The sequence below is a fragment of the Oscillibacter valericigenes genome (assembly GCF_016902445.1).
GTDB classification, from domain to species: domain Bacteria; phylum Bacillota; class Clostridia; order Oscillospirales; family Oscillospiraceae; genus Oscillibacter; species Oscillibacter avistercoris.
This window is the reverse complement of the sequence record NZ_JACSNX010000019.1, coordinates 1-52,437: the sequence shown is the minus strand read 5'-3', so window position 1 is coordinate 52,437 and position 52,437 is coordinate 1. Positions and strand designations below refer to the sequence as shown.

At 64.7% G+C, this 52,437-nt stretch carries 50 protein-coding genes and 1 other annotated feature; of the genes, 20 read left to right on the top strand and 30 right to left on the bottom strand.

Annotation, left to right across the window (positions count from 1 at the left end):
* Nucleotides 1-577: 577 nt before the first annotated feature.
* The 20 genes from H9X91_RS11045 to H9X91_RS10950 form a co-directional block, all read right to left on the bottom strand.
* The gene (locus H9X91_RS11045; protein ID WP_204805072.1) at nt 578-1,762 is read right to left on the bottom strand and encodes a glycoside hydrolase family 3 N-terminal domain-containing protein; all 1,185 of its coding nucleotides are present in this window, start codon (nt 1,760-1,762) and stop codon (nt 578-580) included.
* Between the two features lie 526 nt (nt 1,763-2,288).
* The gene (gene aspS / locus H9X91_RS11040; protein ID WP_204805070.1) at nt 2,289-4,064 is read right to left on the bottom strand and encodes an aspartate--tRNA ligase; all 1,776 of its coding nucleotides are present in this window, start codon (nt 4,062-4,064) and stop codon (nt 2,289-2,291) included.
* A gap of 93 nt (nt 4,065-4,157) precedes the next feature.
* On the bottom strand, nt 4,158-4,652 hold the full coding sequence (locus H9X91_RS11035; RefSeq protein WP_204805069.1) for a hypothetical protein: 495 nt from the start codon (nt 4,650-4,652) through the stop codon (nt 4,158-4,160).
* Nucleotides 4,653-4,781: 129 nt separating this feature from the next.
* A complete protein-coding gene (gene hisS / locus H9X91_RS11030; protein WP_204805068.1) occupies nt 4,782-6,137 on the bottom strand; it encodes a histidine--tRNA ligase in 1,356 nt (451 codons plus the stop codon).
* 538 nt (nt 6,138-6,675) lie between these two features.
* Nucleotides 6,676-7,089: a methylglyoxal synthase gene (locus H9X91_RS11025; RefSeq protein ID WP_204805067.1), complete on the bottom strand. Its 414-nt coding sequence runs from the start codon at nt 7,087-7,089 to the stop codon at nt 6,676-6,678.
* 15 nt (nt 7,090-7,104) lie between these two features.
* On the bottom strand, nt 7,105-7,857 hold the full coding sequence (minD, locus tag H9X91_RS11020; protein WP_204805066.1) for a septum site-determining protein MinD: 753 nt from the start codon (nt 7,855-7,857) through the stop codon (nt 7,105-7,107).
* A 35-nt stretch (nt 7,858-7,892) separates the two neighbouring features.
* Entirely contained in the window at nt 7,893-8,588 is a 696-nt protein-coding gene (rsmG, locus tag H9X91_RS11015) for a 16S rRNA (guanine(527)-N(7))-methyltransferase RsmG (RefSeq protein ID WP_204805065.1), read from the bottom strand.
* Nucleotides 8,588-9,001, bottom strand: coding sequence for a large conductance mechanosensitive channel protein MscL (gene mscL / locus H9X91_RS11010; RefSeq protein WP_204805063.1), 414 nt, complete (start codon nt 8,999-9,001; stop codon nt 8,588-8,590). Before mscL ends, rsmG begins: the two co-directional genes overlap by 1 nt.
* Before the next feature lie 216 nt (nt 9,002-9,217).
* On the bottom strand, nt 9,218-10,522 hold the full coding sequence (gene serS / locus H9X91_RS11005; RefSeq protein ID WP_204805061.1) for a serine--tRNA ligase: 1,305 nt from the start codon (nt 10,520-10,522) through the stop codon (nt 9,218-9,220).
* 49 nt (nt 10,523-10,571) lie between these two features.
* Entirely contained in the window at nt 10,572-11,114 is a 543-nt protein-coding gene (locus tag H9X91_RS11000) for a hypothetical protein (protein WP_204805059.1), read from the bottom strand.
* 20 nt (nt 11,115-11,134) lie between these two features.
* On the bottom strand, nt 11,135-12,016 hold the full coding sequence (locus H9X91_RS10995; RefSeq protein WP_204805057.1) for a ParB/RepB/Spo0J family partition protein: 882 nt from the start codon (nt 12,014-12,016) through the stop codon (nt 11,135-11,137).
* Between the two features lie 24 nt (nt 12,017-12,040).
* Entirely contained in the window at nt 12,041-12,799 is a 759-nt protein-coding gene (locus H9X91_RS10990; RefSeq protein WP_204805054.1) for a ParA family protein, read from the bottom strand.
* A gap of 174 nt (nt 12,800-12,973) precedes the next feature.
* Entirely contained in the window at nt 12,974-14,842 is a 1,869-nt protein-coding gene (locus H9X91_RS10985) for a glycoside hydrolase family 13 protein (protein ID WP_204805052.1), read from the bottom strand.
* Between the two features lie 14 nt (nt 14,843-14,856).
* Nucleotides 14,857-17,064, bottom strand: coding sequence for a penicillin-binding transpeptidase domain-containing protein (locus H9X91_RS10980; RefSeq protein ID WP_204805049.1), 2,208 nt, complete (start codon nt 17,062-17,064; stop codon nt 14,857-14,859).
* Nucleotides 17,065-17,076: 12 nt separating this feature from the next.
* Entirely contained in the window at nt 17,077-17,589 is a 513-nt protein-coding gene (locus tag H9X91_RS10975) for a hypothetical protein (protein WP_204805047.1), read from the bottom strand.
* Between the two features lie 41 nt (nt 17,590-17,630).
* Nucleotides 17,631-18,470: a rod shape-determining protein MreC gene (mreC, locus tag H9X91_RS10970; RefSeq protein WP_204805045.1), complete on the bottom strand. Its 840-nt coding sequence runs from the start codon at nt 18,468-18,470 to the stop codon at nt 17,631-17,633.
* 22 nt (nt 18,471-18,492) lie between these two features.
* Nucleotides 18,493-19,071: a Maf family protein gene (locus H9X91_RS10965; RefSeq protein WP_204805043.1), complete on the bottom strand. Its 579-nt coding sequence runs from the start codon at nt 19,069-19,071 to the stop codon at nt 18,493-18,495.
* 9 nt (nt 19,072-19,080) lie between these two features.
* Nucleotides 19,081-19,512, bottom strand: a complete 432-nt coding sequence (locus tag H9X91_RS10960; protein ID WP_204805042.1) for a dUTP diphosphatase — start codon at nt 19,510-19,512, stop codon at nt 19,081-19,083.
* 912 nt (nt 19,513-20,424) lie between these two features.
* Entirely contained in the window at nt 20,425-22,539 is a 2,115-nt protein-coding gene (locus H9X91_RS10955; RefSeq protein WP_204805041.1) for a U32 family peptidase, read from the bottom strand.
* Entirely contained in the window at nt 22,536-22,874 is a 339-nt protein-coding gene (locus tag H9X91_RS10950) for a cell division protein ZapA (RefSeq protein WP_204805040.1), read from the bottom strand. Before H9X91_RS10950 ends, H9X91_RS10955 begins: the two co-directional genes overlap by 4 nt.
* 236 nt (nt 22,875-23,110) lie before the next feature.
* Here H9X91_RS10950 and H9X91_RS10945 point away from each other — a divergent pair, with 236 nt between their 5' ends.
* Together H9X91_RS10945 and H9X91_RS10940 are read left to right on the top strand one after the other, a co-directional pair.
* Nucleotides 23,111-24,034, top strand: a complete 924-nt coding sequence (locus H9X91_RS10945; protein WP_204805039.1) for a DnaD domain protein — start codon at nt 23,111-23,113, stop codon at nt 24,032-24,034.
* A 6-nt stretch (nt 24,035-24,040) separates the two neighbouring features.
* The gene (locus tag H9X91_RS10940) at nt 24,041-25,039 is read left to right on the top strand and encodes an ATP-binding protein (protein WP_204805038.1); all 999 of its coding nucleotides are present in this window, start codon (nt 24,041-24,043) and stop codon (nt 25,037-25,039) included.
* Between the two features lie 75 nt (nt 25,040-25,114).
* Here the strand turns inward: H9X91_RS10940 and ileS are convergent, their stop codons facing one another.
* The 8 genes from ileS to H9X91_RS10900 form a co-directional block, all read right to left on the bottom strand.
* A complete protein-coding gene (gene ileS / locus H9X91_RS10935; RefSeq protein WP_204805036.1) occupies nt 25,115-27,928 on the bottom strand; it encodes an isoleucine--tRNA ligase in 2,814 nt (937 codons plus the stop codon).
* 36 nt (nt 27,929-27,964) lie between these two features.
* A complete protein-coding gene (locus H9X91_RS10930) occupies nt 27,965-28,168 on the bottom strand; it encodes a PF20097 family protein (protein ID WP_204805033.1) in 204 nt (67 codons plus the stop codon).
* Between the two features lie 50 nt (nt 28,169-28,218).
* Nucleotides 28,219-28,471: a binding site (T-box leader), on the bottom strand.
* A 69-nt stretch (nt 28,472-28,540) separates the two neighbouring features.
* On the bottom strand, nt 28,541-29,845 hold the full coding sequence (locus tag H9X91_RS10925; RefSeq protein WP_204805031.1) for a hypothetical protein: 1,305 nt from the start codon (nt 29,843-29,845) through the stop codon (nt 28,541-28,543).
* A 61-nt stretch (nt 29,846-29,906) separates the two neighbouring features.
* Complete coding sequence (locus tag H9X91_RS10920; RefSeq protein WP_204805029.1) at nt 29,907-30,077, bottom strand: hypothetical protein; 171 nt, start codon at nt 30,075-30,077, stop codon at nt 29,907-29,909.
* Between the two features lie 99 nt (nt 30,078-30,176).
* Nucleotides 30,177-30,830: a peptidoglycan recognition protein family protein gene (locus tag H9X91_RS10915; RefSeq protein WP_204805027.1), complete on the bottom strand. Its 654-nt coding sequence runs from the start codon at nt 30,828-30,830 to the stop codon at nt 30,177-30,179.
* Nucleotides 30,827-32,797: an ABC transporter permease gene (locus H9X91_RS10910; protein ID WP_204805025.1), complete on the bottom strand. Its 1,971-nt coding sequence runs from the start codon at nt 32,795-32,797 to the stop codon at nt 30,827-30,829. The genes H9X91_RS10915 and H9X91_RS10910 overlap by 4 nt, the downstream gene beginning before the upstream one ends.
* A complete protein-coding gene (locus H9X91_RS10905) occupies nt 32,772-33,668 on the bottom strand; it encodes an ABC transporter ATP-binding protein (RefSeq protein WP_204805024.1) in 897 nt (298 codons plus the stop codon). Before H9X91_RS10905 ends, H9X91_RS10910 begins: the two co-directional genes overlap by 26 nt.
* Nucleotides 33,665-34,027, bottom strand: a complete 363-nt coding sequence (locus H9X91_RS10900) for a GntR family transcriptional regulator (protein WP_204805023.1) — start codon at nt 34,025-34,027, stop codon at nt 33,665-33,667. Before H9X91_RS10900 ends, H9X91_RS10905 begins: the two co-directional genes overlap by 4 nt.
* 298 nt (nt 34,028-34,325) lie before the next feature.
* On the opposite strand from H9X91_RS10900, the gene rpsO reads away from it, so the two are divergent.
* The 13 genes from rpsO to H9X91_RS10835 all read left to right on the top strand — a co-directional run bounded on the left by rpsO (nt 34,326) and on the right by H9X91_RS10835 (nt 48,321).
* Entirely contained in the window at nt 34,326-34,592 is a 267-nt protein-coding gene (gene rpsO / locus H9X91_RS10895) for a 30S ribosomal protein S15 (protein ID WP_021750449.1), read from the top strand.
* Nucleotides 34,593-34,765: 173 nt separating this feature from the next.
* A complete protein-coding gene (locus tag H9X91_RS10890; RefSeq protein WP_204805022.1) occupies nt 34,766-36,916 on the top strand; it encodes a polyribonucleotide nucleotidyltransferase in 2,151 nt (716 codons plus the stop codon).
* A 141-nt stretch (nt 36,917-37,057) separates the two neighbouring features.
* Nucleotides 37,058-37,744 (top strand): MBL fold metallo-hydrolase, encoded by a 687-nt coding sequence (locus tag H9X91_RS10885; RefSeq protein WP_204805021.1) that lies wholly within the window; start codon nt 37,058-37,060, stop codon nt 37,742-37,744.
* Between the two features lie 51 nt (nt 37,745-37,795).
* Nucleotides 37,796-39,178: a tRNA uridine-5-carboxymethylaminomethyl(34) synthesis GTPase MnmE gene (gene mnmE, locus H9X91_RS10880; protein ID WP_204805020.1), complete on the top strand. Its 1,383-nt coding sequence runs from the start codon at nt 37,796-37,798 to the stop codon at nt 39,176-39,178.
* A 116-nt stretch (nt 39,179-39,294) separates the two neighbouring features.
* Nucleotides 39,295-39,870, top strand: a complete 576-nt coding sequence (locus tag H9X91_RS10875) for a DUF1836 domain-containing protein (RefSeq protein WP_204805018.1) — start codon at nt 39,295-39,297, stop codon at nt 39,868-39,870.
* Nucleotides 39,871-39,872: 2 nt separating this feature from the next.
* On the top strand, nt 39,873-40,745 hold the full coding sequence (locus H9X91_RS10870) for a DegV family protein (protein WP_204805016.1): 873 nt from the start codon (nt 39,873-39,875) through the stop codon (nt 40,743-40,745).
* A gap of 88 nt (nt 40,746-40,833) precedes the next feature.
* Nucleotides 40,834-41,808: a 50S ribosomal protein L11 methyltransferase gene (gene prmA / locus H9X91_RS10865; protein ID WP_204805014.1), complete on the top strand. Its 975-nt coding sequence runs from the start codon at nt 40,834-40,836 to the stop codon at nt 41,806-41,808.
* A 348-nt stretch (nt 41,809-42,156) separates the two neighbouring features.
* Nucleotides 42,157-42,957, top strand: coding sequence for a ParB/RepB/Spo0J family partition protein (locus tag H9X91_RS10860; protein ID WP_204805012.1), 801 nt, complete (start codon nt 42,157-42,159; stop codon nt 42,955-42,957).
* A 128-nt stretch (nt 42,958-43,085) separates the two neighbouring features.
* Nucleotides 43,086-44,993: a VanW family protein gene (locus H9X91_RS10855; protein ID WP_204805010.1), complete on the top strand. Its 1,908-nt coding sequence runs from the start codon at nt 43,086-43,088 to the stop codon at nt 44,991-44,993.
* Between the two features lie 127 nt (nt 44,994-45,120).
* On the top strand, nt 45,121-45,777 hold the full coding sequence (locus H9X91_RS10850; protein WP_204805008.1) for a TVP38/TMEM64 family protein: 657 nt from the start codon (nt 45,121-45,123) through the stop codon (nt 45,775-45,777).
* 79 nt (nt 45,778-45,856) lie between these two features.
* Complete coding sequence (locus H9X91_RS10845) at nt 45,857-46,918, top strand: acyltransferase (RefSeq protein WP_204805006.1); 1,062 nt, start codon at nt 45,857-45,859, stop codon at nt 46,916-46,918.
* 10 nt (nt 46,919-46,928) lie between these two features.
* Complete coding sequence (gene lspA, locus H9X91_RS10840; protein WP_204805004.1) at nt 46,929-47,435, top strand: signal peptidase II; 507 nt, start codon at nt 46,929-46,931, stop codon at nt 47,433-47,435.
* Complete coding sequence (locus H9X91_RS10835; RefSeq protein WP_204805002.1) at nt 47,404-48,321, top strand: RluA family pseudouridine synthase; 918 nt, start codon at nt 47,404-47,406, stop codon at nt 48,319-48,321. The genes lspA and H9X91_RS10835 overlap by 32 nt, the downstream gene beginning before the upstream one ends.
* Before the next feature lie 20 nt (nt 48,322-48,341).
* Here the strand turns inward: H9X91_RS10835 and H9X91_RS10830 are convergent, their stop codons facing one another.
* Nucleotides 48,342-48,593, bottom strand: a complete 252-nt coding sequence (locus H9X91_RS10830) for a hypothetical protein (RefSeq protein WP_204805000.1) — start codon at nt 48,591-48,593, stop codon at nt 48,342-48,344.
* A gap of 92 nt (nt 48,594-48,685) precedes the next feature.
* Here H9X91_RS10830 and H9X91_RS10825 point away from each other — a divergent pair, with 92 nt between their 5' ends.
* From H9X91_RS10825 to miaB, 4 genes are all read left to right on the top strand, one after another.
* On the top strand, nt 48,686-48,889 hold the full coding sequence (locus H9X91_RS10825) for a helix-turn-helix domain-containing protein (protein WP_204804998.1): 204 nt from the start codon (nt 48,686-48,688) through the stop codon (nt 48,887-48,889).
* Between the two features lie 12 nt (nt 48,890-48,901).
* Nucleotides 48,902-49,606 (top strand): HAD family hydrolase, encoded by a 705-nt coding sequence (locus H9X91_RS10820; RefSeq protein WP_204804996.1) that lies wholly within the window; start codon nt 48,902-48,904, stop codon nt 49,604-49,606.
* 249 nt (nt 49,607-49,855) lie between these two features.
* Nucleotides 49,856-50,077: a hypothetical protein gene (locus tag H9X91_RS10815; protein WP_204804994.1), complete on the top strand. Its 222-nt coding sequence runs from the start codon at nt 49,856-49,858 to the stop codon at nt 50,075-50,077.
* Nucleotides 50,078-50,230: 153 nt separating this feature from the next.
* On the top strand, nt 50,231-51,643 hold the full coding sequence (gene miaB / locus H9X91_RS10810; RefSeq protein ID WP_204804992.1) for a tRNA (N6-isopentenyl adenosine(37)-C2)-methylthiotransferase MiaB: 1,413 nt from the start codon (nt 50,231-50,233) through the stop codon (nt 51,641-51,643).
* Here miaB and H9X91_RS10805 read toward each other — a convergent pair.
* Nucleotides 51,640-51,885 (bottom strand): hypothetical protein, encoded by a 246-nt coding sequence (locus H9X91_RS10805; RefSeq protein ID WP_204804990.1) that lies wholly within the window; start codon nt 51,883-51,885, stop codon nt 51,640-51,642. The genes miaB and H9X91_RS10805 overlap by 4 nt on opposite strands.
* Before the next feature lie 99 nt (nt 51,886-51,984).
* Here H9X91_RS10805 and H9X91_RS10800 point away from each other — a divergent pair, with 99 nt between their 5' ends.
* The gene (locus H9X91_RS10800; protein WP_204804988.1) at nt 51,985-52,185 is read left to right on the top strand and encodes a helix-turn-helix domain-containing protein; all 201 of its coding nucleotides are present in this window, start codon (nt 51,985-51,987) and stop codon (nt 52,183-52,185) included.
* Nucleotides 52,186-52,437 lie beyond the last annotated feature (252 nt).

The following is a 52,437-nucleotide window of genomic DNA, read 5'->3' as shown; positions in this document are numbered from 1 at the left end:
TCACCAGTGTTCCAATGGTTCCTCCTTCCGCGCGTTCCGCTTGCCCGCAAGGGGCACGCCGCATCCGTAAGCGGCAGAGCCGCCAACGGCTGCGCAGTCGCTACGCGCTCCCCTGGCGGTCGTAGAAGGTGTTGCGTTGTCCTATGCTGAAGCCTTCATCAACAACCGGCCAGCGGCAGCGAAAAGAGGAGCAGCAGGTATCCCAAACTTCCCCGGGCTAAAGGTCTCCCCAAGGGCCGGGCGTTTCTGTCCCTGACTGCCGCAAGGGATCGCCAACCTTCCCCCGCCGGCGGCAGGAGGTCTGCGCTGGCGCAGACCGACCCGCCGAACATTTTTTCTTTTCCACCGGGCGCGGCGCATTCTCTTTTTGATGTCTTTATGCGGGGCCCCCACCGCGCCCCGCGCGGTGGGGAGAGGAGGAGCAAGGGAGCGGGCGCAGTTTTCGCCGCAGGCGGAAACAGAGCTGAGCGGACTTTGCGACGACGACAATGGGGGGCGCATCCCGCATGGACAATGCCCTTGCGGGAGCAGAACTCCCGTGGCCAACCTCCGGCGGCCCGAATCTACCCCGGGGGGGTTATCTTCCAATCATCCCCAGTTCCTGCTTCCAGGTCAGCACCCGGCGGCAGGCGGTGTCGATGGTGTCTTCCGCCAGCGCTCCGCTTGCCACCGCATCGATGACCTTGGGGATCTGCGTGCGGTAGTCCCTGGTGATCACCAGGTCGTTCCCGGCCTCCAGGGCCATGACCGCCACGGCGCCGTCGGCGGAGTAGGCGGCCACCGCCTCCATGGCTAGGTCGTCGGTCATCACCACGCCGTCAAAGCCCAGCTGCTCCCGCAGCAGGTCGTGGACCGCCGGAGACAGGGAGGCGGGAAGGGTGTCATCCACCGCCGCCATGATGTTGTGGGAGACCAGCACGGCGGTCTTGCCGCCGCCCGCCTCTGTGCCCGCCTGGAAGGGAAGAAAATCTGACGCCTCGAAGGTCTCCAGCGGCCGCTGGTCCACGGCGATGCCGGTGTGGGTGTCTACATTGTTCCCATAGCCGGGGAAGTGTTTTAGAACGCTGCCCAGGCCGTCCGCTGACATCTGGGTGACCACCTGAGACACAAAGTCCGCCGTGGCGCTGGCGTCCTGGCCGAGGGTCCGGTCATAGATGAAGTCGTTTGGGTCAGTGGACACGTCTGCCACCGGCGCCAGGTTCACGTTGAAGCCCAGGGCGGAGAGGAGCAGGTCCTTCTCCCGGGTATCCGCCAGGACCGCCTCCATGCCGCCGGAGGCGTAGGCCTTCTGGGGGGAGGGGAATTTGGCGGACCGCAGATGGGGATTGGAGCTGACCCGCACCACCGTGCCGCCCTCCTCATCCACACCGATCAGCAGCGGGATGCCGGTATCCGCCGCGGCGGCGTCCTGGTAGCTCTGGATGGTCTGGATCAGGCTGTCGGCAGTCTGGTCCGCTGTGTCCCGGCCGAAGAGGATGTAGCCTCCCAGATGATAGGTGCTCACGTCAGAGACCGCTTCCGCGTCCGGCACCCGGACGAAAAACAGCTGGCCCACTTTTTCCTCCAGAGTCATGGAGGCAAGCAGGTCCTCCACCTCCTGGGCGGCCAGTTCTTCCGGTGTGGGCTCTGGCGGGGTATCCTGTTCCTGGGGCTGGGTGTCGGCATCAGGCATTTCCGGGACATCATCCGCCGGGGTGCCGCCGCAGGAGGCCAGGGACAACAGCAGCAGGGCGGCCAGTGCCGCCGTCAAAAAGCGTTTCATAGGTGCTCCTTTCCAGATGGGAGGTACAGATATCAGCAGTGTACCACATTTTCGAGGGAAAGAAAAGACGGTTACCGGGTTGCGGCGGAATCCGGACGGCTGCGATGCCGATGGCAGTGATCCCTCTGCCGGGGCGTCTCAGGGAGAGAAGAGACGCCCTGGAGACGGTAACTGCGGCGGCAGAAGACCACCGGCCCAGCGGTTTGACAGACTTTGGCCGGCGGGAGAAACGTCCTGACTCAAGACAGGAAGCAGGCGGACCGCAGAATGCGATCCGCCTGTTTTATAGTTCCTAAGCCTTTTGGGTTTCCTCCTGGGGCTTGACGATGGCGATGTGCAGCTCGTCCAGCTGCTTCTGGGTGATCCCCATGCGGCGGGGCCGCATGGGGGCCCCGGATTGAAAAAAGGCCGGACAGGCAGAGCCCGTCCGGCCCAAGATTTTCCCTTTGGGAAAATGCTTGAACGCGCTCACGCGCGGCGCGCCACTGGCGCGCTGCGAGGTCACGCGGGGAAATCTGCAGAGAGGTCAGTCTTCCGGCTTGACGATGGCGATGTGCAGCTCGTCCAGCTGCTTCTGCGTGACCTCGCTGGGGGCGCTCATCATCATGTCCTGGGCGTTCTTGTTCATGGGGAAGGGGATGATCTCCCGGATGGAATCCTCGCCGGCCAGGAGCATCACCATGCGGTCCACGCCGGGGGCGATGCCCGCGTGGGGCGGCGCGCCGTAGGTGAAGGCGTTGTACATGGCCGGGAACTTGGCCTTCACGTCCTCCTCGCCCAGGCGGACCATTTCAAAGGCCTTGATCATGATCTCCGGGTCGTGGTTCCGGACGGCGCCGGAGCTGAGCTCCACGCCGTTGCACACCAGGTCGTACTGGTCGGCGGTGATGCTGAGGGGATCGATCTCGCCCCGCTCGGCCTTCAAGAGAACCTCCAGGCCGCCGGAGGGCATGGAGAAGGGGTTGTGGCAGAACTCCAGCTCGCCGGACTCCTCGCCGATCTCGTACATGGGGAAGTCCACGATCCAGCAGAAGGCATACTGTTCTTTGTCCATATGGCCGGGGACGGCGGCGCCCAGGGTCTTCACCAGCACGCCGGCGGTCTTCTGGGCGGCGCCCAGCTTGCCGGCGGACAGGGCCACGAAGTCGTTGGGCTTCAGATTCAGAGCGGAGATCACCTGCTCCTTGATGGGGTTCACGAACTTGGCGATGCCGCCCACGATCTCGCCGTTCTCGTCCAGGCGGAACCAGTAGGGCTTGCCGCCGGAGACGACTTCCACGTCCGCCAGGGTCTTGTCGATGAATTTCCGGGTCTCATGGAAGTCGGACACCACCACGGCCTTGACCACGTTCCCCTCGAAGGGACCGAAGCCGCAGGCACCCAGGACAGAGGTGACGTCCTGCACCGTCAGGTCGATGCGCAGGTCCGGCTTGTCAGAGCCGTACTTCTCCATGGCCTCGGTGTAGGGGATGCGCATAAAGGGCGCGCCGCTGGCCCGGTCATACTTGCCGTACTTGGCGAAGATGGGAGGCAGCACGTCCTCCAGCACGGCGAACACGTCGTCCTGGGAGGCAAAGGCCATCTCCATGTCCAGCTGGTAGAACTCGCCGGGGGACCGGTCCGCCCGGGCGTCCTCGTCCCGGAAGCAGGGGGCGATCTGGAAGTACCGGTCAAAGCCGGAGGTCATCAGCAGCTGCTTGAACTGCTGGGGGGCCTGGGGCAGGGCGTAGAACTTGCCGGGGTGGTTCCGGGCGGGCACCAGATAGTCCCGGGCGCCCTCCGGGGAGGAGGCGGTCAGGATAGGAGTGGTGATCTCCAGGAAGCCGTGCTCCGTCATGGCCTGCCGCAGGGCGGCCACCACGCTGCACCGGAGGATGATGTTGTTCTTCACCTCCGGATTCCGCAGATCCAGATAGCGGTATTTCAGGCGGGTGGCCTCGTCGGCCTCCCGGCTGCGGTTGATGGGGAAGGGCAGTTCGTTGTGCTGGCAGCGGCCCAGCACCTCGATCTTGCTGGGGACCACCTCGATGTCGCCGGTGGGCAGCTTGGGGTTCTTGCTGTCCCGCTCCCGGACGGTGCCCTCCACGGAGATGGTGGACTCCTTGTTGATGGACTTCAGCAGGGCCACCATGTCGGCAGTCTCCGCCACCACCTGGGTGGTGCCGTAGAAGTCCCGGACCACGGCGAAGGCCAGCTCACTGCCCACCTCCCGGAGGTTTTCCAGCCAGCCGCAGATCTTCACGGCCTTGCCGGCGTCGGAGAGCCGCAGCTCCCCGCAGGTATGGGTACGATTCTGTGTCATGATTGTGGATTCCTTTCTGTGTGGAAATATGATTACAAATAGAAATTTATATAAAAGATGTTAAGAATTGGGATCATGCTCCGCTGCCAGAGCCTAGAGCTGTTCCCCAAGGGCCCTGCCAACGGCCTCCCTGTCCGGGACGGAGCAGGAGTAGAGTTCCATTTGCCCCGGCGGGGCGTAAGACCATTCCCGGACGGTGAAGTTCAGTACGGCGAAATCGCTGTCTGTACCGGTGAGGGAGAGGGAGAACATCCAGTCTCCCGCCTCATAGGAGACGGACCCATGGCTGGCGTTCACCGCCTCGGCCAGGGGCCGGATCAGCGGGTCTGCCAGGGAGCGGCGGAAGGAGAGATCTTGGAGCTGCTCCAGCAGGGCCGCCCCCTCCGGGGAGGTGAGGGGCAACGACACCGTGGAAGTCTCCGGCTCCTGAGCCTGGTCCCCCAGGGGCCGGACCAGGATGTTGATCTGCTGGGGGGCCTGGTCCCCCAGCAGGTCCGGCAATGTTACCGGACGGCTGTACCAGATCGCGGCGGCCAGCAGCAGGACCAGGGCCAGCAAAGGTACCCAGACGAGCTTCCGGGTCTTCATAAAAGCACCTCTCACAAATACCGTTTGTATTTTTAACAGAAAATATTTCTATTAGGACTGTTTGAGGGCACGATTTTGTTGTCTCTACAGGTGAGATCTGGTGTCAGAGCATCTCTGCGGGGCAGGGGGTCACTCCCGGATGACCGTGCCCCTCTCCCGCTCCGCCAGGCCGGCCTTGATCCGGTAGACGGTGGCGGCGGGCTCCAGCTTGGTCTGCTCGCCGGTGGCCATGTCCTTGCAGGCCACCACGCCGCCCGCAATCTCGTCCTCTCCCAGGAAGATCACATAGGGGATGCCCAGCTTGTCGGCGTAGGCGATCTTCTGCTTGAACTTCTTCTCCTCGCAGTGGAGCTGGGTGCGGATGCCGTTCTCCCGCAGCAGGGTGGCCAGGGAGATGGCGGGGGACAGGTCCTCGGTCATGGGCAGGATCAGCACGTCCGCCGGGGCGGTGGGCAGGTCCGGGTTCAGCATGCCCTGTTCCCCCAGCACGTAAAACAGCCGGGTCAGGCCGATGGAGATGCCCGCGCCGGGGAGCTGGCGGTCCGTGTAGTACTCCGCCAGGTTGTCATACCGGCCGCCGGAGCAGACAGAGCCGATCTCCGGGTGGTCCAGGAGGGTGGTCTCGTAGACGGTGCCGGTGTAGTAGTCCAGGCCCCGGGCGATGGTGAGGTCCACGGCAAAGTTTTCCGCCGGGACGCCGAAGTCCGCCAGGTACCGGACTACGGTGTTCAGCTCCTCCAGGCCCTGGTCAAAGGTCTCGTTCCGGCCCCGGTAGCCCTCCAGGGCGGAGAGGACGGCCTCGTTCCCGCCGGAGATGGCGATGAACTTCAGGATCTCGTCGGCGTCGGACGATGCCACGGCGAAGTCGCCGGTGAGGATGCCCTTCACCTTCTCCGGGCCGATCTTGTCCAGCTTGTCCACGGTGCGCATGATGTCGCCGGACTTCTCCGTGAGACCCAGCATGGCATAGAAGCCGTTCAGGATCTTCCGGTTGTTCACCCGGATCTGGAACCGCTTGAGGCCCAGGGCGGAGAAGGTCTTGTAGATGATGGCGGGGATCTCCGCCTCGTTGATGATGGAGAGCTTGCCGTCTCCGATGATGTCGATGTCCGCCTGGTAGAACTCCCGGAACCGGCCCCGCTGGGCCCGCTCGCCCCGGTAGACCTTGCCGATCTGGTACCGGCGGAAGGGGAAGGTCAGGTCGTTGTAGTGGAGGGCCACATACTTGGCCAGGGGGACCGTCAGGTCGAACCGGAGGGCCAGGTCCGCGTCGCCCTTCTGGAAGCGGTAGATCTGCTTCTCCGTCTCGCCGCCGCCCTTGGCCAGCAGCACCTCGCTGGATTCGATGACGGGGGTGTCCAGGGGGGTGAAGCCGTAGAGGGAATAGGTGCGGCGCAGGATCTCCATGATCCGCTCCATCTGCTGCTGCGGTCCGGGCAGCAGCTCCATAAAGCCGGACAGGGTCCGGGGGGTCATTTTTGCCATCGTCGAAACTCCTTTTCGTGGGATGCGGGCTGCTGCCCGGAATGCGCCGCAAGTGCGGCGTCCAAGCGTTTCTGCCGCAGGCGGAAACCTTGAAATCGGCCGAATTCACTTCGGGCGATTTGAGTCTGATCACGGGGTCCCCGGAGAAAGCGGAGCTTTCTGTGGGGCCAGCAGCTCCATAAAGCCGGACAGGGTCCGGGGGGTCATTTTTGCCGTGGTGATCGCTCCTTTTCTTGGGGTTCTTGTGTGGAGGCGGAAAAATAAACGCTCCCGTCCCCTGGCTTTGGGACGAGAGCGTCTTCCGCTTCGTGGTGCCACCCAAATTCAAGGCCCTGCGGGCCTCCTTTTGCCTCCTGTGGTACGGGGAGGGTGCCGTGGGCGTCTCCGCCCCCGCTCCGCCGCTGTCCTTCGTCCAGGCCGGCCGGGCCGCTCTCAGCGGTGCGCCCCTCTCTGTGGGGCCGGCGATTGGAGTACTGCTGCGGCATCCGCGCGGTATCTCGGTTGCTTCCAGTGATTGTATGCGTTTTTGGGGAAAATGTCAAGCGATGGGGCGGTTGGAGGGATTGACGATGCATCGCCAGTCCAGATCGCCCCGGGCCAGGCCCAGCACCAGCACCTCCGCCGTGGCGATGTTGCTGGCAAAGGGGATGTTGTTCTTGTCGCACAGGCGGGAGATGTAGGAGATGTCCCCCGCCATGGCCTCGTTGTTAGGGTCGTTGAAGAAGAGCACCAGATCGAACTCGTTGTAGGCGATGCGGGCCCCGATCTGCTGGCTGCCGCCGTGGGCGTAGGACAGGAAGCAGTGGACGTTCAGTCCGGTGGCGTCGGCCACCATGTGGCCGGTGGTGTTGGTGGCGTAGATGTTGTGGTGGGAGAGAATACCGGCGTAGGCGGTGCAGAACTGCACCATCAGCTCCTTCTTGTTGTCGTGGGACATGAGGGCGATATTCATGAAAGACTCCTTTCTCTATCTGATCCGCAGCAGAGGGACCCGTTCCCCCTGGAGGCGTTTCGCAATATTGCGGTAGGCGGAGGCGGCGCTCTGGCCGTCCGCCAGCAGGATGGGTACGCCCCTGTTCATGCACAGGGGCAGGGCATCGTCTTCTGGGACCACCCCCAGCAGCGGCAGGCCGGCCTTGTCGATGGCATCGTCAATGGTGGCGTGGAGCTGGCGCAGCAGCTTCTTCCGCACCCGATTCACCACCAGATGGAGGGTGCCGGCGGGAAACCGGTCCAGCTCCATCACCGTATGCTGTGCGTCCCGCAGGGAGGAGGCGTCTGCCGTGGTCACCACCACGCAGCGGTCCGCACCGCAGGTGGCCAGCTGGAAGCCGGTGCCCAGCCCTGCCGGGGCGTCCAGCAGGCAGAAGTCGAATTGTTTGCGGACCTCCTGCAGAAGGGCAGTCATCTGGGCCTCCGACACCGGACGGCCCCGCAGGCGGGCGGGGGCCGTGAGCAGGAACAGGCCGGGGACCTTTGGATGCTCCACAGCGGCCAGATCCAGCGTGCAGCGGCCCTGGGCCACATCGGAGAAGTCCATCAGCGTCCGGTCAGAGAGCCCCAGTGCCAGATCCAGGTTCCGCAGGCCGATGTCGCAGTCCAGGCAGAGGACCCGGCGGCCGGACTGTGCCAGCGCCGCGCCGACTCCGGCGGTAAAGGATGTCTTTCCGGTGCCGCCCTTTCCGGACACGACGGCAATGCACTGCCCCGGAGACTTCATGACGGCACCTCCCATGCTACTTGCTCATAAATGTATTATAATGGATTCTTCTTGATTTTTGCAAACATTCTCGGATATTTTTCCGGGGTTTTTTTCGCTTTTTCCACGATGATCAGCCGGTGCCGCACCTGTGTTCCGGGGATCACATAGTCCCGGACCGCTGCAACGGCCCCGCCAAGGGTCGCGATGGCGTGTCCGGCGGAGGCCAGCTCCTGATCGGATTCCACGGATTTCATGGCCAGGAACTTCCCGCCGGGCCGCACCAGGGGCAGGCACAGCTCGCACAGCACCGGCAGGGCAGCCACCGCCCGGGAGACCGCCAGGTCATAGGATTCCCGGTGGGCGCCGGCAAATTCCTCCGCCCGGCTGTGGATGCAGGATACATCCGTGAGGCCCAGCTCCCGGCAGACCGACTCCAGAAACTGGACGCGCTTGCCCAGAGAGTCCAGCAGCGTCAGCCGGATGGTGGGCTCCAGGATCCGCAGGGGCAGGCCGGGGAAGCCGGCGCCGGTGCCCACGTCCACCACGGACTTGCCGTGGAAGTCCTCCAGCGTCAGCAGGGCGGCGCTGTCCAGAAAGTGGAGGGCAGCCACGTCCCGGGGCTCTGTGATAGCGGTGAGGTTCATCACCTTGTTGGTCTCCAGCAGCAGCTCCCCATACCTGCACAGGGCGGGGATCCCGTCCGCAGGAAGCCCCATGGCCGCCAGACCGGATTGCAGATACTGCTCCATCATGTCCTCTCTTTCAGCAGGTCCCGGATCTCTATCAGCAGCTGTTCCTCACGGGAGGGCTGGGGCGGCGGGGGAGTGGCGTCCTCCTCTTTTTTGTGAAGGCGGTTGAGCGCCTTGATGATGCAGAACACCACAAAGGCCATGATCAGGAAGTTGAGAACGGCGTTGAGGAAGCTGCCCAGCATCAGGGCACCTCCTCCGGGCAGCTGGATGGACAGAGCGGCCAGCGCCGCATTGTCCCCGGCAAAAATGCCCAGGATCGGGTTCAGGATGTCATTTACCAGGGAGTCTGTGATGCCCTTGAATGCGCCGCCGATGATGACGCCGACGGCCAGGTCCATCACATTGCCCCGGGCAATGAACTTTCGGAATTCGGCCAGAAAGCCGGTGGTCTTTTGGCTTAGATGAGACATGGGATTCTCCTGTGTGAAGATATGCTCCGGACGGGCGCCGCCAGCCAGGACAAGGGAAGCCACAGTCCCTTGTGCCGCAGCGGTTTGCGGGGCCAGACCGGGCTGGAGCCGCTGGAGCAGGGGGAATGTGGGCTTCCGCTGCGCTGGCGGTGTCTCCAGCGTCTGGAAAGCGGTTTGACAAATTGTATTATTTTATGAATATATTACAATTTGGAATTATTTCTTGGGGATCAGGACTTCCGTGCCGCCCATATAGGGGCGAAGGACCTCCGGGATACGGACGGTGCCGTCGGCCTGGAGGTTGTTCTCCAGGAAGGCGATCAGCATCCGGGGCGGCGCCACGCAGGTGTTGTTCAGGGTGTGGCACAGCTGCATCTTGCCGTTCTCGTCCTTGTAGCGGATGCGCAGCCGCCGGGCCTGAGCGTCGCCCAGGTTGGAGCAGGAGCAGACCTCGAAGAACTTCTGCTGGCGGGGGGACCAGGCCTCGATATCGCAGGACTTCACCTTCAGGTCCGCCAGGTCGCCGGAGCAGCACTCCAGCTGCCGGACCGGGATGTCCATGGACCGGAACAGTTCCACGGACATCTGCCACAGCTTCTCGTACCAGTCCTTGGACTCCTCAGGCTTGCAGACCACGATCATCTCCTGCTTCTCAAACTGGTGAATGCGATAGATGCCCCGCTCCTCGATGCCGTGGGCGCCCTTCTCCTTGCGGAAGCAGGGAGAGTAGGAGGTGAGGGTCTGGGGCAGGCTCTCGGCAGGCAGGATCTGGTCGATGAACCGGCCGATCATGGAGTGCTCGCTGGTGCCGATGAGATACAGGTCTTCGCCCTCGATCTTGTACATCATGCCGTCCATGTCGGTCTGGCTCATGACGCCCTCCACCACGTTTCCGTGGATCATGAAGGGGGGGATGCAGTAGGTGAAGCCCTTGTTGATCATGAAGTCCCGGCCATAGGCCAGTACCGCCTCGTGGAGCCGGGCGATGTCCCCCAGCAGGTAGTAGAAGCCGCTGCCGGACACACGGCCTGCGGCGTCCAGGTCGATGCCGCCGAAGGACTCCATGATGTCCACGTGGTAGGGGATGGGGAAGTCGGGGACCTTGCATTCGCCGAACCGCTGGACCTCCACATTCTCGCTGTCATCTTTGCCGATGGGCACGGAGGGATCGATCATCTGGGGGATCAGCAGCATGTCGTGGTGGAGCTTGGCCTCCAGTTCGGTCTCCTGCCGCTCCAGTTCCGCCAGACGGTCCGCCTGTTCCTTTACCTGGGCCTTGACGGCCTCGGCCTCTTCCAGCTTGCCGGGGTCCTTTTTGGCCTGACCCATCAGCATACCGATCTGCTTGCTCAGCTGATTCCGGTTGGAGCGGAGCTGATCTGCCTCCGCAATGGCAGCCCGGCGCCTGGCGTCCAGCTCCAGGACCTCATCCACCAGGGGCAGCTTGGCGTCCTGGAACTTCTTCTTGATGTTCTCTCGTACGGCATCGGGATTCTCCCGAATGAATTTGATATCCAGCATGGTTTCTCTCTCCTTAAACGTAAGTTGATGGTTTCACGTGAAACGGCGGTCAATGGGCGGCTGCTGTGCGGGATTCCACGGCATCCTTCAGCTGGGCGTACCGCTGCGCAGGCGGTGTGATCCCCTCGCCCGCCGTATCCGGCAGGGCGGCTGCGTAGCCGTTGGCCTCAAAGGCCTCGATGCTGGCCTGACAGCCGGCCAGGTCGCCGGCGGAGTATTGCTGCTGCAGGGTGTACAGGGCCAAAAGGGCCTCGGCTTCCTGCTGTGCGTCCGTCAGCTCCTGGCTGGATGCTTCCGCCTGGCTCTCCAGTTCATCGATGGTGTCCTGGGCGTCATCCAGCTGGCCCTGCAGGTCCAGCAGCGCATCCTGCGTGGTCTGGATCTCCTGCATGGCGCTGACGGAGTCCTGCAGCTCGCCCAGAACCTCGGAATTGCTGCGCTGGTGCATCAGGAAGGACAGGGCCATCAGCAGGAAGGCCACAATGAACAGGATCATAATATAGATCACAACGGGCTTCTTCCCGGAGGGCTTGTCCTCCGGGGCGGGAGATGGGGCCTCCGCTTCACCGCCGCTGCGTTTTTCGAATTTCATGGTCTACCGTCCTTTCGGGATCAGGGTGTTTCCTGTTTTTTGGAGCGGAGGAGCGCCAGAGCCTCCAGAAGGTCGTTCAGGTCATCGATGCCGTAGTATTCCAGCTCGATCCGGCCCTTTTTCCGGCCGGTGACGATCCGGACGCCCCGGCCCAGCTTGGAGCTCAGCTCCTTCTGGGCTTCGGCCGCATAGTCCACGGCTCCGAGGTCTGCGGGCTTTGGCGCCTTCGGCTCCGCAGCCAGGCGCTTGGCCAGGGCTTCTGTCTGCCGGACGGACAGTCCGCCGGCGAGGATCGCGCTGGCGGCCTTCTCCTGCAGGGCAGGGGAGAGGGGCAGCAGCGCCCGGGCGTGACCGGCGGAGAGACGGTCCTCCTCCACCAGCTTGGCCACAGAGGGGGTGAGATTCAGCAGCCGGAGGGCATTGGTGACGGTGCTGCGGGACTTGCCCACACGCTGGGCTGCCTCCTCCTGGGTCATGTGATATGTCTCGATGAGGGATCGGAAGCCGGCGGCCTCCTCCATGGGGTTCAGGTCCTCCCGCTGGAGGTTTTCAATCATGGCCAGCTCAGCCGCCTTGCGGTCGTCGGCCTCCATGACGATGACAGGGACCTCCTGCAGCCCGGCCAGGCGGGCAGCCCGCCAGCGGCGCTCGCCGGCGATGATCTGATAGTAGCCGGAGGCCAGCTTGCGGACGGTGAGGGGCTGGATGATGCCGTGCTCCCGGATGGAGTCGGCCAGCTCGGCCAGCGCGGCCTCGTCAAAATGCTTCCGGGGCTGGGAGGAACAGCTCTCCACCTGGGCGATGGGGAGGTAGAGGCTTCCGGTGGTCTCGGCCTTCAGGACGTCGTCGCCCAGCAGGGCGCCGAGGCCCCGGCCAAGTCCGGAGGGTTTCTTGGATGCCATGGGAACGCTCCTTTCCAGAGAGAATCAGGCACTTTGCTTTTTCAGGAACTCCGCCGCAAAGGCGGTATAGGCCTCCGCGCCGCGGGAGGTCCGGTCATAGGCGGTGATGGGCTTGCCGTGGCTGGGCGCCTCGCTGAGGCGCACATTCCGGGGGATCACCGTGGCGTAGACCTTGCCGGGGAAGTAGTGCTTCACTTCCTCCGCCACCTGCAGGGCCAGATTGGTGCGCCCGTCGAACATGGTCAGCAGGACGCCGTCCAGCTCCAGCTGCGGGTTCAGGGAACGGCGGACGATCCGCACCGTGTTCATCAGGTCGCTGAGACCCTCCAGGGCGTAGTATTCCCCCTGGACCGGCACCAGAATGGAGTCTGCGGCACAGAGCGCGTTCAGCGTCAGCAGCTCCAGAGAGGGCGGGCAGTCAATAAAAAGAAAGTCATAACGGTCCTTGAGCCGGGCCAGCGCGTCCTTCAGCAGGAACTCCCGGCGGTCCATGGCGATCAGCTCCACGCCCGCCCCGGCCAGGGCCTTGTTGGAGGGAAGAACGTCGCCGTATTTCGTGTGGACGACGGCATCCTCCACCGGGATCTCACCGATGAGGGCGTCATAGACGCCCTTGGAGACGGTCTTGTCCACGCCCATGCCGGAGGTGGAATTGGCCTGGGGATCGAAATCACAGAGCAGGACCCGCTGCCCGGCCTCTGTCAGGGCCGCAGCCAGGTTGACACAGGTGGTCGTTTTTCCGACGCCGCCCTTTTGATTGACGATTGCGATGGTTTTTGCCACAAAGGCACCTACTTTCTGAACATACCGTGTGAACAGGAAATGCTTGCAGATATCTATTATAACAAGGCATCCCGGCACATGCAAGGCAAAAAGAGAAAAACCGCGGGAAATGTTTCACGTGAAACAGCGGAAAAAAAGAAAGACGGATGTTTCACGTGAAACATCCGTCCGGTGTCAGGAAAGCAGCAGACAGCCCCGGGGGGGAAGCTCCAGAACGAGCCGTCCGGCATCAGGGGCAAAAGAGCTGCCGGAGAGAAGATCCTGCGCGGAATCGGCAGCCCAGGGAAGCTCCAGAGAACAGGGGGAATCTGAGGCATTCACGGCCGTCACCAGCCGCACCTGCCCGTCCTCTCTGGCAAAGGCCAGCAGGGGACCTGCCGTACAGAGCCAGCGGAGCGCCCCGGTCTGCAGGACAGGGTAGCCGTTCCGGAGAGCACCCAACCGGGAGAACCAGGCAAGAAGATCCCGGTCCTCATGGCCCCAGGGATAGGTCCCGCGGTTCAGGGGGTCCTCAAAGCCCTCCATCCCGGCCTCGTCTCCGTAATAGATCATCGGGGAGCCGGGAAAGGTGAACAGCACCAGAGATGCCAGCCGCAGCTTTGCCGCAGCCCTGCTCCGCTCCCAGGGGAGCAGGCGGTAGTCCGCCCGGTCCGCCTTGCTCTCCGGCGTATGGTCCGTACCCAGAAGCGTCAGGATGCGGGGAGTGTCATGGGTGCCTAGAAAATTCATGGCGGAATAGAACGCCGCCGGAGGATAGTTCTCCCGCAGGGTCTCCATGGCCTCCCGGAAATCATCGGCGTCGCCGCCGCGGAGATAGGCCAGCAGAGCGGTGCGGAAGGGATAGTTCATCAGCCCGTGGGTCTCGCTGCCCAGCAGATACTGCCGCCGCTGGGAGTAGGAGATCTTGTTGGAGCCATCTTCCCACACCTCGCCGATGAGAACGCTGTCCGGGGCGGTCTCCTCCATGGCGGCACGGATCTTCACCAGAAACCAGTCCGGCAGCTCATCCGCCACGTCCAGCCGCCAGCCGGAGGCTCCGGCCCGCAGCCACCGGCGGATGATGGAGTTCTCCCCATCAATGATAAAGTCCACGTAGGAGGGGGCCGACTCCTCCACTGCCGGCAGGGTGTGGATGCCCCACCAGGAGTCATAGGAGTCCGGCCAGTGGAGGAAGCGGTACCAGCTGTACCAGGGAGAGTCCTGACTCTGGGCGGCGCCCAGGGTGGGATACCAGCCGTCTGCATTGAAATAGACGCTCTGAGAGCCGGTGTGGTTGAACACACCGTCCAGGATCACCCGCATGCCCCGCTCCTTCGCCTGGGCGCAGAGGGCACGGAAATCGTCCTCGGTCCCCAGCATGGGATCGATCTTCGTATAGTCCGCCGTATTGTAGCGGTGGTTGGAGGCGGACTCAAAAATGGGGCACAGGTACAGGGTGGTGACGCCCAGGGCCTTCAAATCGTCCAGCTTCGACGTGATCCCCGTCAGGGAGCCGCCGAAAAAGTCCCGGTTGCGGATCTCACCGTCCGGGTCCGGCCGCCACTCCGGCGTGTCGTCCCAGTCCTGATGGACCCAGCGGCGGCCCACCAGCCCGTCCGGATTCGGCACAGACAGGCGGCAGAAGCGGTCTGGAAAAATTTGGTAAGTCACGCCGGCGCCGAACCAGCCCGGCGTGCGGCTTTCCCGGTAGACCGTCAGCTGCCAGGGATCTGTCTCCCCGTCGCTGCGGTAGCCGGTCTTATCCAGAACACAGCCGGTGCCGTCCTCCCGCCAGAAGCGGAAGTGATACCAGACCAGCTCCGGCTGGGGCGGGGCACTGAAGACGCCGGAAAAACAGATCCGCTCGCCGGCAGGGCCCTCCAGGGACAGCTCCAGCTCCTGCCGGGTGCCGGAGAACTCACAGACAGCGACCAGCGCACAGTGAGAGAAATGCTCCGAGGCCAGGGGACGGCAGTGAAAGGTGACCGCTGTGCCGCAGACCGCAGCGCCGAAGGGCTCCTTGCACAGGTCACAGCGGGGGTCAAAGACAAAGGGTTCGCTCATGGGGACAGATCTCCTTAGGGAAGCAGTTGATTTTCGCCGGTGACGGAACTGGTGTTCGTATCGGCGGAGAAGTAGGCGTTGAGGATCGCCACACCGGTGGAGGCCACATTGGCGCCCCAGGTGGCGTGCTCGATGACGATGGCAACGGCGATCTCAGGGTCGTCATAGGGGGCGAAGCAGACGAACACGCCGTTTTCCGTCTGATCACCGCCCAGCTGAGAGGTGCCTGTCTTGGCGCCGGCGGTGACCACGCAGTTCCGGAAGGCGTTGTACACAGAGCCGCCGGGCTGGGTGTAGCCCAGCATGCCTCTCTTCACGGCATGCAGCGTGGAGTCGGAAATGGAGACCACCCGCTCCGGCTTGGTCTCGCCCACAGTCACCACTTCCGTATTGTCATAGGTCTTTACGGCCTTCAGCAGATGGGGCTGGCAGAATTCCCCGCCGGAGACCAGCGTGGCGATGTAGTTGGCCAGCTGCAGCGGCGTGTAGGCCTGGTTGGCCTGGCCGAAAGCGGCCCAGGGGGCCCGGTCCTGCCCCTCCGGGTTTTCCGGGAGGGTCCCGGCGGCGTCGCCGATCTCGATATCGGTATGCTCTCCCAGTCCGAATGCCTGAAGATATTCCAGATAGGTGTCCATCCCCAGCTCATAGCCCATCTCGGCGAAGAAGTAGTTGCAGGACCGGGTGATGGCCTCCGTGATATTCAGGCGGCCATGGTCACCGCCGGCGCAGTTGATATAGCTGTGGGTGGGGTCGTTGGGATAGTACCAGCGGTAGGGCGTGCGGATCCGCTCGGTGGGGGAGATGAGCCCCTCCTCCAGCGCCGCCACGGCCGTCAGAGGCTTGATGGTGGAGCCGGGGGCATAACGGCCCTGGGTGGCCCGGTTGTTGAAGGGGCGGTTGGGGTCGGCGTTCAGGGCAGCGTAAATGTCACTCTGCCGGAAGGTGGCCAGATCGTAAGTGGGATAGGAGGCCATGGCCAGGACCTCCCGGGTGTCCACGTCCAGCACCACAGCGGCACCGCCGCGGGATTCCACGGGGTCGCTTTCATTCATTGCCGTGATGGTGGCGGCCAGGGCGTCCTCCGCTGCCTGCTGGAGGTCCAGGTCGATGGTCAGCTCCACCGTGTTGCCGGGAACCGGCTCGGTGGAGTAGTACTCGCCGGTGATCTTGCCCTCCTCGTTCATGGACACCACCCGGACGCCGTCGCTGCCCTTCAGGTAGGATTCAAAGGCAGCCTCCACACCGGACTTTCCCACATAGTCGTCCCAGGCGTAGCCCTCGCCCAGGGCCTCCTTCTCCTCCGGGCTGCCGATGCTGCCCAGATATCCCAGGATATGCGCCCCGTAGGTCGTCTCGTACTCCCGGACGGAGGAGGGGGTGATCTTGGCGCCGGCGTAGTCTCCGTCGTTCAGCAGGGAGATCAGCTCCACGTCCACATCCTCCGCCAGCACATAGGCCTCTGCATTGGAGAGATTCCGGCTGCGGATCTCGTACTGGATGCCCAGCACCAGCCGGGCTTCCTCCACGGAAAAGGCGGCGGAGAGGCCGAAATCCTCCTGCATCTGGGCGATCAGGCGGGTGGCGGAGAGGCCGGAGCGCGTGAGCAGCGTATCCGTCAGCTGATCCGAGGTCAGCTTCTCCAGCAGGGCATCGGCCTTTTTGCGGTCCGTGTCCAGCCGCTCATCCTCCAGGATGTCGTCAGCGGGATTGCTGCGGTCCCCGTCCTCATCCACGGTCTCCAGCAGGGAGGGGTGCGCCAGCAGATAGTCCCCCAGGGCGTCAGCCGCTTCGTCCAGGCTTTTCAGATAGGTGAGAAAGCGGCCCTTGTCCGTGCTGCCGAGGGAATCCAGCTGATAGGAGAAGGGAGAGGTGCGGGTGATGGGCAGGTAATCCGCCCAGCTGATCCCCCGGCTCTGACACAGCTGCAGCAGGCGCAGGATGGCCTCGTTGGCATCCTCGCCGTCGTCCAGCAGCGAGGCGTCGAACGTCAGATTATAGGAGGACCGGCTGGACACCAGAACTTTTCCGTTGCGGTCGGTGATGTTGCCCCGGGCGGCCTCCACCGGCTCCGACCGGGCAATGCTGCGGACGGAGCTGGCGTAATAAGTTTCGTAATCGTTGACCTGGGTGTCATACAAGACGCCCAGAAACACCGCCATCACGGCGAGGAACAGGCCTGCCAGGATATACAGGCGAAGGTTGCGGGGTTGCTTTTGATCCATGGGTACTCCTTCTTAGTCGTCCAGATGGGTCCGGCGGAATACAGCGGAAAACAGCAGCACCACCGGGATGATCAGCAGGATGGAGACACCGACCTCCTGTGCGAAAAGGCGGGCGCCGGCAGCCCAGGCGTTCTGCCCCCGGGCCCACAGCAAAAAGCAGTGGAACAGGTCTGTGAAGAAAAAGCCGGTGACAGAGGTGACGGCGGCACAGAGGAAGCCGGCCGGCAGCAGGTTTTGGGAGACCAGCGCCGCGCACAGTCCGACTGCCGGGAAGACCAGCGTGTAGAAACAGGGGATAAAGGCCGGCAGCAGCAGATCGCAGAGCACCCCGACCGTCAGTCCGTAGACAGAGCCGGGAAGCGGCCCTTCATACATCCCCACCACAGCCACCAGGATGGGAAAGACAAAGGGGATGACGCCCCAGAGGCTGATCCGCTGGAGCACGCCGCCCTGCAGCAGGAAGAACACTGCGGTGGCCCCGGCGTACAGGGCCCATTTGAAGATCGTCTCATTGCGCGCCAGCAAGGCGGGACCTCCTTTCCGAAAAAGACGCCGAGCGGATGCGCTCAGGTCTGGATATCAAAGGATTTGATGACAAAGACCTCCACAAGCTGGTCGAAGTCCGCCTCCGGCACCAGCACCGCATAGGAGGAGGCGCCGGAGTCGCTCAGCTGGACCTCTTCCACCGTGCCGATGGAGAGGTCCGGGGGATAGTAGCCTCCCAGGCCGGAGGTGACCACCAGGTCACCGCCCAGCAGCTGGCAGTCCGCCGGAAGATAGTCCAGCCGCAGGCGGTTCTCCCGCATCAGGGAGAAGTCGCCCACCGCCAGGCCCAGGTCGTTGGTGCGGAACACCTGGGCGCCCAGAGAGGTATCGGTGTCCACGATGGTGAGGACGGTGCACCAGTTCAGCCCCACCGTGCTGACCACGCCCACCAGGGCATAGGTCTCGTCGATGACGCAGTCCCCCACCTCCACACCGTGGTCGGTGCCCACATTCAGCGTCAGAGAGGAGGACCAGTTGGTGACGCTCCGCTCTGTGACAGCGGCGGTCTCCAGCTCCAGATCGTAATTCTGGGGCCGCAGGTTCAAAAGCTGCCGGAGGCGGGCGTTCTCCTCGTTGTTCGTCTCCGCCAGCCGATTCTTCGCCCGGAGAATGGCGTTTTCCCGCTTCAGGGCGGCGTTCTCCTCTTCCAGCGCGGTGACGTCCTGGTAGTAGTTCTGCTTGTCTGAGATCCAGTCTGCGACCGCCGTGTAGGCGGACCGGAAGGGAGACGCGATGATCCCCGCCAGATTGGACAGGGGGGAGGAGGTATTGGAGAAAAAGGACATGAGAGCCAGCGCCACGGAGATCACCGCCGTGGCAAACAGGACCCAGATGCCGTGCTCCCTGAAAAATTTCTTCACAGAAAACCCTCCTGATCCGTGGTCAGTGGAAGAAGCGGACGCCGAATCGCTCCAGCATCCGGCTCAGCCGCAGGACCGGCAGCCCCATCACATTGAAAAAGTCCCCGTCCAGCCGCTCCACCAGCAAGGCACCCAGGCCCTGGACGCCGTAAGCCCCGGCCTTGTCCATGGGCTCGCCGGTGCGGATGTAGCCCCGGAGCTCCGCCTCCGCAGCGGGGCGGAAATACACGTCGGTGGACTCGCTCTCCGTCAGGATCTCATCCCCCCGGCGGACAGTGACGCCGGTACACACCGTGTGCCGGCGGCCCTGAAGGGCCGTCAGCATCCGCAGGGCGTCTGCCTCATCGGCGGGTTTGCCCAGACGCGCGTCGTCCAGAAACACCATGGTGTCCGCGGTGATGACGATCTCGTCCGGTGCGCAGAGGGCGGCGGCCGCGTCGGACTTCTCCCGGGAGATGTACTCCACCGTCTCCCGGGGGGAGAGGCCGGCGGGATACGTCTCCTCCGTCTGAGGCACCCGGACGTCAAAGTCCGTGATGCCGATGCGCTGCAGCAGCTCCTGCCGCCGGGGAGAGCCGGAGGCCAAAACGATCTTCGCCATGATCCGCCCTCACTTTCCCGTGGAGCCGAAGCCGCCCCGGTCGGGGCCGTCCAGGTGCTCCACCCTGGTGAAGGTCAGCCTGGGCTGGTTCTGCACGATGCGGAACTGGCAGATGCGGGCGTTTTTCTCGATGGTCACGTCCCGGGTGGCGTAGGCGGGCATCCGCCACTGGTCGCCGTCGCCCCGGTAGGTGTAATCCACCACGCCCATGGAGTTGGTCTGCAGGATGCCGTAATTTTTAAATGTGGAACTGCGGGGAACGATGTGGGCCTCATAGCCCTCAGGCAGGGCGATGGCGACCCCCAGGGGGATCAGGCGGAACTCCCCCGCCTTCATGGTGACGGTCTCTGCTGCGTGGAGGTCGATCCAGTCGGATTTGCCCTCCACATAGCACAGCTCGTCGATGTCGTCTGTGAAATATTTTACCTTGATCTCTTCCATGTCAAACTCCAAAAACAAATACGGTTTGTATAATATTCAATAAAATTTATGTATTGTATAGAAAAATGAGGGAGTATCGGGCTGTTGGGTGCCTCGCTGGCTGAACGGGTGCGGCTTGCCGTTCGGCTGTGTAAGGTGCGGAGGGGCCGCCGAACGGCGGCCAGGGGGGTGTCTGCTCCCGCAGGGGGCTTGTCCAGCGGGGATGCGCCCCCCCATTTTCTTTTCCATCTTGTGGAAAAGAAAACGGGCCGTGCACGGTCCAAAAGAAAAGACCGCTTTGGTCGCAACTTTGCACATGCGTGCAAAGTTGCTGTGCGAGGGTCGGCGTGAGAGGGTGCCTGCGGGTTTGCGAGGACTGTACGACAGGCGCGGCGGGGTGCCGCAGAGACTTGACAGTTGATTCCCGCGGCGCGGGTGCCGACGGCATCGGGTTGCAAGAACGCATTTGACCAGCTTCTCTTTCCGCGCGTTCCGCTTGCCCGCAAGGGGCACGCCGCATCCGTAAGCGGCAAAGCCGCCAACGGCTGCGCAGTCGCTACGCGCTGCCCGGGTGGTCGTAGGAGCTGCTGCATTGCCCTATGCCGAAGCCTTCATCAACTACCGGCCAGCGGCAGCGAAAATCGGCGCAGCATGTATCCCTGACTTCCCCGGGCCAAAGGTTTCCCCAAGGGCGGGGCGTTTCCGTCCCTGACTGCTGCGAGGGACAGCCAGCCTTCCCCCGCCGGCGGCAGGAGGTCTGCGCCTGCGCAGACCGACCCGCCGAAGCGCCTTTTTCTCTTCCACCGGGCGCGGCGCATTCTCTTTTTGGGCAAGACCAAAAAGAGAATGGGGGGCGCATCCCGCATGGACAATGCCCCCTGCGGGAGCAGGAGCCCAGTTGCCGCCTCCCGGCAGCCCGGCTCGCGGGACTCCTTACTCCACGCCCCGCTCGTAGAGCCCCCGGGTGAAATCACCGGCTGCGGGCGCGCCGTCCAGATAATTTTGCGCGATGCGGACACATTCCTCCGCCGTCTCCGTGGTGAACCGGAGGCGGGCAAGAGAAAGGCCCAGCCGCTGATAGTCCGGCCGGTCCGCCAGATACAGCGGCTTGCTGTTCTGGATCTCCGTCCGGTGGCCGTAGGCCGGCAGCAGAGGGAAGGCGGCGCCGGTGCGGTCCTTCAGGACCGTGGGCCGGCAGCAGGGCCCGTCTTTCGGCACACAGGCGCCCTGCCGGTCCAGGCGGCAGCCGGTCTCGTTCTGTACCAGGCAGTTCTCCGTGATCATCAGGGGCAGACGGCCGTAGACGATGGCCTCCGCCGGCAGGACTTTCTTCAGGTCCCGGATCTGGGCGAACCGCAGCTCAAAGGACACGCAGGCGCTCTCCAGCCCCTTCTCCTTCAGATAGGCCAGGGACCGGGAATTGAACACGTTCAGGCCGTAGTCGCCGTAGAGGCGGAAGTCCATCCCCCGCACCAGGGGCAGATGGCCCAGGTTCCCGATCAGCACACCGGTGAAGCCCAGGGCGCGGGCCCGCTCCAGCTGGGAGCGGAGTGCCGGCTCGTCCCGCTCCCGCCACACCCGGGGCAGGACGGCGCACCACTCCGGGCCTTCTCCCGGAAGGGTCTCCAGCCGGGAGACCTCTTCCAGCGGGACGTAGATCCGGGCGGGACGAGCCATGTTCAAGAGGGCGGGGGAGAGCTGGTCCAGCCGGGCCACGGACAAGGTGAACTGGGGTGTCTCTGCAGAGCAGTCGATATCCGGCAGAAGCGGCGCCGGCAGCTCTCGGCGCTTGGGCGGCGCGGTGCGGGCGGCGGTAAGGGCCGTCAGGGCATCCCGCCGCAGGGCGTTGACGGCGCTGGCAGGGAGAGACAGGCCCTCGTCCACCAGCGTGACCACGTTGTCACAGCGGTAGGCGGTGCCGCCGGTTTTGCGGAGGCGGGCCTCCAGCTCCAGCCCGTCCAGGGCCCGGGTCCGGGCGGCCTCCGGCACCGGGCCGGTGACCGTCACCGTGTGGCCGTCCCGGTCCGACGCCGTCAGGGCGCAGGGGGCTCCCGCCGTGACCGAGCAGGAGAGATCCACCGGCACCGTCCGCAGGTTGTCCTTTTCATAGGCCCGGCGGGCCTCGTCAAAGAGGTCCTTGGGGTCCGGGGCATTTTCCGGCCGGGTTCCAAACATGGCGGCGCCGTGCCGGCCCCGCCAGTAGCCGTCGGTGAAGCCGGAACGGGAAAAGGCCCGCTCCAGCTCCGCCCGCTCGGCGTCGGTGGGACCGCGGCCCTCCTCCAGCAGGCGGGCGTAGATGCGGGTGATGACGGCCACGTACTCCGGCCGCTTCATGCGGCCCTCCAGCTTCACGCAGGCCACGCCCATGTCCGCCATCTCTCCCAGCCGGTCCGCCAGACAGCTGTCCTTCAGACTCAGGGGATAGGTGTTTTTGGCAGGGCCGTTGACCCCGTAGGGCAGGCGGCAGGGCTGGGCGCACCGGCCCCGGTTGCCGGAGCGGCCCCCGATGAGGGCGCTCATCTCGCACTGGCCGGAGTAGCACATGCACAGAGCCCCGTGGGCGAAGACCTCCACCTCCACGGGGCAGTTCTCGCAGATGGTCCGGGTGTCCTCGGCGGAGCACTCCCGGGCGATGACCACCCGCTCGCAGCCGTCGGCGGCGATCTCCCGGGCACCGCCGGAGGTGAAAAGGCTCATCTGGGTGCTGGCGTGGAGGGGCAGGTCCGGCAGGGCGCGGCGCAGCAGATCGAACAGGCCCCAGTCCTGCACCAATACGGAATCCACCCCCAGGCGGGCAGCCTTCCGGGCGGTCTCCAGGGCCGATGGCAGCTCCCGGTCCGTCACCAGGGTGTTCAGGGTCAGAAAGACCCGGACGCCCCGCTCGTGGCAGTAGACCAGGGCGTCGGCGAATTCCTGGTCAGAAAAATTCTTCGCCCCCCGGCGGGCGTTGAAGGCTCCCCAGCCCAGGTACACCGCGCCCGCGCCGTTCTGGACCGCTGCCCGCAGAGCCTCCGGCGAGCCGGCGGGGGAGAGGAGTTCCGGCCTCATCCCCGGTTTTTGCTCAGAGCGTCCAGCTTCTGCTGGAGGCGGAAGACCTCCCGCTTCAGCTCGCTGGCCTCGCTCTGAGCCCTGCCGGCCTCATCCAGATAGCCTTTGATCTGACCGCGGAGCTGGTCCGCCTCTGCCTGGGCCTTGAACAGCTCGTCGGTGATGTTGACGGCGGTGAGAACGGCGGCGTCCGTCCGGCCCACCTTGGAGCTGTCCAGGATCTCCGCCATCTTGTCGTTGACATAGGCCCCCACCCGCTGCATATAGGAGGAGGGCTCCTCTGCAATAAAGGTGAGCTCCTCCCCGCAGATGTTGACGACCACACGATTTGCCATAAACAACTTCCCCCTCGTCGGTAGATTGATCAGCGGCAGGGCAGATGCCGCCCATTATCATAAATTGTAGTATATCATAGGAAAAATGACAGCGCCACAGAAAAACGGGAGGTTTCGAAAAAATTCACATTTCCGGAGGCGGAAAGACCGCCCCGGGGAGTTTTTTGACAGGGCTTGTCCTGCCGGGGAAAATCGTGTAGAATAAGGGAAGCTCAAAAAGAGGGGAGGGGCGGAGGATGCCCAGCTGTCTGGTACATACCGGGGACGAGAGCGTCACCCTGTCTGCGGCCACGGTGAAGCGGCTGCTGGACCGGGGGGACGGAGACGCGGCGCTGCTGTATCTGGCGCTGCTGCGGCATCAGGGCACCGTGCCGCCCCGGTCCCTGGCGGGGGAGCTGCGGTGGGACCGCAGCCGCATCGAGGCGGCGGAGGCCGTCCTGCGGGAGCTGGGGCTGGTGGCCCCGGCGGAGACGCCCCCCGCCCCGGCGGAGGAGCGGCCCGTCTACCAGCAATCCGAAGTGGCAGAGCGGCTGGAGGAGAGCGGTGCGTTTCAGGCACTGGTCCGGGCGGTGGAGGGGAAGCTGGGAAAGAAGCTCACCACCGCGGATGTGGGGGTCCTGCTGGGACTGACCGATTATCTGGGCCTGCCGGAGGATGTGGTATATCTCCTGGTCTGCCACTGTGCGGAACGGGTGAGCCGCCGGTTCGGCCCGGGCCGCCGCCCCGGCATGAAGCAGATCGAGAAGGAGGGCTACGCCTGGGCCCGGATGGGTATCGACACCCAGTCGGCGGCGGATGCCTATCTCAGGGCTTACGCCCGGCGGCAGGGGGCGCTGCCCCAGTATATGCGGGCTTTGCAGCTGGGGGACCGATATCCCGCGCCGTCGGAGGAGAAGTATCTCCTCTCCTGGCAGGAGATGGGCTTTCCGCCGGAGGCGGTGGCCCTGGCCTACGACAAGACCATGCTGAAGTGCCACGAGCTGAAATGGGCCTACTGCAACGGTATTCTGAAGCGGTGGCACGAGGCGGGGCTCCACACGGCGGAGGAGATCCAGGCGGGGGACCGTCCGGCGGCCCGCAGGGCCGAGGGGCAGCTTTCCGGGGATACGGACCGGGAGATGCGCAGATACATGCAGGATCTGCATCGAAACAGGAGGTGATGGGCAGTGGCATATGACGGCAGGGTGATGCGTCAGGCGCTCCAGCGGTTCGAGGAGGACCGCCAGCGGCGGCAGACCCAGTACCAGGAGCGGCGGGAGCGGATCTATGCCCGCCAGCCCCGGCTGCGGGAGATCGACAGTCAGCTGCGCAGCACCATGAGCCGCATCATCACCAGCGCCCTCCGCCACGGGACAGATCCCCGGTCGGCGGTGGCGGTGCTGCGGGATGAGAATCTGAGCCTCCAGACGGAAAAGCGGGAGCTGCTGAAAAAAATGGGCCTGCCGGAGGACGCCCTGGAGGAGGCGCCGGCCTGTGCGCTCTGCGGGGACACCGGCTACCGGGGCGGCCAGATGTGCCGCTGCCTGCGGGCCTACTACGCCCGGGAGCAGCAGAAGGAGCTCTCCCGGATGCTGGATCTGGGCAGCCAGAGCTTTGACACCTTTTCCACGGACTGGTATCCGGACCGCTACGACCGGGACATCGGCGTCACCGTCCGGGAGCATATGGAGACGGTCTATGACATCTGCGGGGACTTTGCCCACCAGTTCGGCAGGCGGCCGGCGAACCTCCTGCTCTTCGGGGCGCCGGGGCTGGGAAAGACCCACCTGTCTGCCGCCATCGCCCGGGAGGTCAGTGAAAAGGGGTTCTCTGTGGTCTATGACACGGCGGGCCATGTCTTCGGGCAGTTCGAGCAGCAGAAATTCGCCCGGGAGGAAGAGGCGGACGACCATGTGGAGCGGGTGCTGAACTGCGACCTGCTGATCCTGGACGACCTGGGGTCCGAGATGACCACGGCCTTTGTCCACAGCGCCCTGTATCAGATCGTCAACACCCGCCTGATGGAGCGCCGCTCCACCATCATCAGCACGAATCTCACGCCCGGTGAGCTGGCCCGGCGGTACACGCCCCAGATCGCCTCCCGGATCGAGGGGGAGTACACCCTGCTGCCCTTTGCGGGGGAGGACATCCGCAGGCTGAAAAAGGAGCGGGCCCAGGGGAATTGAATCACAGGATCTCTTAAGCGAGCAAAAAAGGTCCCGGCCGATCGGCCGGGACCTTTCCGTTTGTGCGTTGAATGATCAGAACTGGGGCAGCTTCCGCACCACGGCGGCGCAGCGGGCGCAGAGGGTGGGATGGTCCGCGTCGGCACCCACGGTGGGGCTGTGCATCCAGCACCGCTCGCACTTTTCGCCGGTGGCCTCCCGGATCTCCACGGTCAGGCCGGGGAAGCTGGCGCCCTGGCCCACGGTGGCGGCGCTGTCCGGCTCCGCGTTGGAGATCTGGCAGTCGGAGACGATGAAGAGCTCCGCCAGATTCAGGCCCATCACCTGGACCAGCGCGGCGGCGGCCGCGTCGTCTCCGGCGTGGAGGGCCACATGGGCCTCCAGGGCCTTGCCGATCTTCTTCTCGGCCCGGGCGGCCTCCAGCACGGCGTTCACATCATCCCGTAGCTTCTCCACGGTGGACCACTTCTCCATGGCCGCCTCGTCCAGGGCGTAGTCCGTGAAGGGCTGGTTCATCTCGTTGAGCACCACGTTCCGCACGTCGTCGCCGCTGCGGTGAGGCATGGCCTGCCAGATCTCGTCGCAGGTGAAGCACAGGATGGGGGCCATGATCTTGGTCATGGTGTCCAGGATCAGGAACAGGGCGGTCTGGGCGCTGCGGCGCTTGAGACCATCGGTCTCCTCGCAGTACAGCCGGTCCTTGATGATGTCCAGATAGAAGTTGGACATGTCCAGCACGCAGAACTCGTTCACCGCGTGGGTGACGGCGTTGAACTCATAGTCGTCATAGGCCTGGAAGCACTTTTCGATGAGGGCGTTCAGGCGGGTGACGGCCCAGCGGTCCAGCTCCTCCATCTCCGCGGCGGGCACCAGGTCGTTGGGGTCGAAGCCGTCCAGGTTGCCCAGGCAGTACCGGGCGGTGTTGCGGAACTTCAGGTAGTTCTGGCTCAGCTGCTTGAAGATGCCGTCGGAGCAGCGCATGTCGGCGTGGTAGTCGGCGCTGGCGGCCCACAGGCGCAGCAGGTCCGCGCCGTATTTGTCGAAGATCTCATAGGGGTCCATGCCGTTGCCCAGGGACTTGTGCATGGCCTTGCCCTCGCCGTCCACGGTCCAGCCGTGGGTGATGCACTCCTTGAAGGGCGCGCCGTTGCCGAAGGCGCCCACGGCGGTCAGCAGGGAGGACTGGAACCACCCGCGGTACTGATCCAGGCCCTCCATATACACGGTGGCGGGCCAGAAGCCCTGATCCCGCTTCATGGCAGCGAAGTGGGTGGAGCCGGAGTCGAACCAGCCGTCCAGAGTGTCCTCCTCCTTGGTGAAGCCGGCCTTGCTCCCGCAGTGGGGGCAGGTGAAGCCCTCCGGCAGGATCTCCTCCGCCTCCTTGGCGAACCAGGCGTTGGAGCCCTCCTTCTCAAACAGGGCGGAGATGGCGGCGATGGTCTCATCCGTGCAGATGGGCTTGCCGCAGTCCTTGCAGTATACTACGGGGATGGGCAGGCCCCACCGGCGCTGGCGGGAGATGCACCAGTCGGTCCGCTCCCGGATCATGGCCTTCATCCGGTCGATGCCCCAGCCGGGGACCCAGCGCACGTCGTCGCAGGCGGCGCAGGCCTCGTCCTTGAAGGAATCCACGGAGCAGAACCACTGGGGCGTGGCCCGGAAGATGATGGGGTGCTTGCAGCGCCAGCAGTGGGGATAGCTGTGGACGATGTCCTCCTGGGCGAAGAGCATGCCGCTCTCCTTCATGTCCGCCAGGATCACGGGGTTGGACTCGTCGGTGCTCATGCCGGCGTACTTGCCGGCGTAGTCGGTGTGGCGGCCCTGGTCGTCCACGGGCACCACCATCTCGATGCCGTAGCGCTTGCAGGTCTGATAGTCGTCGGCGCCGAAGCCGGGGGCGGTGTGGACGCAGCCGGTACCGGAGTCCATGGTGACATAGTCTGCCAGCACCAGGCGGGAGGTCTTGGGCAGGAAGGGGTGGTCCGCCAGCATGCCTTCGAAGAAAGAGCCGGGGTGGGTCTCCAGGATCTCATAGCCGTCGAAGCCGCCCAGCTTCATGACCTTGTCCGTCAGGGCCTCGGCCATGATATAGACCTCTCCGTTGGAGGCCTTCACCAGGGCGTAGGACTCGTCGGGGTGCAGGGCGATGGCCAGGTTGCCCGGCAGGGTCCAGATGGTGGTGGTCCAGATCACGAAGAACAGCCTGCTGTGGTCCACGCCGGACAGCTTGCCGCAGTCGTCGTGCATGGGGAACTTCACGTACACGGTGGTGCAGGGGTCGTCCTGATACTCGATCTCCGCCTCGGCCAGGGCCGTCTCGTCGTGGGGGCACCAGTACACGGGCTTGAAGCCCTTGTAGATATAGCCCTTCTTGTACATGGCACCGAACACCTTCACCTCCTCGGCCTCAAAGCCGGGATTCATGGTGAGATAGGGGTGCTCCCAGTCGCCGATGACGCCCATCCGCTGGAAGCCCTCGCTCTGGACATCCACATAGTGCTGGGCATAGGCGTGGCAGGCGGAGCGGAACTCCGGCACGCTCATGGCCTTGCGGTTGAGCTTCTGCTCCTTGATGATGGCGGACTCGATGGGCATGCCGTGGTTGTCCCAGCCGGGGATATAGGGGGTGTAGTAGCCCCGCATGGCGTAGGACCGGGTGATAAAGTCCTTGATGGACTTGTTCAGGGCGTGGCCCATGTGCAGGGCGCCGTTGGAGAAGGGAGGGCCGTCGTGCAGGGAGAAGAGGGGCTTGCCCTCGTTCTTCTTCAGCAGTTCCTTGTAGACGTCCTGCTCCTGCCAGCGTCTGAGCATCTCCGGCTCCCGCTTGGGCAGACCTGCCCGCATGGGGAAGTCGGTCTTCGGCAGATTGATGGTCTTGTTGTAATCCATATGTTTCCTCCTATCTTTAAACCAGTCAGTGAATGTTCATTGATACCGGGTGAGAACGATCCTGCAGTTCCGGCACAGAAAGGCCCGGGGGCGTGTGACCAGCCCCAGCTTTCCGCCAAGAGGCACATCGCTCCGTTGAGTGGGAACGGGAAGGCCGGACACGGCCTCCGACCAGAAGACGGGGGAGCCGCTGCTCAAATAGCCGGCCTCCATGGGCTTTTGACAGTAGGGGCAGTTCATGGTCGTACACACCTGCCTTTTGAGCAAAATAAAAACGCTTTGTCTCTTTTCCAAGAGACAAAGCGTTTTGAAAACACTCTGCGGTACCACTCTCGCTGCCGTCCCCTCACGGGGAGCGGCCCCTCAATGCCCGCTGTCACGGGCCGATGCTGTAACGGGCATCGATCGTCCTTGCCTACTCGCGTCGTCTTTCAGCAGGAGGCTCCAAGGTGATTTTCACCATCCGCCCCTCGCCGCCTCGCACCAAACGGCGGCTCTCTTGGCAGGGATCGAAAGGCTACTCGTCCTTTTCCACGCCGGAATGTTCAGTTTACCGAATCATCGTATCACATTTTTGCGGTTTGTCAAGGCGGTTTTTATAAAAATACCGGTTCAGCCGACCTTGCTCTGGACCGGGACCAGATCCCAGCCCAGCCAGCGGCCCTGATCGTCGTAGTTCCGGGCGGTGCGGCTGGCTTCACAGTAGAGGGACAGCACGTCGTGGCAGTATGCGGGCAGGGAGCCGCTGCCGGTGCACACCAGGCGGCAGTTGCCCGCGATGCCGTCGAACCGGCAGACGCCCTCGGCATCCAGAGACCAGGAGAAGGTCTCGCCGGCCTCCGGGTCGGAGAAGGTGACGGTGTAGGCGGTCTCTTCGTCCAGCGGCGCGTCGGTGGAGACCACCACTGCCCCGGCCGGGGCGGCATAGGGGCTGTTCCAGAGAAGGGACCACAGGTCCAGGTAAGCGGCCTCGCCGGCGCCGTCCATGGTCCGGCCGTCCGGCGCGGTGACGGACACATGGGGCAGGGCCGTCCGCCCTGCCGTGGGGTCCGGGACAGCCACCGTATCCTCCGGGGCGGCGGGGACATAGGCGATGTTCGGCTCGATCCGCAGGGCGCCGTCCTGGAAGGTCACGGCACAGAAGGAAGTCTGGCCGGCATCGTCCTCACAGCGGTAGATCAGCCGGACCGGACCCGGTCCCTCCTGCTCCACAGCCACCAGCGTTCCGCCGTTTTCCAGGCAGGCGCCGGGCGTCACCTGATAGAGGGCGCCGCCTGCGCCCCGGCAGTAAAAGGAGAACGAGTTCTGCCACTCCGCGATCTCCCAGGCCAGCTCGGCCGTCCCGTCGCCGTCCAGATCCAGTGCCACCGGGTCAAATGTGGCGCGGAGCGTGCGCAGGGACCCGTCCGGATCGAACCAGCAGTAGTCATAGGTGTAGATCCCCGCGGGGTTGGCATACCGCAGCAGAAAGCCCGTTTTCCCCAGTACGCCGTCGAAAGGCGTGAGGGTGGGGTTGACGGCGAAGGCGGCGGACGCGCTTGTCCCGTCAGAGAGCCGGACAAAGCGGAACCAGCCCTGGTCCGGGCGCACAAAAGCGCCATCGATCCGGCCCTCCGCCGCGGCGTAGAGCCTGATGATGGTGCCGTCTTGCAAGGTACATTCCGCCAGGACGGCGGACATCTCCGCCGGATCCACAGGGACGGTCATGCCGTCCGTTGCCTGGGTGTCCGCCCGCTCCAGATCTGTCAGGGGGATGATCCGGACGGCCGGCGTCTCCCCGTAGTGGACGGTCTCCTCCTCCAGGGAGTGAGGAACGGCGGGCCGCGGCTCACCCCTGGAGGAGACCGCCGCGGCGGATAGAGTCAGGACAGTGGCCAGCAGCAGACAGAGCAGCGCCGGGCCGCGCCGGTGTGACATCGATGGAACGCCTCCTTAGGCGGCATCCGCCGCCGGAGTGAGGCCGAAAGGCCCCGCAGGGTCATTGATAGCGGTATTGCTTGCAGGCGTATTGGTCCACGCAGTTCAGAAACATCTCATGGCTGCGGAATTCCAGCAGCTGGCAGTCCTTTTCCTCATGAAAGGAAACGATGCGCCGCTTGGTATCCACCCACATGCGCCAAAGCGTGGCGGCAGCCGGATTTTGTTCCATGGAAAAAGACCCCCTCTGATGTTAAATCCCTCTCTACTTATTAAGACGAAGAAGGCGGGCGTTTTGTTTCACCCGATCTTGAAAAATTTTCAGCGCGTGTCAGGAGACAGCCGTCTGGCGGTCCATTTCTGCCGCCACGTCCGCCCGGAAGGCGTCCCAGGCCTCCGGGTGCTCCACATAATACAGCGGGCACAGCTTTTCCGTCACATCATAGTGGCGGATCACATCCGTCTCCGGGTCCAGGCCGAAGGTCCGGCACAGCCAGGCCGTCAGCTCCACCACCCGCTGGTAGGTGACCGGGGAGAACTCCCCGGTCTCATCCGGGTGGCACACCTCGATGGCCACGGTGTCGTCGTTGCGGATGTTGGAGGCATAGGCGATCTCCGTCAGGGGGATGCACTGGATGACCTCTCCCTCCAGCCCCACGACGAAGTGGCTGGAGGCGTAGGTCTCCGTCTCGCCGGAGGACAGGGACTCGAAGTAATTCCGGTTGGCCTGGGCCGTGGTGCTGGGATTGCCCACGTAGTGGATCACCACGCCGTCGACCTTTTCCAGGGGCGTGCCGGGCCGGGACCAGGGATTCACCGTGAGAAAGTCCTGCCGGACATAGTCCGGCACCTCCACGCCCTCGGCCGGCAGGCCCCGGCCGGCTGCGAGCCAGATGACGGCACCTGCCAGAAGAAAAACGGCCATCAGGCACAGCGCCGCGAAGCGAAGGTTCAGACGCCTTCTCCGGGCCCTTGCTCTGCTCATAGGGGAGACACCGCCACACCGCCGGAGGCGCCGTAGACCTCGGCGGTGCCGTTGCCGGACTGGGCGCCGTAGTACGCGGTATCCTCATCGTCCTGGGGATAGTCCTGCGGATACAGCTCCCGGTAGGTCACCAGATCCTCGTCCGATGCCAGCCCCAGCCGCTTCAGGCACTGGGCGGTCTCCGTCATGGCAGGGCAGACGACGACGGTGATATAGTCATGGCCCTCACCGTCGGGACCGTCGAAATTCAGGCTCAGCTCCAGGGCGTAATCGCCGCCGTTGTCCGAGGCGAACCAGTCATAGGTGCCCCAGTTTCCGGCCTCCATGTCACGGCCCACGGCCTCCAGGATGGCGGAGGCCTCCCGGCTGCCCAGGTCATAGTATTGATCCCGGATCGAGAGGAACAGGCTGCCGCCGGCAACGGTCCAGAAGCCGTCGTCCAGATGCAGGCGCCGCGCCTTCATGGCCTCGCTGTTGACGAACTGGTCCAGCAGGTGGTCATAGGTCCCCGGCTGGGCCATCCGGTCCCGGGTGATGGGCAGGAAGTACCAGCGGTCCACTTTGGCGCCGCTCTTCAGGGTATAGGTGATGGACAGGCCGGTGTGGCTGTTGTCGGGGCTCTCATCCATGGAGGAGGTGTATCCCGCAGCCTCCGTCTCCCGGATATAGGCCTCCTCGGCAGCCACCGCCTGGTGCAGGGCACGGACCTGCTCCACCAGGTCGGCATCCTGCTCCGGCGTAAAGGTGTAGGAATTGTCGGACACCCGAATGTCCACGGACCGGATCTGGCTGGCCTCCGGCACCCGGTCCGCCACACCCAGCAGGTCAAAGTGCAGCACACAGCACACCAGGACGCAGCCCGCCAGCACAGCCAAGAGGCCCTTCCAGCTGCCCCGAAACACCTTCAGGGACTTGGCCAGCAGCATGGAGGCGCCGTAGTACCCGATGGTCCCCGCCACCAGCAGGCAGACCACCATGGGGAGGGTGTCATAGTAGCTTCCGGTCTGGAAGCCGTACCAGAACAGGGAGTAGAGCAGCTGGCCCCCCAGCAGGGCGCAGAGCCCTGCCACGCCGTACCGGAACACGGGCCGCAGCCAGCCCACGGCCACCACGTCGCCGGCGGTCTCGCTGCGGCGGGAGCGGTAGAGGACCAGAGCCAGGGCGGCCAGCGCCAGGCCCGCCAGGGCGTAGACGCCCACCAGCCAGAAGTTTTCCAGCTCCACAGAGGTCAGGACGTGCTCGGTATATGTTCCGCTGGCATAGGCCTGGGTGACCTCTTCGTAAGTCCCCAGAGGCTGGATGTTGTGGGCCAGATACACCGTGGGAGAGAGCCACTCCACCGCGCCGGTGTAATTGGTGGAAAAGCCGAAGATAAACCCCTGGGCAAAGGAGGAAATCAGCCAGTCCAGCAGCACTGCCAGGAAGTGGAGCAGGGCGTACAGCGCCGGCATGGCGAAGGCGTTGCCAGTGATGAAGCAGACGAAGGTGGCGCTGGAGAAGTAGAAGAAGCTCTCGCCCAGCACCGCCAGCACGGTGACGGCCAGCCCCCTGGCGTCAAAGGCCCCGCCGCACAGGGAGACGATGACGCACAGCAACCCGGTGACGGCATAGGGGATCAGGGTCATGGCAAAGCCGGAGAGGAAGTTGGTGAGGAACAGACCCTCCCGCCGGATGGGCAGGGTGTGCATCAGCCCTACGCTGCGGGCGTTGTAGAGGTAGCTCCACACCGCCATGGCACAGAGGGCGGCATACACCAGGCTGATGACGGGGACGGCGCTGACCACCTCGTAGTACATCTGGGTGAACTCTGGAGCGGTGTAAGTGTGCCAGCCCCGGTGGGCCATGTCCAGCAGCACCGACAGGGGGAACAGGGCGCCGATGAAGGCGGCCAGCCCCCACAGGGGCCAGAACCGGGTCAGGTTCTTGCGGAACAGCGTCCCGTTAAAGCACGATGTCTTTGACTGCATAGTCCGCACCTCCCAGTTCGTAAATAAAGATCTCCTCCAGGGTCAGGGGTACCGCGTCCACCAGCAGGGGACTGTATGCCGCCAGCAGGTCCTCCGCCTCCTGGGCGTTCATCCGCATGATGAGGGTGTGGATGCGGCCGATCCGGCTGGCGTGGAGCACCGGCAGGTCCGCCGGCACCTCCGTCACCCCGTCGGGGAACACCACCTGCAGCTTCACCATGTTGTCCTGCAGCTGGGCCAGGGACCGCTCCAGCAGCACTTTGCCGTGGTCCATGATGCCCACGTGGTCACAGACGTCCTCCAGCTCCCGCAGGTTGTGGGAGCTCACCAGCACCGTGGTGCCCCGCTGGGCCACGTCCGCCAGCACCAGGGACCACACCTGGCGCCGCATCACCGGGTCCAGGCCGTCCACCGGCTCGTCCAGGATCAGGTAGTCCGGCATGCAGCACAGGGCCAGCCAGAAGGCTGCCTGCTTCTGCATGCCCTTGCTGAGGCGGCGGATGGGCCGCTTTTCGTCCAGCTGAAAGACCTCCTTCAGCTTTTCATACCGCTCCATGGAAAAATCGGGATAAAATCCCCGGTAAAAGCGCATCATATCCCGGATGGAGGACTGGAGAAAATAGTACCAGTCATCGGGGATGGCGGCGATCCGGGCTTTCAGGGCGGCGTTTTCCCAGATGTTTTCGCCGCCGATGCGGACGGTGCCCGCATCCTGGCGGAAGATGCCCGTCAGGTGGCGGATCAGAGTGGATTTTCCGGCGCCGTTGGGGCCCACCAGGCCATAGACACTGCCTGCCGGCACCGACAGTGTGGCGCCGTCCAGGGCGGTGAATCCGTCGAATCGCTTTACCAGGCCGTTCACTTCGATCATGATGCAGTCACCTCCTTCACCAGAGCCAGCAGCTCCTGCTGGCTCACACCCAGATACCGCAGCTCGGAGAGGAGCTCCCGCACCTGGGTCATCAGCTCCGCCCGGCGGGCGGAGTCCGCCGCCGCATTCGCGGCGGCGAAGCTTCCCTTTCCGGGAACGGAATAGATGTATCCCTCCCCCTCCAGCTCATTATAAGCCCGCTGGATGGTGTTGGGATTGATGGCCAGCTGGGCGGCCAGTGCCCGCACTGAGGGCAGTTTTTCATCAGCGCCCAGCGCGCCGGTGACGATCAGCTTCCGCAGTCCATCCCGGATCTGCTCATAAATGGGCCGGGAGTCCCGGTAGTTCAGGCTGATCATCCGCTCACCTTCCCTTCCGCAGAGGGCGCGGCGCGGCCTCTGCAACTGTATTAACCGTATTAGTACGGTTAGCATATCACGGGAGGGCAGGATTTGTCAAGTCCGCCTTGCGGGACAAAAAGTGGGATCTTTTTCGGAACTTTCGGGGAAAATCTGCATTTTTATCTTTACAATCCGGGATTTCTGTGGTATCATGCTACAGCACGCAATGTGCGGCCCCAGCCCTTCGCTCCGTGGACTTTCACCGATCCCGGGGCGCAGTCCTGCGGGTATATATGAAGAAAGGTGGAAATTTACCATGCTGCGCAAAGAACAGAAGACTGCGATCATTGACGCCAACCGCACCCACGAGGGGGACACCGGCTCTCCCGAGGTCCAGGTGGCCATCCTCACCGAGCGGATCAACGTGCTGACCGAGCACATGCGGAACAATCCCCAGGACAAGCACTCCAACCGCGGCCTGCTCCAGATGGTCGGCAAGCGCCGCCGTCTGCTGGACTATCTCCAGAAGAAGGACATCGAGCGCTATCGTGCCCTCATCGCCAAGCTGGGCATCCGGAAGTAAGTTCATGTGGAGGGTGGTGCGCCTTTGCCGCACCACCCTCTTCCCGCATTCTTTCAACGCCCGCGGGCAGGCCGATCTTTTAGCAGTTGAAGGAGGGACCGGGTCTCCGGCCGTTGCTTCAAGTGCTAAATGGTTTGGCTCCCGCGGAGATCATACGAAAAAGGAGACCAGACATGTCAACCATCATCACCAAGAGACAATTCCCCAACTACCACAAGTACGAGATGGAGCTGGCGGGCCGCCCCCTGACCATGGAGGTGGGCAAGCTGGCCGAGCTGGCCAACGCCGCCGTCATGGTGGGCTACGGCGACACCCGGGTGCTCTGCTGCGTCACCGCGGCCCCCCGTCCCCGGGACGGCATCGACTTCTTCCCCCTGAGCGTGGACTTTGAGGAGAAGCTGTACTCCGTGGGCCGCATCCCCGGCTCCTTCAACCGGCGGGAGGGCCGCCCCGGCGAGAAGGGCATCCTCACCAGCCGCGTCATCGACCGGCCCATCCGTCCCCTGTTCCCCTCCGACTTCCGCAACGACGTGTCCGTCATGTGCACGGTCATGAGCGTGGACCACGACTGCACGCCGGAGATCGCCGCCCTGATCGGCACCTCCGCCGCCCTGGCCATCTCCGACATCCCCTGGAACGGCCCCGTGGGTGCCCTGAAGGTGGGCCTGGTGGACGGCAGGCTGGTGTTCAACCCCACCAGCGAGGAGCGGAAGGTCAGCGACCTGGACGTCACCGTGGTCTCCACCCGCAAGAAGGTGGTCATGATCGAGGCCGGCGCCAACGAGGTCCCCAACGACAAGATGTTCGAGGCCATCCAGATGGCCCATGAGGAGAACCAGAAGATCATCGCCCTCATTGACCAGATGGTGGCCGAGGTGGGCAAGCCCAAGTTCGACTATCCCCACGCCGACTTCAACCAGGAGCTGTTCGACAAGATCGTGGCGGAGTTCATGGACGAGGCCAAGGCCGCCATGGACACCGACGACAAGAACGTCCGGGAGGCCCGCTGGAACGCCATGATCGAGAAGTGGCATGAGAAGTATCTGGAGGAATATCCGGATATGGACCAGTACCTGGAGGAGTTCACCTACAAATTCCAGAAGAAGATCGTCAAGGCTTGGCTGCTGGAGGGCCATCGCGTGGACGGCCGCCAGAAGAACGAGATCCGTCCCCTGGCTGCCGAGGTGGGCGTGCTGCCCCGGACCCACGGCTCCGGCCTCTTCACCCGCGGCCAGACCCAGGTGCTCTCCGTCTGCACCCTGGACACCCTCTCCGCCAACCAGAAGCTGGACACCATCTGGGAGGAGACGGAGAAGCGGTATATGCACCACTACAACTTCCCCGGCTACTCCGTGGGCGAGGCCAAGCCCGCCCGTTCCCCCGGCCGCCGGGAGATCGGCCACGGCGCCCTGGCGGAGCGGGCCCTGGTGCCCGTGCTCCCCTCTGTGGAGGAGTTCCCCTATGCCATCCGTGTGGTGTCTGAGGTGCTGAGCTCCAACGGCTCCACCTCCCAGGGCTCCATCTGCGGCTCCACCCTGGCTCTGATGGACGCCGGCGTGCCCATCAAGGCCCCTGTGGCCGGCATCTCCTGCGGCCTGATCCAGGACGATGACGGCTCCTTCACCACCTTCATCGACATCCAGGGCGTGGAGGACTTCCACGGCGAGATGGACTTCAAGGTGGGCGGCACCAAGAAGGGCATCACCGCCATCCAGATGGACCTGAAGAACGACGGCCTCACCATGGAGATCATCAAGGAGGCCCTGGACATCACCTATGACGCCCGGTGCGAGATCCTGGACCAGATCATGCTGCCCGCCATCGCTGAGCCCCGGAAGGAAGTCAGCAAGTACGCCCCCAAGATGCTGACCATGCACATCGATCCCTCCAAGATCCGGGAGGTCATCGGCTCCGGCGGCAAGGTCATCCAGAAGATCGTGGCCGACACCGGCGCCAAGATCGACATCAACGACGACGGCTCCATCTTCATCGCCGGCGTGGACGCCGCCAGCTGCGACGCCGCCAAGAAGTGCATCGACGACATCGTGTTCGTCCCCGAGATCGGCAAGCTGTACTACGGCCGCGTGGTGCGGCTGATGACCTTCGGCGCCTTTGTGGAGCTGGCGCCCGGCAAGGACGGCCTGGTCCACATCTCCAAGCTGGCCGACCACCGCATCGAGAAGGTGGAGGACGCCTGCAAGGTGGGCGACATGATGTGGGTGAAGGTCACCGACATCGACGAGAAGGGCCGCGTGAACCTCTCCCACAAGGATGCCGTGAAGGAGATCCGGGCGAAAGAGGCCGCCGGCGAGCGGGTGAAGTAAAGAGGGGACTGCGTTCTTCCTTTGCCCGCAAAGGGTACGTGACATCCGTACCGCGAAACGAACCGAATGCGACCGGGCGGGCAGCTTGCCCGCCCGGTTTTGTATTGCAGATTTGTATTGCAGAAGAGAGGAGGGCACCCGATGGCCATGCTGATCCCGCTGCCCCTGACGGTCCCGGGGACCGGGGAGGTCCTCTGCCCGGCGCTGCTGGCAGATGGGGCGCACCTGGTGCTGGTGGACTGCGGCTATCCGGACTCCCTGCCGCTGATCGAGGACGCCATGGCGGGGCTGGGCCTCTCGCCGGCGGAGCTGACGGAGGTCTTTATCACCCATCACGACGACGACCACATGGGAGGCCTGGCCCGGCTGTGCGCCCGGTATCCCCAGATCCGGGTGGTGGCGGGGGAGGGGGAGGCGCCCTATCTCACCGGGGCGCGGAAGTCCCTGCGGCTGTGCCAGGCCGAGGCGCTGCAGCCCACCCTGTCCCCGGAGGCACGGGCCTGGGGCGAGGCCTTCTGCCGGCGGCTGAAAGCGGTGGAGCCCGCCCCGGTCCACCAGACGGTGGCTGACGGCGACCTGCTGCCCTGGTGCGGCGGCTGCCGGGTGATCGCCACGCCGGGACACACCCCGGGCCACTGCTCCCTGTACCTGCCCGGGCTGCGGGCGGTGGTGACCGGAGACGCGGCAGTCCTGGAGGCCGGGACGCCGGCGGTGGCGAATCCCCAGTTCGCCCTGGACCTTCCCCAGGCGGAGGCGTCTCTCCAGAAGCTGCTGGCACTGGACGCGGACTGCTGGCTCTGCTATCACGGCGGGATCCTCCGCCGGTGAGGGGAGGGGCCGGCCGCGGCGTTCTCATTTTTTTAAAAGGAGCTGACCATTATGGACGTGATCGCCGCCATTGCCACCGGCAGTGCAGCCACTGCCATCGGCATCGTCCGGGTGTCCGGCGAGGGGTGCTTCGCCCTGTGCGAGCGGGTGTTCCGAGCGGCCAACGGCCGTCCCTTCGCCGGCCAGGACCCCCGGAAGATGGTCTTCGGCGAGATGCTGGACCGGGACGGGCGGGTCATCGACCGGGGGCTGGCGGTGCGGCTCCCGGGCCCGGGCAGCTATACCGGGGAGGACTGCGCCGAGTTCCACTGCCACGGCTCCCCGGTGGTGCTGCGGGAGCTGCTGTCCGCCCTGTTCGCCGCCGGGGCCCGGCAGGCCCAGGCCGGGGAGTTCACCAAGCGGGCGTTTTTGAACGGCCGGATGGACCTGACCCAGGCGGAGGCGGTGGTGGACCTCATCGACGCGGAGACCGCCGCCGCGGCCCGAAACGCCGCCGCCCAGCTGGACGGCGGCCTGCGCCGGGTGCTGGAGCCGGTCCAGGAGGAGCTGCTGGAGGTCACCTCCCGGTTCTACGCCGTGGTGGACTACCCGGACGAGGACATCGAGGATGTCCGGCCGGAGGAGATCGCCGCCGCCCTCCGGGACGCCGCCGGACGGCTGGACCATCTGTTGGACACCTGCCGCCGGGGACAGGTGCTGAAATCCGGCGTCCGCACGGCCATCGTGGGCCGGCCCAATGCGGGGAAATCCTCGCTGCTCAACGCCCTGGCGGGGTATGACCGGGCCATCGTCACCGACGTCCCCGGCACCACCCGGGACACGGTGGAGGAATCCGTCCTCTGCGGCGGCGTGCTGCTGCGGCTCATCGACACCGCCGGCATCCGGGACACGGAGGACGTGGTGGAAAAACTGGGGGTGGAGCGGTCCCGGCAGGCCGTGGCCTCCGCGGAGCTGGTGATCGTGCTGATCGACGGTACGGGGGACATCACGGCAGAGGACCGGGAGATCCTGGAGCTGGCGCAGACGGCGCCCCACTACATCGTGGCCGACAGCAAGAGCGACCTGCTGCCCCCCGGTGAGGCCCGCGTCCTCTCCCTGCCCCGGGGCATCCGGGAGCCGGACGCCTATCTCGCCGTCAGCTCCGTGGCCCCCGGCGGCCTGCGGCTTCTGGAAGCAGCCGTGGCGAAGCTCTTTCCCGCAGGGGATCCGGGGGAGGCGGGCAGCCTGCTGACGGACCGGCGCCAGGAGGACGCCGCCCGCCGGGCCCTGGAGGCTGTCCGCCGGGCCCTGGAGGGCCTGGAAGCGGGCCTGACGCCCGACGCGGTCCTCACCGACGCGGAAGAGGCTCTGGAGGCTCTGGGAGAGCTGACGGGCCGCACGGCGAAGGAGGAGATCGTCTCCCGCATTTTTTCCCGCTTCTGCGTGGGGAAATAACGGCAAACAGAAGAAACGATACCGGACTTTTTAAAATACGATTTACAAAATCACATTCCTGTGGTATACTGGCTCCGAATGAAAGCCGTGCCAACGGCGGAAGGAGTGTTGCCCGCGTGTATGACCTGACAGAGCTGCGGGAGCGCCTGCGGAGCCAGCGGCCTGTGCCCTGGGATCAGCTGCCGGATTTCTCCCTGTATATGGACCAGGTGCTCAGCTATATGGACCGGCAGGTGATCCGATTCGACGAGGATGACGGCCTCACCGCCGCCATGGTGAACAACTATACCAAAAGCGGTCTGGTGCCCCGGGCGGAGGGGAAGAAGTACAGCCGGGACCACCTGGCCTATCTCACCGCTATCTGTGTTTTGAAGCGGGTGATGTCCACCCGGGACATGGACCTGCTGATCCGGGAGGAGCTCCGGGGAGACCGGCCCATCCCGGACGGATACGCCGCCTTCTGCTCCAGTCTGGACAAGGCGCTCAACGCCGTGGCCGGAGAGATGGAGGACCGCACCGGAGAGGATGAGCTGGCGGACGCCGCCATCCATTTTGCCCTGATGAGCTATGCCGCCGGCGTGGCCAGCAGCCGGTATGTATCCCTGCTGCGGCAGCGGAAGGAGACCCAGGAGGCGGCGGAGACCGCCGCCCAGCCCCGCGGAAAGAGCAAAAAGGAAAAGGAGAGGGATTGAGTATGGATGATTTTGTGATCCTGACAGACAGCTGCTGCGACATGACCGCCCAGATGGCGGCGGATCTGGAGCTGGAGGTGCTGCCCCTGAGCCTGAACATGGGGGATCAGGTGTACCACAACTATCTGGACGGCCGGGAGATCGGCTTCCGGGACTTCTATGCCAAGCTCCGCTCCGGTGCCCTGGCCACCACCTCCGCCATCAGCGTGGGCGTCTTTGACGAGGCCATGCGGAAGATCCTGGACAGCGGCCGGGATGTGCTGTATCTGGCCTTCTCCTCTGCCCTCTCCACCACCTACCAATCCGCGGTGATCGCCGCCGACGACCTGCGGGAGGCATATCCGGACCGGAAGATCTATGTGGTGGACAGCCTCAGTGCCTCGCTGGGACAGGGACTGCTGGTGTATCTCTGCGTGCAGGAGAAGCGGAAGGGGCGGACCGTGGACGAGGTCCATGCCTTTGCGGAGGAGACCAAGGGGAAGGTCTGCCACTGGTTCACCGTGGATGATCTGAACCATTTGAAGCGGGGCGGCCGGGTCAGCGCCGCCGCGGCACTGTTCGGCACCATGCTGTCCATCAAGCCGGTGCTGCATGTGGACGACACCGGCCATCTGGTGCCGGTGAGCAAAGCCCGGGGGCGGAAGGCGTCTCTGCTGGCGCTGGTGGACCGGATGGCGGAGAGCGCCGTCGACCCGGCGGGGCAGACCGTATTCATCAGCCACGGCGACTGCGAGGCGGACGCCGACTTTGTGGCGGACGAGGTGCGCCGCCGCTTCGGCGTCAAGGAGATCTATATCAACTACGTGGGGCCGGTGATCGGCAACCACTCCGGCCCCGGCACGCTGGCCCTGTTCTTCCTGGGCAGCCACCGGTGAGTTTGGACGGGAAAAGCGCCCCTTTGAAGGGGCGTTTTTCCCTGGAGATCAAAATTATCCGCCCCGGCGGAGAGATGAGGTGACGGCCGTGAAATGGCTGGAAGTACATGTCGACACGAACCACGCCGGACTGGAGGCGGTGGAGACGATGCTCTCCGCCCACGGGATCGACGGCGTGGTGATCGACGACGAGACGGAGTTTGAGGACTTTCTGGAGAACAACCATCAGTACTGGGACTATGTGGACGAGGATCTGCGGCAGGAGATGCAGGGCCGGTCCCGGATCACCTTCTACCTGGAGGCGGGGGACGAGGGCTTCGCCAAGCTGGGGGAGGTCCGCATCGCCCTGGAGGAGCTGAAGAAGGCCCGGGCGGACTGCGGCACGCTGCTGATGACCCTGGACGACCTGGAGGACGCCGACTGGGAGAACAACTGGAAGCAGTACTACAAGCCCATGGAGATCGGGGACCGGCTGCTGGTGGTGCCGGAGTGGCTGCGGGAGGATCCCAAGGTCCAGGCGGGGCTCCGGGCGGGCCGGGTGCCGTTGGTGCTGGATCCCGGCCTGACCTTCGGCACCGGCAGCCACGCCACCACCCGGCTGTGCCTGACGGCGCTGGAGAAGACCATTCATGGCGGCGAGCGGGTGCTGGACCTGGGCTGCGGCAGCGGCATCCTCTCTATCGCGGCGCTGAAGCTGGGGGCATCTGCCGCCACGGCGGTGGACATCGACGACAAGTGTTTGGACGTGGCCTATGAGAACGCCGCCCTCAACGGCATCGGCAGGGATACCTACACCGTCCGCATCGGTGATGTGCTGGGGGACGAGGCCCTGCGGACCGGGCTGGGGGGCGGCTGGCAGATGGTGGTGGCCAACATCGTGGCGGACGTCATCAAGGGCCTGGCACCGCTGGTGCGGCCCATGCTGGCCCCGGGCGGCCGGTTCCTCTGCTCCGGCATCATCGACGACCGGGCGGAGGAGGTGGCGGATTGCCTGCGGGTCAACGGCTGGGAGATCGTGGAGACCCGCAGCGCCGAGGGCTGGTTCTCCTATCTCTGCCGCTGAGAGCGCGGACACTTCCGCCGGAACAACCGAACAGAGCGCTGAGCAGATCGGGCGGCCGTCCCACAGGACGGCCGCTTCAGGCTGTCGATCAACCCGGAAATCCAGGGAGACGGGAAGGAAGATAGCTACGAAAGAAACCCAGGAGGGGTGTCTTTCGTTTTCAATCAACTGTTTTTCAGAACTTTGAAAAGTTCTGAAAAACGCAAGCAGCTTGTCGAAAAGACTTTTTCGACAAGCTGAGGCGGCCGTCCCACAGGACGGCCGCCTGATTTTTCCGCCTCGACAGATTCCCCCTGCCTTTTTGGGACATGCCCTGTAAAATGAAGGAAATGATAAGGAGGTGGTCCCATGGACAGGCCGGAACGGAAGGTCCTGTGGCTCCCGGCGGGGGAGATCCGCCCCAACCCCATGCAGCCCCGGCGGACCTTTGAGGAGGCGCCGCTCCGGGAGCTGGCGGAGTCCATCCGCCGCCACGGCATCCTCCAGCCCCTGACGGTGCGGCGGACCGCGGAGGGCTGGGAGCTGGTGGCGGGGGAGCGGCGTCTGCGGGCCGCCCGGCTGGCGGGGCAGGAGACGGTCCCCTGCCTGGAGACGGAGGTGGACGGCCGGGCCTCCGCCCTGCTGGCCCTGGTGGAGAATCTGCAGCGGAAGGACCTGCATTATTTAGAGGAGGCGGAGGCCATCGCCGCCTTCCTCCACCAGACGGGCATGACTCAGGAGGCGGTGGCGGCCCAGCTGGGGATGTCTCCGTCGGCGCTGGCCAACAAGCTGCGGCTGCTGCGGCTGTCCCCGGCCTGCCGGGCGCTGCTGGTGGAGCACGGCCTGACGGAGCGCCACGCCCGGTGCCTGCTGCGGCTGGAGGACGAGGGGGAGCGGCTGACGGCCCTGCGCCAGGCGGCGGCAAAGCACTGGAACGTGGCCCAGACGGAGCAATACGTGGAACGGCGGCTGGCGGCCCTGCAGTCCGCGCCCCCCGCCGGGCGGCGGACGTACATCATCAAGGACGTGCGGCTGTTTTTGAACAGCCTGGACCGGGGCCTGCGGCTGATCCGGGACGCGGGGGTGGACGCCAAAACGGAGCGGGACGAGACGGAGGACCAGATCGTCCTGACCATCCGCATCCCGAAGCAGCGGCGCAAAGAGGCCTGAGACCTTCTGATTGTTACGGGATTGTAATGCTTTTTCCAGAAAAAACGTGCTAAAATAAAAGCCTGAACGCATATGCTAGGAAAGCACGGCTTGTCTGGGCGATCCGACAGAACAACAGGAGGGGCTTCATGGAACCGAATACGAACGAAGCCACCGCGCCGAAGCGGCTGAAAACCGGCGGCAGAAAGCCGCTGATCATCATAGGGGCCATTGTGGTGGTACTCGCTGCCGCCTACGTGGCTTTGTGTGCTTATGCCAATTCGCTGGATACCTTCTACCCCAACACCACCATCAACGGCGTGGACGTGGCGGGGCTTACGCCGGAGCAGGCGGCGGAGCGGCTGCGGCAGGAAGTTCCGGCGGAGACGGTGGAATTTTATCTGCCGCGGACCGATGAGACCGGAGACGGGGAATCCGCGCCTGAAGAGGTCACGCTGTACGAAGAGACCCCTGCCGCTGAATCTACCTACCGGGAGCTGGGCGTTACGGAGGACCTGGACTATGAGACCAGTGCTCAGTTCGCCTTTGACACCACCCAGGGCCGCAGCAGCTTTTTGGCCAAGGGCGGAGAGTATCTTGCCTGTCTGATCGGAGCTGACGGCCGCCTGAGCGTTGTGCAGGAGCCGGAGGAGGCTGTTTTCCAGGCAAAGATGAAGGAGCTCAGTGAACAGTTCTCCCGGGAGGCCCAGGATGCCTCCTATGAGGTGACGGAGAACGCGATTCAAATTACGAAAGCCCGGAACGGGCTGTCCGTGTCTGCCGCCGGCCTGACAGAAAGTGTACAAGCAAGATGGAATGGCACCGGTGACGGCGAAGCGGTCGGCATCCTGGTGGACAGCGCCCAGATCCTCCCCGCCAAGACCCTCACCGCCCAGGAGATCTACGACGACTGCTCCGGCGTGGTGAAGAACGCCTCCTACGACAAGGAGACCGGTACCATCGTGCCGGAGGAGGCCGGGGCCGACTTCGACGTGGCCGAGGCCCAGCGGCTGCTGGACGCGGCGGAGCCCGGCGAGACCGTCACCGTCCCCGCCCAGGTGGAACTGCCCGCCGTCACGGCGGAGGAGCTGGAGCAGGTGCTGTTCCGGGACGTGCTGGGGGAGGCCCGCACCCATGTTGGCGGCACCTCCGCCCGCCGGTCCAATGTGAAGCTGTCCGCCGCCTCCATCAACGAGTACGTGATGAACAGCGGCGACGTGTTCTCCTACAATGAGGTGGTGGGCCAGCGGACCGCCGCCCGGGGCTACCAGGCGGCCCCCGCCTATGTCCAGGGGGAGACGGTGGACGAGATCGGCGGCGGCATCTGCCAGACGTCCTCCACGCTGTATCTGGCCTGCCTGCGGTCCAACCTGGAGATCACGGAGCGGTACGCACACCGGTACGTTCCCGCCTACATCACCGCCGGCATGGACGCCACGGTGTCCTGGGGCGGGCCGGACTACAAGTTCACCAACAACTCCCTGTATCCCATCAAGATCGTCACCAGGTATGAGAACAACTATCTGACCGTCCAGATCCTGGGGACCAATGTGGACGGCACCAGCGTGAAGATGACCAACGAGTGGCTGTCCACCACCCCCTATGAGACGGTGTACGAGGACGATCCCACCCTGGCGCCGGGCACGGAGCAGGTGAAGACCACGCCCTACACCGGGTACAAGTACCGGACCTACCGCAACGTCTATGACGCCGACGGCAAGCTGATCTCCTCTACCTATGAGGCCACCAGCGACTATAAGTCCCGCAACAAGGTGATCCTGCGGGGCCCGGCGGTGGAGACCGCCGGCGGTGATGCCCAGCTGCCGGACGGCACCACGGACCCCGCTGATCCCACCACCCCCACAGAGCCCACGGAGCCGCAGGACCCCAATGTCCCTGCGGAACCCGCAGAGCCTGCGGCGCCGGACGACGGCTGGACCATCCAGACGCCGGAGCAGGGCGGCCAGCAGGCGGCAGACCAGGCCGGCGGAACCGGGGCCTCCGGAGAGACCGGCACTTCCGCGGATGTTCTGCCCCAGGACGAACCCTTTGTATAAGGGACTGGCAGATCCCGTCACCAGTTGCAGAAAGAGGCAGCCGGAATACCGGCTGCCTCTCCGCTTTTTTTGGGACCGGACGCATATACTAGCCCTGTCTGAATTTGTCGCAGCAGGGGGAATGGGCGTGGAAAAGCGTGTCATACACACGGGGCGGTATGCTCTGCCGCTGCTGATCCTGGCGGTGGGTGCGGCGGCCCTGTGGCCGGTCCGCCACGCCCTGACGGCGGAGACGATCGCCGCCCTTTCCCCCAGACAGACGTTTCTGGCGGCGTCGTTCCTGGTGGGGCTGTATGCCCTCAAGAGCCTCTCAATCTGCTTTCCGATGTCCGCCCTGACGGCGGCGGGGGGACTGCTGTTCCCGTTTCCCCTGGCGCTGGCCGTGAACCTCTGCGGCACCGCCGTGGCCCAGACCATCCCCTTTTTTCTGGGCCGGCGGGAGCAGGGGGGACTGGAGGCCCTGGCGGAGCGGTATCCCCGGGTGGCGGGCATCTGCCGGGCCCAGGCGGAGGACCGATGGCTGTCCGTGTTTCTGCTGCGGCTGGCGGGCGCGTCGCCGGGAGATGTGGTGAGCCTGTACCTGGGGGCCTCCGGCACGCCCTGCGTCGTCTATCTCTCCGCCGGGCTGCTGGGGGGACTGCCCCGGATCGCCTGCGCCACGGTGCTGGGCAGCGCCCTGTGGCAGCCGGGCAGCCCCCGGTTCTGGCTCTCCCTGGCGGCTGGCGGGGGACTGACGGCCCTCTCCGCTGCCGTCTGGCTTCTGCGGCGGCGCCGGCGGCGGTGAAGGGGCGGTTGCTTTTTTCTGCCAAACCGTGTACACTGTTGTCGGTAAACCGGATCTGTCCAATGAGGGAGATGGTCCCATGCAGACGCTGACACAGCGCCGCAGCGTGCCGGTGGACGCCGCCAAGACCGCGGCGATCTTCGGCACGCTGCTGATCCACACCTCCGCCGCCGGGGGCTTTGCCGGGGCGCCGGGGTCCTTTGGGTGGACGTCCGCCCTGTTCTGGAACTGCCTGCTGCGGAGCGCCGTGCCGGTGTTTTTCCTGTGCAGCGGCGCGCTGCTGCTGCCGCCGGAGAAGGAGGTCACCATCCGGCGGGTATGGACGAAGTACATCCCCCGCATTCTGGCGGCCCTGTTTTTCTGGGCGGCGGCCTACAAAGGCATGGATCTGCTGCGGGGCTGGCGCGCTGCGGGCGTGCTGGAACTGACGGCCATCCGGCGGGCGGCGGCGGACCTGGTGCTGTTCCATCACAAGAACCATCTCTATTACCTCCATATCATCCTGCTGGTGTACGCGGTGCTGCCCCTGACCCGCCGGTTCGTGGCATCGGCGGACCGGCGGCTGCTGAACTACGCCCTGGGGATCTGGTTTGTGCTGGGGTGCCTGCTCCCCACGCTGAAGTTCTTCCCGCCCCTGTCCCTCATCGGCGGGATCCCCGCACAGTACCCCATCAATCTCACCTGGGGCGCCGTGGGCTACGGCGTGCTGGGCTACGTCCTGACTCAGGAGGCGCCCCGCCACAGGCCCTGGACCTTCGTCTGGCTGTACATAGCGGGCACGGCGCTGACCTTCGGCCTGACGCTGATTGCCTCCGTCAAGACCGGGAAGCTGTATCAGGTGTTCCTCCAGGGGAGCGCCCCCGGCGTCTGCCTGCAGGCGGCGGGACTGTACGGCTTCTGCGTCTCCCGGTGGCAGGACCGGGACCGCTGGCCCCTGGCGGAGACGGTTTCCAAGGCGTCCTTCTGCATCTACCTGACCCACCTGTTCTTCCTGGAGTTCCTGGCGGGCAGAGGCCTCGCCGCCGGACTTCTGCCGCCCGTCTGGGCGGTGCCGCTGCTGGCGGCCGCGGCCTTCGGGGGCGGCTTTCTGGTGTGGCTGGTCCTCCGGCGGGTGCCGGTGGTAAAAACCTATCTGATTTGAGGAGAAGATTATGCTGTATGCCCTTTGCACCGCACTGGCACTGGCCCTGCTGGGCCTGGACCAGTGGGTGAAGCACTATGTCACCGTCCACATCCCCCTGGGCGAAGCCCAGCCGCTGCTGCCCGGCCTGGTGGAGCTGCGGACCGTCCACAACTACGGGGCGGCCTGGTCCAGCCTTGCCGGCATGCGGTGGCTGCTGGTGGCGATCACCGGGGTGATCATTGCGGCGGTGGCTGTGATCCTGATCCGGCGGATCGTCCGGCATCCTGTGGGGGTCATGGCGGGATTCCTGATCCTCTCCGGCGGCCTGGGGAACATTGTCGACCGGGTGCGGCTGGGGTACGTGGTGGACATGTTCCACCTGGAGTTCTGGCCCTCTTACCCGGTGTTCAACGTGGCGGACATCTGCGTGGTGTGCGGCGCTTTGCTGGGGGCCGTTTACTACTTGTGGTTCTATGAGAAATATGACAGGAAGGGCGGAGGCCATGGAGACGCGGACGCTGCAAGCGGGATCTGAGGACGCCGGCAGCCGGCTGGACGCCTGGCTGGCCGGGCAGCTGCCGGACGTGACCCGCTCCGCCGCCGCCCGGCTGTGCGAGGAGGGCCGGGTCACCCTTGCCGGAAAGCCCCTGGCGAAAAACTACCGCCTGACCGGGGGAGAGACCGTCGCCGTCACCCTGCCGGACCCGGCCCCGGTGGACGTGGCGCCCCAGGACATCCCGCTGGACGTGGTGTACGAGGACGATGACGTCATCGTGGTGAACAAGCCCAAGGGGCTGGTGGTCCACCCGGCCCCCGGCCACCCGGACGGCACGCTGGTGAACGCCCTGCTCCACCACTGCGGGGACTCCCTCTCCGGCATCGGCGGGGAGCTGCGGCCCGGCATCGTCCACCGGATCGACCGGGACACCTCCGGCCTCATCATCGCGGCGAAAAACGACTTTGCCCACCAGCGTCTGGCATCCCAGCTCCAGGACCACACCCTGGCCCGTATCTACCGCTGCATCGTGGCGGGGAATCTCCGGGAGGACAGCGGCACGGTGGACGCCCCCATCGGCCGCCACCCGGTGGACCGGAAGAAGATGGCGGTGGTGGCGAACGGCCGCAGCGCGGTGACCCACTGGTCCGTGCTGGAGCGGTTTCCCGGCTATACGTATGTGGAGTGCCGTCTGGAGACGGGCCGCACCCATCAGATCCGGGTCCACATGGCCTATATCGGCCACCCCATCCTGGGGGATACCGTCTACGGAAACAAAAAGCCCGTGCCCGGGCTTCAGGGCCAGTGCCTCCACGCCGTGGGGCTGCGGTTCCTTCACCCCCGGACCGGGGAGCCGGTGGAGCTGTGGTGCGGCCTGCCGGAGGAGTTCCAGGCCCAGCTGCGGAAGCTGGAGAACCGGAGATAGCAGGAGGCGCCGGACCGCAGTCAGCGGTCCGGCGCGTTTTTGCCCGGCAGCCGGACATCCGGCGGGTCCTGGCCCGGCGTGCGGGGGACCCACAGGGGGCAGGACTGGCCTTCCCGCCGGTCCTTGATCCGGGGATAGGCGCAGTGACCCACCCCCAGGGGCATGAAGCGTCCGGCGCCCGGGGAGCAGGGCGGCACGTACCAGATGTAATGCCGGGTAAAGCGGCCGCAGGAGCCGCGGTACACGTCGTCCCTCTTTTCGTATACGGCCATTTTCATCACCTCACAAGAAATAATAGTCGCAATACGACTATTTGTCAATAGTCTTATCGTGACTATTGTATGATGAACATGGGTGATAAAAAATGGTATTTTCTCGGATTCGTGATTTGCGGGAGGACAAAGATTGGACGCAGGAGTATGTGGCAGAACAGCTTGGAATCAAGCAGACAACGTACTCCAAATATGAGCTGGGGAAAATCAATGTTCCCGCTGAAATGTTTATGAAGTTGGCGGACCTTTACGGCGTCAGTGTCGATTATCTGATGGGCCGCACGGACAGGCGGTAGAAGGAGGTTTCCATGTTCACAGCCATTCTCTGGGACTATGACGGCACCCTGGCCAACACGCCGGTGAAGAACCTGGCCGTCACCAGGGCCGTCCTGGCCCGCCTGGACCCGGCCCTGCTGGACCCCCTGCCGGAGGCCCTGACCTCCCTGGCCGCCTATCAGGCCGCCAACTACCGCTGGCGCAACTGGCGGGAGCTGTACCGGCACGCCCTGCACGTCCCGGTGGACCGGCTGGACGAGGCCGGCGCCCTGTGGGGCCCCTGCCAGCTGGCGGACCGGACCCTGCCGCCCCTGTTCGACGGGCTGACGGAGGTCCTGCCCCGGCTGGCGGCCCTGGCGCCCATGGGCATCTGCTCCCAGAATGACCGGGAGAACATTCTCTCCGCCCTGGCCGCCCACGGAGCGGCGGCCCATTTCGCCGCCGTGGTGGGCCACGCGGACGTGGACTTCGCCCATCAGAAGCCGGACCCCGCCGCCTTTCTGGCCTGCCTGGACCATCTGGGGCTCCGGGAGGGGCGCTTCGCCTACATCGGGGACCACGCCGGGGACATCGCCTTCGGCCGCAATGCCCAGGCGGCCCTCCGGGCCCTGGGCCGGACAGCCGAGGTGGTCTGCGTGGCCGCCGCCTGGGGCGGCGCCCCGGCGGCGGATCTGGCGGACGCGGATGCCGTGGCCGCCCATCCGGCGGATCTGCCGGCGATCCTGCAGGACCTTTGAACCCAGCCCCGCCGCAGCCGGTGCCGGCGGGGCTCGCTTTCGGCTCAGCCGCCCGGGAGGAATGACCTCTGACGTTTGAAAACTGTAGAAATATGGAATATTGAGCGGTCTGTTGTGACAATATACAAATAGGAAAACGATTACCTGCAATATTTCTGAGAAAAACGCTTATTGACGGAAAGGGCGGTTCCCTGCTACAATATGAGCCGCTCAAGAGAAACCGTTTCATCTCAGAAAAGGAGGAATACGATGAACAGAATGATTGAGATCAAAACGCCGGAGCAGGCTGAGAAGATCAACCTGTTGGCCAGTAAAGCTCCCTATGAGGTGTGGCTGAGTACTGACACGGTGATGCTGGACGCACGGTCCCTGCTGGGCCTTCTGAGCCTGGTGGGCCAGCGCGTCCGGGTGGTGGCTGAGGACAATGTGAACCCCAAGCGGTTTTCCCGCCTGGTGGACCGCATGGAGTAAGCCCATACAGGAGCGGAGAGCGGCGGAAGCCGCTCTCCGCTCTTTTCTTTTCCGGGCCGGAAAAAGCCCGGGCGGCCGGGTTTTATCTTGTGCTTTCGGGGCTGGTGTGCTATGATATTTTAGTTAAAGTATCTGCATTTGGAGGAACCGGATTTGGAACGAAAGAACGTACTGATCCCCCAGGCGGACCTGGACCGCCAGCGGGAGTTTGAGGAAAAGATCCGCGCCATGTTCGCATCCCGGGAGGCCCACCCCGTGGCCTGCGTGGACACCTTCGGCTGCCAGCAGAACGTGGCGGACGGCCAGAAGCTGATGGGCATGCTGGCGGACTGCGGCTTCACCTTCACCCAGGACCCGAAAGAGGCGGACCTGGTGATCCTGAACACCTGCGCCATCCGGGAGCACGCGGAGGACCGGGTGTTCGGCAACCTGGGCGCCCTGACCCACACGAAAAAGGAGAACCCGGAGCAGGTCATCGCCCTGTGCGGCTGCATGGCCCAGGAGCCCCGGGTGTCGGAGCGGATCCGCAAGTCCTATCCCCACGTGGACCTGGTGTTCGGACCCCAGGCCCTGTGGAAGTTCCCGGAGCTTCTCTGGCAGGTGTATGAGACCCACAAGCGGGTCTTCTCCGTCCAGGACGAGCACGGCACCATCGCCGAGGGCATCCCCGTGGTGCGGGAGAAGGGCGTGAAGGCCTGGGTCTCCATCATGTACGGGTGCAACAACTTCTGCTCCTACTGCATCGTGCCCTACGTCCGGGGCCGGGAGCGGAGCCGGGACCCCCAGTGCGTGCTGGAGGAGGTCCGGCAGCTGGTGGAGGCGGGGTACAAGGACATCACCCTGCTGGGCCAGAACGTGAACTCCTACGGCAACGACCTGGACCTGGACTACCACTTCCCGGACCTGCTGGCGGACATCGACAAGATCCCCGGGGAGTACCTGATCCGGTTCATGTCCAGCCACCCCAAGGATGCCACCAAGCGGCTCTTTGACGTGATGGCCGCCAGCCCCCATGTGGCCAAGCAGCTGCACCTGCCCTTCCAGTCCGGCAACGACCGGGTCCTCAAAGAGATGAACCGCCGGTACACCCGGCAGCAGTATCTGGACCTGGTGAACTACGCCAAGAGCGTCATGCCGGGGCTGGTATTGACCTCCGACGTCATCATCGGCTTCCCCGGCGAGACGGAGGCGGAGGCCATGGACACGGTGTCCCTGGTGGAGGAGGTGGGGTTCGACGCCCTGTTCACCTTTATCTACTCCCCCCGGCCCGGCACCAAGGCGGCGGAGATGCCGGACCCGGCCACCCGGGCGGAGAAGCAGACGTGGTTCGACAAGCTGCTGGAGGTCCAGAACCACATGTCCGCCAAGCTCCACGCCGCCTACGTGGGCAAAACGGTCCGGGTGCTGGTGGACGGCGAGAGCGACGATCCGGAATTCCCCCTCACCTCCCGGACGGAGGGCAACCGCCTGGTGCGGCTGAAGGGAGACAAGGCCCTGATCGGGCAGTTCATCGACGTGACCGTCACCGGCAGCAACACCTGGGCGCTGTACGGCGAGGCGGTCTAACGGTAGACGGCCCTGGCCAGGAGGAAGGCCCGGCGGGCGTAGGCGTCCTGATAGGCGCCGGCAGTGTCGTTCCGGGCGGATTCGTAGGCGTCGAACAGGTCGTTCTGGTCGGCGGACAGCGTGGCCCGCAGGGCGTCGGCGGCCTGGTCCTCCCGCTGGGAGGCCAGGAAGTAATCCTTGCCCAGGTGGGAATACATCTCCTCTTCCAGAGCGGAGAGCAGGATGTCGATGTAATCGGACATAGATTTCACTCCTAAAATGTTGATTGACAGGAACGATTGTTCCTATCTAAAATGAAGTATAACAGGAATAAATGTTCCTGTCAATAGGAAGGGGCAAGTATGACCTTCTCCGAACATTTATTATACTTACGCGAAAAACGGGGCCTCAAGCAGACAGATGTAGCAGTTGCCATTGGCATCACGGAACGCGGATATCGGAATTACGAACGTGGTTCGCGGGAGCCAGCTTTGTCCACGCTGATTGCCTTGGCGGACTTCTACGACCTGTCGCTGGATGAGCTGGTCTGCCGGGAGCGGTAGGGGCGGACCTGTGTGTCCGCCCGCCGGATTTCCGCCGGACCCATGCGGGGACCGTAGGGGCGGCAATCTGCCGCCCGGGGAGATGTGGGCCGCCGGACGGCGGCCGCGGGGGTGTCTGCTCCCGCAGGGGGCTTGTCCAGCGGGGATGCACCCCCCATTTTCTTTTCGGTCTTGCCCGAAAAGAAAACGGGCCGTGCACGGTCCAAAAGAAAAGGGCGCTTGGGCGCACTCCGGTGCAGTGGCCCTCCGTGC

What these genes read in the sequence shown, in the direction of transcription:
- mnmE (WP_204805020.1), top strand. Translation starts at nt 37,796, where the DNA reads ATGGACGTGATCGCCGCCATTGCCACCGGCAGTGCAGCCACTGCCATC.
- H9X91_RS10815 (WP_204804994.1), top strand. Translation starts at nt 49,856, where the DNA reads ATGAACAGAATGATTGAGATCAAAACGCCGGAGCAGGCTGAGAAGATC.
- H9X91_RS11035 (WP_204805069.1), bottom strand. Translation starts at nt 4,652, where the DNA reads ATGAAGACCCGGAAGCTCGTCTGGGTACCTTTGCTGGCCCTGGTCCTG.
- H9X91_RS10900 (WP_204805023.1), bottom strand. Translation starts at nt 34,027, where the DNA reads ATGATCAGCCTGAACTACCGGGACTCCCGGCCCATTTATGAGCAGATC.
- H9X91_RS10830 (WP_204805000.1), bottom strand. Translation starts at nt 48,593, where the DNA reads ATGGCCGTATACGAAAAGAGGGACGACGTGTACCGCGGCTCCTGCGGC.
- H9X91_RS10915 (WP_204805027.1), bottom strand. Translation starts at nt 30,830, where the DNA reads ATGAGCAGAGCAAGGGCCCGGAGAAGGCGTCTGAACCTTCGCTTCGCG.
- H9X91_RS10855 (WP_204805010.1), top strand. Translation starts at nt 43,086, where the DNA reads ATGGAACCGAATACGAACGAAGCCACCGCGCCGAAGCGGCTGAAAACC.
- H9X91_RS10965 (WP_204805043.1), bottom strand. Translation starts at nt 19,071, where the DNA reads ATGGCGAAGATCGTTTTGGCCTCCGGCTCTCCCCGGCGGCAGGAGCTG.
- hisS (WP_204805068.1), bottom strand. Translation starts at nt 6,137, where the DNA reads ATGGCAAAAATGACCCCCCGGACCCTGTCCGGCTTTATGGAGCTGCTG.
- H9X91_RS10805 (WP_204804990.1), bottom strand. Translation starts at nt 51,885, where the DNA reads ATGTCCGATTACATCGACATCCTGCTCTCCGCTCTGGAAGAGGAGATG.
- H9X91_RS10870 (WP_204805016.1), top strand. Translation starts at nt 39,873, where the DNA reads ATGGATGATTTTGTGATCCTGACAGACAGCTGCTGCGACATGACCGCC.
- H9X91_RS11025 (WP_204805067.1), bottom strand. Translation starts at nt 7,089, where the DNA reads ATGAATATCGCCCTCATGTCCCACGACAACAAGAAGGAGCTGATGGTG.
- H9X91_RS10930 (WP_204805033.1), bottom strand. Translation starts at nt 28,168, where the DNA reads ATGAACTGCCCCTACTGTCAAAAGCCCATGGAGGCCGGCTATTTGAGC.
- H9X91_RS10995 (WP_204805057.1), bottom strand. Translation starts at nt 12,016, where the DNA reads ATGGCATCCAAGAAACCCTCCGGACTTGGCCGGGGCCTCGGCGCCCTG.
- H9X91_RS11045 (WP_204805072.1), bottom strand. Translation starts at nt 1,762, where the DNA reads ATGAAACGCTTTTTGACGGCGGCACTGGCCGCCCTGCTGCTGTTGTCC.
- H9X91_RS10825 (WP_204804998.1), top strand. Translation starts at nt 48,686, where the DNA reads ATGGTATTTTCTCGGATTCGTGATTTGCGGGAGGACAAAGATTGGACG.
- H9X91_RS10945 (WP_204805039.1), top strand. Translation starts at nt 23,111, where the DNA reads ATGCCCAGCTGTCTGGTACATACCGGGGACGAGAGCGTCACCCTGTCT.
- H9X91_RS10835 (WP_204805002.1), top strand. Translation starts at nt 47,404, where the DNA reads ATGGAGACGCGGACGCTGCAAGCGGGATCTGAGGACGCCGGCAGCCGG.
- mscL (WP_204805063.1), bottom strand. Translation starts at nt 9,001, where the DNA reads ATGTCTCATCTAAGCCAAAAGACCACCGGCTTTCTGGCCGAATTCCGA.
- H9X91_RS10955 (WP_204805041.1), bottom strand. Translation starts at nt 22,539, where the DNA reads ATGAGGCCGGAACTCCTCTCCCCCGCCGGCTCGCCGGAGGCTCTGCGG.
- H9X91_RS10920 (WP_204805029.1), bottom strand. Translation starts at nt 30,077, where the DNA reads ATGGAACAAAATCCGGCTGCCGCCACGCTTTGGCGCATGTGGGTGGAT.
- lspA (WP_204805004.1), top strand. Translation starts at nt 46,929, where the DNA reads ATGCTGTATGCCCTTTGCACCGCACTGGCACTGGCCCTGCTGGGCCTG.
- ileS (WP_204805036.1), bottom strand. Translation starts at nt 27,928, where the DNA reads ATGGATTACAACAAGACCATCAATCTGCCGAAGACCGACTTCCCCATG.
- H9X91_RS10950 (WP_204805040.1), bottom strand. Translation starts at nt 22,874, where the DNA reads ATGGCAAATCGTGTGGTCGTCAACATCTGCGGGGAGGAGCTCACCTTT.
- H9X91_RS10820 (WP_204804996.1), top strand. Translation starts at nt 48,902, where the DNA reads ATGTTCACAGCCATTCTCTGGGACTATGACGGCACCCTGGCCAACACG.
- H9X91_RS10860 (WP_204805012.1), top strand. Translation starts at nt 42,157, where the DNA reads ATGGACAGGCCGGAACGGAAGGTCCTGTGGCTCCCGGCGGGGGAGATC.
- H9X91_RS10905 (WP_204805024.1), bottom strand. Translation starts at nt 33,668, where the DNA reads ATGATCGAAGTGAACGGCCTGGTAAAGCGATTCGACGGATTCACCGCC.
- rpsO (WP_021750449.1), top strand. Translation starts at nt 34,326, where the DNA reads ATGCTGCGCAAAGAACAGAAGACTGCGATCATTGACGCCAACCGCACC.
- serS (WP_204805061.1), bottom strand. Translation starts at nt 10,522, where the DNA reads ATGCTGGATATCAAATTCATTCGGGAGAATCCCGATGCCGTACGAGAG.
- H9X91_RS10925 (WP_204805031.1), bottom strand. Translation starts at nt 29,845, where the DNA reads ATGTCACACCGGCGCGGCCCGGCGCTGCTCTGTCTGCTGCTGGCCACT.
- H9X91_RS10845 (WP_204805006.1), top strand. Translation starts at nt 45,857, where the DNA reads ATGCAGACGCTGACACAGCGCCGCAGCGTGCCGGTGGACGCCGCCAAG.
- H9X91_RS10890 (WP_204805022.1), top strand. Translation starts at nt 34,766, where the DNA reads ATGTCAACCATCATCACCAAGAGACAATTCCCCAACTACCACAAGTAC.
- H9X91_RS10800 (WP_204804988.1), top strand. Translation starts at nt 51,985, where the DNA reads ATGACCTTCTCCGAACATTTATTATACTTACGCGAAAAACGGGGCCTC.
- H9X91_RS10885 (WP_204805021.1), top strand. Translation starts at nt 37,058, where the DNA reads ATGGCCATGCTGATCCCGCTGCCCCTGACGGTCCCGGGGACCGGGGAG.
- H9X91_RS10980 (WP_204805049.1), bottom strand. Translation starts at nt 17,064, where the DNA reads ATGGATCAAAAGCAACCCCGCAACCTTCGCCTGTATATCCTGGCAGGC.
- H9X91_RS10960 (WP_204805042.1), bottom strand. Translation starts at nt 19,512, where the DNA reads ATGGAAGAGATCAAGGTAAAATATTTCACAGACGACATCGACGAGCTG.
- minD (WP_204805066.1), bottom strand. Translation starts at nt 7,857, where the DNA reads ATGAAGTCTCCGGGGCAGTGCATTGCCGTCGTGTCCGGAAAGGGCGGC.
- aspS (WP_204805070.1), bottom strand. Translation starts at nt 4,064, where the DNA reads ATGACACAGAATCGTACCCATACCTGCGGGGAGCTGCGGCTCTCCGAC.
- H9X91_RS10985 (WP_204805052.1), bottom strand. Translation starts at nt 14,842, where the DNA reads ATGAGCGAACCCTTTGTCTTTGACCCCCGCTGTGACCTGTGCAAGGAG.
- H9X91_RS11000 (WP_204805059.1), bottom strand. Translation starts at nt 11,114, where the DNA reads ATGAAATTCGAAAAACGCAGCGGCGGTGAAGCGGAGGCCCCATCTCCC.
- rsmG (WP_204805065.1), bottom strand. Translation starts at nt 8,588, where the DNA reads ATGGAGCAGTATCTGCAATCCGGTCTGGCGGCCATGGGGCTTCCTGCG.
- H9X91_RS10910 (WP_204805025.1), bottom strand. Translation starts at nt 32,797, where the DNA reads ATGCAGTCAAAGACATCGTGCTTTAACGGGACGCTGTTCCGCAAGAAC.